Origin of the sequence: Alcaligenes sp. 13f (assembly GCF_020496585.1) — a bacterium.
Taxonomy (GTDB): domain Bacteria; phylum Pseudomonadota; class Gammaproteobacteria; order Burkholderiales; family Burkholderiaceae_B; genus Alcaligenes; species Alcaligenes phenolicus.
This window is the reverse complement of the sequence record NZ_JAHKKC010000020.1, coordinates 1-56,332: the sequence shown is the minus strand read 5'-3', so window position 1 is coordinate 56,332 and position 56,332 is coordinate 1. Positions and strand designations below refer to the sequence as shown.

Sequence of the window (56,332 nt, the reverse complement as noted above, 5' to 3'; positions counted from 1 at the left end):
ATCGAACGCGGCTGGCCGAAGACATGTTCAGCGGCCTGGGGCCGTGGGTGCAGCGTTTGCCGGGTCGTCTGGTACACGTCAATACCTTGGGTTGCGGCATTTTTGCCGCAGTCAGCGGTTCGTCGGCGGCCACGGCAGCCACAATTGGCCGTATTTCGCTGCCCGAACTGAAGGCGCGTGGTTATGACGACAGCATCAGTATTGGTTCTTTGGCGGGTGCCGGCACCTTGGGCCTGCTGATCCCACCTTCCATTGTGATGATTGTGTATGCGGTCGCCGCACAGGTATCCATCATCCGCTTGTTCGTGGCAGGTGTGCTGCCCGGCATTTTGTTGATGTGCCTGTTCTCGGCCTATATCGCTTTCTGGTCCATTCGCCATCCGGATCGTGTGCCTCCGGCAACCGAGCAATTAAGCCTGGGTGAGAAGGTCCGACGCCTGCGTTTGCTGCTGCCTGTGGTCTTGTTGATCGTGGCGGTGATCGGGTCGATTTACGGGGGCATCGCCACAGCCACTGAAGCTGCTGTGCTGGGAGTGGTAGGCTCCCTGCTTATTGCGGGTGTGGGTGGTTCACTGAACTGGAAAACCTTTACCGCCAGCTTGTTGGGCGCGGCACGCACCTCGTGCATGATCTCCTTCATTCTGATCGGTGCCGCTTATTTGACCAGTGCCATGAGCTTTACCGGCCTGCCGGCGAATCTGGCAGCCTGGATCGGCTCCTTGGGCCTGAGTCAGTACGCGCTGATTGCAGTGCTGACGGTGTTCTTCATCATTCTGGGTGCATTCCTGGACGGTATCTCGATTGTGGTACTGACTACCTCGGTCTTGTTGCCAGCAGTGATCGCTGCGGGTATTGATCCAATCTGGTTCGGTGTCTACCTGATTTTGACAGTGGAAATGGCTCAGATCACTCCGCCTATTGGTTTTAACTTGTTCGTGATTCAGGGCATTACCGGGCGCAACCTGTTTGAACTGATGCGCATGGCGTTCCCGTTTTTCCTGTTGCTGGTTCTGGCGACAGCCCTGGTGACGATATTCCCGCAAATCGTCATGGTCTTGCCTAACGCCATGTAAGGGGGGCTGGAGATGGCAATTGCCTATGTAAGCTTGGGCTCGCAGCGCTACAAGGTGGAGCGCGCCTGGACACAGGCCGACATCAGCAGTATCACCAGTGTGGCGGTGCTGACTGATGGGCGTATCGCCGCCTTGTTGCGTCGCCCGGCCTGCGTGCTGGTGCTGGCACCGGATGGGCAGGTGTCAGCGCGCTGGTCCCTGGAGGATGTCTTGTGCCCGCACCATATCAGCGCCCGCCCGCAAGGCGGGGTGCTGGTCACGGACCTGGACGGACATCAGGTGCTGGCGCTGGACGCTCAAGGCCATGAGCAATGGCGTCTGGGCAAGCCTGAACAGCCACGCTGGCAAGAGCCGTTCAACCATCCTACCCATGCGGTCGAGTGTGGTGATGGCGGCTTGTGGGTTAGCGATGGCTACGGCAATACCGTGGTTCATCGCTTTGATCCGCAACGCCAATGGCTGGCTGCATTGGGGGCGCCGGGTTCCGGTCCCTTGCAGTTCAGCACGCCGCATATGCTGGCCTGTGCCGCCGACGGTTCGGTCTGGGTGGCGGACCGGGAAAACAATCGTGTGCAGCATCTGGATGCGCAAGGCCGTTATCTGGGCGAGCTGCGCCCCATGCACAAACCCATGGCCGTGGCCGTGCAAACAGATGGTTCGGTGCTGGTTAGCGACCAAACAGCCAGCCTGTCTTTATTCGACCCGGATTCAGGCACCCTGGTAGGCCGTTGCCGGGTGCAAGGTGTGTACGGACACGGCCTGTCCGCCGGTTTGGACGGACGCATTTATATAGCGGAAATGTTGCCGGATTGTTTGACCTGCTTACAGCCTGCTTAATTGTCCATAAAGCATGAAAAAGTAGTCGGCGCTATGGAAGCTCTCAGAGCAAATCCATTAGACTATGCGCATGAATACGTCCGTGCCTCTGTATGTTCGTACAGATTCCTCCGGCCAGCTGCAATTGCTAGGTGATTGGTCCTTGCGTCACTACGAAGCGCTGCAAAGCAGTTTGCGCTCGCTCAGTGACAAGCAGGGCCGTTGGTCTTTGGATTTCAGCGAACTGAAGTCCCTGGACACCACGGGTGCGCAAGTCCTGTGCGAATGGCTGGGTGCCGAGCGTGTGCAGGCCGCGCTGGACAGTGCGCAAGGCTTGTCCAAAGAGCGCCATCAACTATTGCAGACTGTTGCCAAGGCGATGAGCCGCATGGACCATGAGCAGTTGGTCCCGGCGCGCTGGGGCATTACGGATTTGTTCGAGCGCGTGGGCCTGTCCATGGTCCACATCTCGCGCAATGTGCGTGAGCTGCTGGGCTTTATCGGCCTGACGCTGGAAACCCTGATTCTGAATATGCTGCGGCCCAGCCAGTGGCGCGTCACCTCGATTGTGGCGCAGCTGGAAGAAACGGCCTTTAACGCCGTGCCTATCGTGGCTTTGCTGACTTTCCTGGTGGGCGCGGTGATCGCGTTTCTGGGGGCGACGGTGCTGGCGGACTTTGGTGCCACCATCTACACCGTGAACCTGGTCGGCTTTTCCTTTTTGCGTGAATTTGCGGTGCTCTTGACCGCCATCCTGATGGCAGGCCGCACCGCCAGTGCCTTTACCGCGCAGATCGGCTCCATGAAAGCGAACGAGGAAATCGATGCTTTGCGCGCCCAGGGCTTGAATCCCATGCTGATTCTGGTCATTCCGCGTGTATTGGCGATGCTGCTGGCCATGCCTATCTTGACCTTTGTGGGCATGGTGGCGGGGATTTTCGGTGGCGGGCTGGTCTGCGCCCTGATTCTGGATATTTCACCCACCATGTTCATCAATATCTTCAATCAGGATATTGATTTGCGGCACTTTGTGCTGGGCATGGCCAAGGCCCCGATCTTTGCCTTTTTGATTGCTGTGATTGGTTGCCAGGAGGGCTTTAAAGTCACCGGCAGCGCGCAGTCCGTGGGTGAGCACACGACCTCGGCGGTGGTGCAGTCCATTTTTATCGTGATCCTGATTGATGCGCTGGCTGCGCTGTTCTTCATGGAGATGGGATGGTAGACACCGCCGCTCGTCCCATTATTCAAGTACGTGACCTGGACAATCGCTTTGGCGATCACGTTGTGCACGAGCATCTGGATATGGATGTGTATCCTGGCGAGATCGTCGGTGTGGTGGGCGGCTCCGGTACGGGCAAGTCCGTGCTGCTGCGCTCCATTCTGGGATTGCGCCCGCCTACTGGCGGCACAGTCCGCATTTTTGATCAGGAAATTGGCACCCTGTCGCCCGAAGATCGTTCGCGGCTGGAGCGCCGCTTGGGCGTGCTGTTCCAGCAAGGCGCCTTGTTCTCCTCGCTGACGGTGGTGGAGAACATTGCCATGCCCTTGATCGAACATATTGGGCTGTCCCGCTCCGACGCTGAGCATATCGCCGCCATGAAGATGTCCCTGGCGGGCTTGCCGGCCAATGCGGCCACCAAATATCCGGCCGAGCTGTCCGGTGGCATGATCAAGCGTGCCGCCCTGGCACGTGCTCTGGCGCTGGACCCGGAAATCCTGTTTCTGGACGAACCCACTGCCGGCTTGGACCCGGTGGGCGCGGGTGATTTCGACCAGCTTATTTTGACCTTGCGCGATGCGCTGGGATTGACCGTGTTTCTGGTTACACACGATCTGGATACGCTCTACACCATTTGTGACCGAGTGGCCGTGCTGGCGGAAAAGCGCGTGCTGGTCAACGACACATTGGCGCGGGTAGAGCAAGTTGATAACGACTGGATCCGGGAATACTTCCACGGTCCACGGGGACGGGCCGCCGAACAGGCCCAACACCGTCGTCAGGAGCATAGTTAATGGAACCGCGTGCCCATCATGTATTGATCGGGGTCTTTACCTTGGTAGTGGCTGTGGCTGCTGTCCTGTTCTCGCTTTGGCTGGCCAAGGCGGGGCAAGATGCCGAGACCCGCGATTACGATATTGTCTTTCTGGAAGGTGTGCGGGGACTGTCTCGGGGCAGTGCCGTGCAATATAACGGCTTGCGCGTCGGTGAAGTGCGCCAGCTGCGCCTGGACCCGAACGACTTGCAGCGTGTGCGTGCGCAAGTGTCGATTCAGGCTTCCATCCCTATTCACGAAGACACCCAGGCTCGCTTGGCACTGGCTGGCATTACCGGGCAGTCCGTGATCGAACTTAGTGGTGGGACACCCAACAGCCCCTTGCTGGAAGCCACCGGCGATGGCCTGCCCATGATTGTGGCCTCGCCCTCCCCACTGGCTCAGTTGATGGCCGGGGGTGAAGAGCTGATGACACAAATTTCCAAGCTGCTGGATAACGCCAATACCTTCTTGTCGTCCGAGAACTCCCAATCCCTGTCGGCCAGCCTGCAAAAACTGGAAGTCTTGATGGGTCAGCTCTCGACCGCCAGCGAAGGCGTGCCCTCGTTGGTGAAAGAGCTGTCCCAGGCCAGCCAGCAAGCCACCACTTTGCTGTCTTCCACACAAGGTCTGGTAGACCGCCAGGGTACGCAGGCCATGAATGCCATCCAGAAATCCATGGAGGATTTCAGCCGTGCGACACAAAGCCTGAACAAGCTGCTGGAGCAAAATTCGGCAGCCATTGGCCGGGGTGCTCAGGGGCTGACCGAGATCGAACCCGCCTTGCGTGAATTGCGTCAGGTACTGGCCGGTTTCCGTGCCGTCACCTCTCGTCTGGAAGATAATCCAGCCGGCTACCTCTTGGGTCGCGACAAATTACAGGAGTTCACACCATGATGCCCACGGTTGTGCGTCGTTTCTTGCAGGTATCCCTAGTTGGTCTGGCCGTTTTGTCCACCGCCTGCTCGGTTCTGCCTCAGGCGGAGTCCCTGACTTATTATCAGCTTCCGGCCACTAAGCTGAAGGCCCAGCAAGCACCCGCTTCGCACAAGAATCTGATTATGCAGGTGAACCGGCCTCACGCCGAACGGTTGCTGGCCAGTTCACGCATCACGGTCCTGCCCCAAGGCAACGAACTGAGTGCCTACAAAGGCGTACGCTGGGGTGACGATGTGCCCGCCTTGTTGCGTAACCGTCTGGCCGATGCCTTGCGTGACTCGGCGCAGTTCCGGGCGGTGGTGCTGGATACCGAGTCCGTCATTGCTGATGTAGAGGTAGGCGGTACGCTGGGGGCCTTCCAGGTCGAATATATTCAGGGTGCCCCACGGGTACGGATTCAGTTTGATGCGTTAGTACGCGATCAGCGCTCGGGCCAGTTGATTCAGACCCGTCGTTTTGTCGCTCAGCAGGATGTTGTTGGCACAGCCGTGCCACAGGTGGTTGAGGCATTTGGGCTGGCTACGGATGCCTTGTCCTTGCAAGTTAGCCAATGGTTGGCTTCTTTAACTGTTCAGGCCCCTGCACCTTAATGACATGTATGAGTCACGCGATCAGCCCTTGATTTCGGGGTGGCAATTTACCAAGCGCTTATTGGCGCATGCCCTTATTGGTATTGTTTTCGTGGCCTTTTCCCTGATGCTGGGTGCGTTGGGCCATATGTGGTTTGAAGAGAATGTGCACTGGCACGATGCGGCCTTGAATGCGGCCATGATGGTCGGTGGGCTGGGGCCGATGGCCTTGCCTGAAACATGGGCTGGCAAGGTGTTCTTTGCCATTTATGGCGCATATATCAGTCTGGTACTGGCCGCGACTTTCGGTCTGATTATTGCCCCTGTGCTGCATAGAATTTTGCACACCTTCCATCTGGAAGACTAAGCAACAGAAAAAAGGCCCCACGCTACGCCTTTCGGTTTGCTGCCGCCCGAGGGGGCTTTTTATTGGCGGCACCGAGTCTTGAGACGGTCTGGCGGCAAAAAAGGCGCTGTGTTTTAGGCAGTTTCTTCAAAAGAGGGAGACCCCACCTTTTGGAACTGCTCAAAACACAGCGCCTTTTCTATTGCCTGGCTATGAATCAGCCTTGTACCCGTTCCTGCTCTAACTTGGCGATCAAAGCGGGTAGCTCGTCCATGCGGCGGAAGGTGTCACGTACGCCCAGGCTGCGCAATTCCTCTTCCTTGTCAGGAACCGGGCAGTAGCCCAGCACGGTTGCACCGGCGGCAAGACCTGCCGTGGCACCAGTCACGCTGTCCTCCACCACCAGGCAGTGTTTGGGGTCAACGCCTAGCCCTTGAGCAGCGGCCAGATAGACATCCGGGTATGGCTTGTTGCGGGGCGTTTCGGCGCCGCTATAGATATGGGTGCCAAAGTAGTCCAGCAGGCCGGTTTGGCCCAGTTGCAGCACCAGCTTGGCGCGGTCTGCGCCGGACGCGCAGGCAATCATGCCGGGCTTGTCGCGCAAGATGGCATCCAGCGTGCCCTGGATACCGGGAATAGCCATCACTTCATTGGTCAGCGCATGGTTGCGGCGCATGCGAAAGGCCATCACCCATTCCATATCCAGATCTTTACCCGTCATCTTGCGCACGGTGGGCAGTTCGTCGGGCAGGGCCTTGCCAATGAACCAGTCATAGCACTGCTCGTAAGTCATCACCCAGCCTTCCTCTTGCAACATGTCCCGCAGTACACGAACCGTGATTGGTTCGCTGTCTACCAGCACACCGTCGCAATCAAAGAGCACAGCGGAAAATGTCATGGGTAATACCTTTTAAGCCAACAAAACTTGAAGTCTGTGATGATACAGCAGGCTGCCCGCCTACAGGATTGAGGTGACATGAAGGCACCGCACCGTATGGGACCGCAGGGCTCCTAGTGAAAACCCCGACTTATAAATAATTGATTATTGATATATTTATATCTAAACTAAAATCTCATAATAAACCTTTCTGCGGAAGTTCCGTCATGGTGCATAAAACAACTCGGGTGGTGGCTGCGGCCTTGCTGGCATTGGGAATGGCTGGCGCACAGGCAGCGGAAGTAACGCTGAAAGCGGTATCTGTCTTTACGATGGACACTTTCTTTACCAAGCGCTTCAAGCAATTCGTTGACAAGGTCAACACAGAAGGCAAGGGTCTGGTACAGATCAACGTCATTGGCGGGCCAGAGGCCATTCCTCCTTTCGAAGTAGGTAACGCACTGCGTTCCGGCGTGATTGATTTCGCCAATACCACAGCCGTATTCCACGCCAATCTGGTGCCTGAAGCCCTGGCTTTGACCTTGACAGAAAAGCCCATGAGCGAGCTGCGTCAGAACGGCGGCTACGAGCTGATGGACAAGATTCACCGCGAGAAAGCCAACATCACCTGGCTGGCTCGCACGACGGATGGTTTGCAATATCACATCTACACCAACAAGCCTGTGACCTCGGCAGACCTGTCGGGCTTCAAGTTGCGCGGCGTGCCCGTGTACCTGTCCTTCTTCCGCGAAATTGGCGCAACGCCGCTGCAGATTCCACCGGGCGAGGTCTACACCGCGCTGGAGCGTGGCGTGGTGGACGGCTATGGCTGGCCTTCCGTGGGCGTGATGGAAATGGGCTGGCATGAAAAGACCAAATACCGTGTCGAGCCAGGCTTCTACAACGTGGAAGTGGGCTTTTTCATGAACCAGAAGAGCTGGGAAAAACTGGACGAAGACCAGAAAGCCTTCATGCGCAAGCAGATCGAGTGGATGGAGTCGCAGAACGTGACTGAACACCAGATGGCAATTGACGAAAAAGCCGCTACCGAACAAGCCGGTGTGCAAGCTTTGGTCCTGGAACCGGAAGCGGCGCGTGCCTTGCGTACCAAAGCTTACGAAGCAGGCTGGGCTGGTATCGACAAATCCAGCCCCAAATACGCCGCGCAACTGCGTGAACTGTTTGGTGGTTATCAGCCTTAAACAAGATTGCTGATTACGTAGTTTGACAGTGGACATTGTGCCCTTGGGACAGTGTCCACTTTTTGATGGTGCCATACGGGCGGCAATCTGCCCGCCCTTTCAGTGACCTTGATCTGCGGAGAAGACGCGATGTCTGCTGCAACAGCCCCGGAAGGCTTGCCTTCCAACACGACCTGGGGGCGTCCTTACGCCCTGTTAATGAATGCTTGCGGAGCCGTTGCGGCGCTGACTTTCGGGCTGATGAGCCTGCTGGTTTGTGCCGACGTGGTGCTGCGCAACCTGGGTTACGACGCGCTGTCCACCAGCGTGGAAGTAACCGAATACATGTTGATCATTGCCACCTTCGTGGCAGCACCCTGGGTGCTGTACCTGGGCGGCCATATCCGTATCGACGTGTTATTCAACAACCTGCCTCTTCCTGCTCAGCGCCTGCTGGATCTGGTTTCCAACCTTCTGGGCCTGCTTGTCAGCGCCGTGCTGGCCTGGCAGTGTGCCGTCGTCGCCCTGGATGCTCACGAGCAAGGGGCCATGGTATTCAAAGCCCTGGTGTTCCCGGAGTGGTGGCTGAATCTGCCTTTGCTGTTTGGTGCATCCATGCTGGCACTGGAGTTCCTGCGCCGCCTGATTTCTCGTCCCGTTAAGCAAGGAGCCTGAGCATGGAATGGTACATGGCATTGATCCTGCTGCTGGGGTCACTTTTTCTCTTGATGGCTATCGGTACGCCGGTGGTTTTTGCCTTCTTGTCCGTGAACTTGCTGGGTGCCTGGCTGTTTCTGGGCGAGGCGGCAGGTTTGGCTCAATGGGCGCGTAACACCACCGCTTCCATTGGCAGTTTTTCCTTAACACCCATCCCCTTATTCGTCCTGATGGGTGAGGTGTTGTTCCACACCGGGCTGGCCTTCAAAGCCATCGACTCCATCGAACGCATGATCTCGCGCGTGCCGGGCAAGCTGTCCATCGTCAGTATCCTGGGTGGAACGACCTTTGCGACTTTGTCGGGTTCGTCCATTGCCAACACCGCCATGATGGGCGGCGTGATGCTGCCGGAAATGCTGCGTCGCGGCTATCACCCCACCATGGCCATGGGCCCCATCATGGCCGTAGGCGGTATTGCCATGCTGATCCCGCCTTCGGCCCTGGCCGTCATGCTGGGTAGCCTGGCCGGTATCTCCATCGAACGACTGCTGATCGGCGGCATCCTGCCCGGCATGTTGATGGCAGCAGGCTTTCTGGCCTACGTGGTCGTGCGTAGCCGCCTGCGTCCGCAAGATGCCCCTATGAGCGACGACGATCCCGCCACCCGCCTGAAAGGCTGGGCCTTGTGGAAACCTTTCGTGTTCAACGTCGTGCCCCTGCTGGGCATCTTCATTGCCGTCGTCGGCTCAATGCTGGCCGGCTGGGCATCGCCTACCGAATCGGCAGCGATCGGCGTCGTGGCCTCGGTACTGGCAACCATCGCCTACCGTGCTCTGACCCTGAAAGCACTGTGGAAGAGCCTGATCGAAACCGCCAAAGTGTCGGTCGTGATCCTGTTCATCCTGGCCGCCTCCACCACCTTCGCCCAGCTGCTGAGCTTCTCCGGAGCCAGCGCAGGCTTCCTGGGCATGATCAAAGACTACGACCTGTCACCCTTCGTGCTGGTGATCTGCATGCTGCTGGTGCTACTGGTCATGGGCATGGTGCTGGATCAAATCTCCATGATGATGATTGCCTTGCCTTTCTTCATGCCCCTGGCTCTGGCCGCAGGTGTGGATACCGTCTGGCTGGGTGTCATGATCCTGATCGCACTGGAAATCGGCTTGCTGACCCCACCATTCGGCCTGCTGCTGATCGTGATGCAAAGCGTGGCCCCGCCATCTATCCGCTTGCCCCACATCTACAGCGCCGCCGTGCCCTTCCTGGTCATAGAAATCGGCATCCTGGCCCTGGTCTTGTTCGTTCCCTGGATTGCCGTGGGCCTGCCAGGACTGATCGGCTAAGGCAGAGCAGGCAGCCTGAAAGTGGGACAACAAGCATGTTGTCCCGCGAAGAAAGCCGGAGTCTGGACAAGACTTTCAAACAAAAAAAACCTCAGTTCGGCCGATGCCAAACTGAGGTTTTTCCATGCTCGATAGCATTGATTGTTTTTGCCGCCTATTTTATTTATGTGCGGCAAAGTGATTGATATGGGAGCGGCGCACAAGAACTTTAACGATCTTTCTGCTCGTCGCTGAGATCGATTTTAGAGGCGAGTAGAACGCAGGTTGTGTGTGTATCGACCGTGCTCAAGTCAGCTATTGAGGCTTAAGCGCATAAGCCCCACGTCTTTAGCTTGTGTGTAGTAAAGCGCACTCCGGCATTGGCCAATACGGGCTTAGTACAGTGACTGCCCCCTCTCCTCTTGCTACACAATCCCTTTCATCCAGCAGCTCCACGACCAACCTTTACTACGATCAGCGATCCCGTTAAGAACACTAAGTCGGAGCATTCAAACCCCGGTCAACAATCGTCCGATAAAAGATGCTGTGAGCTGATTGAGGGGCTGTCCGGGTGTTGGGGCGGATCAGGTGACTTGCCGCAGGCAGATAATTGCGCAGGGGTGCAAGCACCTTGCTGTTTGAGTCCGACGCTTGTGGTTTGTCCGGGGGACAAACCACCGGACGAGTTCAAGGTGCGCCCGTAGCGATTATCTGACCAGGGCACCGGCGCGCAGCGCCGGCAAGTTGCCAGCCCCGACACCCGGACAGCCCCTCAATCAGTGTCTTATAGTCACCTTCTTCATCGCGTCGAGCAGTGGCTGACTCCAAACCTTGAGTCAGCCCAGTCTCCATGCGCTGGGTGTCGAAACCCAACCCTTAAAAAAATGAAAGCTATTAAAAAAAGCCGCAGAAAAAGTGCCTTTACCCTCGCACAAGATCCGCATAAATCCCCCCATCCCGCAGAACCAACGCAACCTTATCCCCCCGCTGGACAGCCTCATCCACCACACGAGCAATCAACACCGGCCCCGCATCGCTGGCCACCGTAGCCAGCATATACACCCCAGTCTCCTCGCCAGAAGAGGCACTACGCGTCAGTTCCGTCACCACACCAGACGCACACCCCTCAGCCAGAAACTCATCCCCATGACACTTCGGACACAAGAACCGCGCCGGAAACACCCGATGATCACACTGCACACAACGAAAGACAGCAGGACTCATCACAAGGCCTCCAAAACAAGAGCCGTCGAACACATGCCATAGCGATACTCCACCATGCCGTAACCCGTGACCAAGCCATAACGGGCCTGCGCCACCTGACGCTCCCCGGCCTGAGCGTTTAACTGCCGCATCACCTCGACCAAACCATGCAAGCTGCACGCCGCCCCGGCCTGCCCGGCCGACAACTGCCCGCCAGACGTATTCAAGGCCAGACTACCCGTCGCAATAGACTCATGGATAAATTGCTTCGCCCCATCCGCCTCAAAAAAGCCCAAATCCTGCAACTGTGCCAGCACCATGACCGGGTAATCGTCATAAATACTGACCACATCCATCTGCGCCGGACTCAAGCCCGAATCCGCCCACAAGCTTGGAGCCAAAGCCGCCAGACCCGTGCTCAAGCCGTCGCCTTGCTGATCATCAATATTATGAAAACTGCGTAACGCCTTCACCGTAATTTCAGGCTGATTCTGCGCTGCCGGATGATCCGCGCGCATCACAATCAAGGCATTGGCCCCATCCACCACCGGCACACAATCCAGTCGCGTCAAAGGGTCCGCCACTTCAGGCGCATTCAGATAATCATCCAGACTCATGGGGCTGCGATACACCGCACCCGGATTCATGCCGGCCCACATGCGCTGCCGCATCACCAAGGCCGCATAATCCGCTCGCTCCAAACCCAGCTTGCGCATCTGATTCGCCGTCAGCATGGCAAAGCGATGATTCGGGCTACCCGCGCCCAAAGGTCGCAAATGATCGTAAGTCGTCTGGTTATAGTTCTCGACCAGTTGCTGGAAATCCTTGGCTTGAAAATGATCCCCGGCCACGATCGCAATACAGCGGGCATCACCCGCCTGAACCGCGCGAATAGCGTGCTGCAGAATATTCAGACCGCTGGCACCGCCATTGCTGTCATCCATAATCCAGCCCACCTTCAAGCCCAGCTTCCAGGCCAGATCAATAGCCCGATCCGGTGCATGGGTGAAGGAGGCTACCCCCAGACCATCAACATCGCTGGCCTTCAGACCTGCTGCAGCAAGAGACTGCTTGAAAGCCTGGGCCAGCAGCTCGGACGTGCCCAACTGACCACGCCGGGTGTAGGTGACCTCGGTCGCGCCCAGCAGGCGCACCGTGTCCAGATCGAAACTAGGCGTCATATCGAATTCCTGTGGCAGCGATCAGCGGCGAACCTGATAGCCCGCTTTTTCTCTATCCCAGGTGTCGGGGCCAATGCCGCGATCACGCAGGGCAAACTTTTGAATCTTGCCATTTTCCGTGGTGGGCAAGACTTGGGCAAACTCAATAAAGCGCGGCACCGCAAAGTAGGGCAGACGGCGCTCGCAATGCTGCAGCAGCTCCTCGCAGCTGACCGTGCAATCCGGACGCAACACAATCATGGCCATGACTTCATCCTCGGCCAGCTCGGACTTGGCAGCATAGACAGCAACCGTATGGACAGCGGGATGGCTGGCCAAAGCCTGTTCGACTTCGTAGGAAGAAATGTTTTCACCACGACGGCGAATCATGTCTTTCAGACGGTCCACAAAGCGGTAATAGCCATCGGCATCGCGCACCACGCGGTCGCCCGTGTGGAACCACAGATTCTTCCAGGTCTCCACCGTCTTGTCAGGCTGACCGTAGTAACCCAGCGCGAAGGCAAAGGGTTCATCGGCGCGTAGCAACAGCTCACCCACTTCACCATCTGGCAGCGGGTTGTCGTTTTCATCCACTACCAGCGCCTCAAAGCCTTCAGAGACGCGGCCCATATAGCCATTGCGCTGTTCCTGAATGCCACGGCCCATCACATAGTTGGTTTCGGTAGAGCCAAAGCCATCCAGCAGATGCATGTGGCAGCGCTCCAGAAACTGGCTATGAAACTGCTCGGGAACACCTGGGCCCAGGGCAATGCGGGTCTTGTGCAGCTTCTCTGCCGCCGTCTCAGGTTTGGACAGCAGGATAGGCACCATTGCGCCTAGCAGATAGGTAATCGTGGCGCCGGTTTCATACAGATTGTCGAAGAAACGGCTGGCCGAGAAACGCTTGTCCACCACCATGCAGGCGTCGCTGACCAGAGCCTGGAAAAACGTGTTCAAGGCATTGGTGTGGAACATGGGCAGGCAGGTGTACAACACATCATCGGGCTTCATGCCCAGCTTGCTGGCGGTGTAAATGCCCCACCAGTAGAACTGGGCGTGCGGGCACTGAACGCCTTTGGAAGGGCCCGAGGTGCCGGAGGTGTACAGAATGGCTAGCGTATCGCCGGGGCCTATATCGGCAGGCTCGCAGTAATCGCCCAAAGCAGGCAGATCGCAGGTGCTCACCGCCAGTGTTTGTGCCGCTTCCTGGCCTTGAATCAACCAGGCTTGCTGGACGGCGGTAGCGCCAAGGTCCACATCGGCCAGCAGCGGCGTCAGATCCGTTTCCACTACCAGCAAACTGGCTTGGCTATTGCACAAGATGTGCTGCAACTGCGCCCCGCGCGAGGCCGTATTGATAGGCACCACAATCGCGCCCAGCCAGCCGCAACCCAGAACCATATCCAGGAATTCGTGGCGGTTGGTGCACAGCAAGGCAACACGGTCGCCACGTTTGATACCGGCGCGGCTCAATCGACTGGCACTGGCAGCGGCCCTGTGCAAGGTTTGCTGGCCGGTGTAGTGAGTGTTGCGGTCTGAAAACAGCGGAGCATCACCCATGCGCTCTGCGCGCAGGTGCAACAGGGCGGGTACCGTGCGTTGCGTGGCAGGTATTGAAAACAGCGGCAATTCAGAAGCAGGAATGGAATGGGCGTGCATGATCTATCTGTCTCCCGGCCAACGCGCGATCAAGGCGGCAAGCCGATATGCATGGGTGAAATTACTAATATCCTGCAAACAGTATACTGCAATATATTATTTTGAAATTCCTGTCCTTCACCGGAAAAACCCGAAGTAGCAGAGCTCACCAGGCAGTGGTATTTCGCGCAAACCAGGGGCGGAGCAAGGACAGAAAAGGGGGCGTTTTGCAGGCCGGAGCAGGATGGCCAGCAAGACGGTTGATCAGGTTTATGGACGACAGTCGATCAGCAACAAGCAGGCCAGGCTCACGTGTTTGAGCCAATGTGCTTCACAATGACTTTGAATAAGCCCACAGGGGCAACGGGGATAGAACAATGAAGGTATGGCTTAAATTAGCAACGTGTTGTGCGCTGATGTTGGGTGCACAGGCCCATGCTCAAAACAAGAATGTGACGCTGGTTGTGCCTTACCCACCGGGCGGTGCGGCTGACCAGTTGGCGCGTGTGATTTCCCAGGAAATGGGCACGCGTTTTGATCAGAAAGTCATCGTGGAAAACCGCCCTGGTGCGGGTGCCCAGGTTGCCATGAACGTAGTGAAAAACGCCAACCCCAGTTCTTTGGGTACGGTGCTGTTCCTGGCCGATAGCGGTGCTTACTCTCTGAACCGCCACCTGTACCAGCGTCTGAATTATGACGTGGCTACCGACCTGATCCCCATGACGCTGGCTGCCAAGGCACCTGTGTTCCTGCTGGTCAATAAAGACAGCCCCTTCAAGACCGTTCAGGATCTGGTGGCTGCAGGGCAGAAGCAGGAGCTGACATACGGTTCGCCCGGTATGGGTACCGGCACTCACCTTTTGGGCGAGATGCTGCGTAAAGAAACCGGCGCTCGTCTGGTGCACGTGCCTTACAAGGGCGCAGGCCCAGCCTTGATTGATGCCGTCAGCGGCCAGATCGACTTTATTTTTGACGTGCTGACGGGCAGCCGTGGCTTCCTGGAAGATGGCCGCCTGCGCGCGATTGCCGCGGCGACAACGGAGCGCAGCCCTCTGCGTCCAGACGTGCCTACCATTGCCGAAGCCGGTATCCCGAATGTGGCATTCACCATCTGGTGGGGTATTTCGGCCAAAGCCGGTACGCCTGATGAAGACGTAGCCCGCCTGACCGAGCAACTGACGGCTGTCCTGAAAGAGGATGCAGTGGTCAAGAAATTCGTGGACTTCGGTATCCAGATCGAGCCTTCCACGCCCAAAGAGTTTGCTGATCTGATCGAGCACGATGCTCAAGCCATGGGACCAACTATCAAGGCCCTGGAAATCACGCTGGACTAAGACGTGATGGCTTGAAGAAAAAAGGCGCTACGGCGCCTTTTTTTGTTGTGTGTGGGCTGTCCGGAACCATGAGGGGACACTGTCTTCAACACACAAGACAGTTGCTTGGGCTGAAGGGCTAAACCTTGTCTATGGGTTACAGCCGGGGCTTTATATTGCCGGTGATTGAGCAGGAAGCATCGGTGGCGGCAGCAATCACAGCTTGCCTCGCAGCTTCCTGCTGACGCCAAGCCCTTAAGCCAGCAGCTCCGCCTGTTTGAGGCAATACGCCGAGCAGCAAATGATCAGATTTTCCATAATCAGATGCGCCGCCTGTTCTTCCTGACGCTCGCTGAATGCCTGACAAATCGCCTTGGCTCGCTGCATGGTTTCCAGACGGAATTGAGGGTCTTGCAAGCAGGCAATCCGGGCCTGATCGGCTTGGTCATGCAGACGCGCCATCGTATCGACCAGTTGCTTGTTGGGCACCATGCTGATCCAGGCGCTGCGGAACGCCCAGTTGGCCTGAATGTTGTCGATAGGGTCGCCCTGCTGATGCGTGGCTTCAATGCGGCTCAGGGCCTGTTCCATGGCCAGCATGCCCACTCTGCTTTGATTCATGCAAGCCAACTTGGCGGCTGGTGGCTCCAGCAACAGGCGCACCGAGAAAATATCTTCAATATCCTGAGCGGTGTAGACCCGCAGCACAAAGCCACGCGACGTCCCTTCCAGCACCCCTTCGCTTTTCAGTTGCAGCAAGGCTTCACGCACCGGCATGCGTGAGACATTCAGGCTGGCGGCAATTTCGTTATCCACCAGCCGCACATCAAAGCCGATTTTGCCCAAGGCAATGTCCTGGCGCAGCATGCCGTAGACTTGTTCACGGATATTGGGTTCGCGTTTTTTATAAGGATTGGCAGCCATAAGCTCGCCCGGCGCCTGGCGCACGGCAAAAGACTCAAAGGGCTATAGGATACCAAGTAAGCCCAGGGGGCTGACGCGTTTTATGTCAGGCCAAGTTGCAGGATAATAAGTCGTTTTCAGACCAGCACGTAGCAGGAGGGCCAGTCGATGCGGTGGCGGCATGTAGAAATTTTTGATGCGATTTGCCGTGGCGGCTCTTTGACGCAGGCGGCGCAGTTGCTGCATATCTCTCAGCCTGCGGCCAGCAAAATGCTGGCAACCGCAGAAATGCAGCTGGGCTTTCGCTTGTTTGACCGTGTGCGTGGCCGCCTGATCCCCACGCGTGAGGCCAGTATTCTGGCTCCCTACGTTGCGCGTCTGCATCAGAACCTGGATGACGTCAGCCGACTGGCGCGCAATCTGCGCTCTCACCATGAGGGACTGTGGCGTATTGGCAGCAGCCCGGCGTTTGGTCTGGAGCTATTGCCGGTGGCCTTGAGCCGTTGTCGTCAGGCTCATCCGGCCATGAGTTTCGAGCTACGCACCCATCACAGCGGGGAGCTCTTGCAAGCTCTGGAAACGCGCGACCTGGATATGGTGATGAGCTTTGATCAGGGCGAATCTTCCGGCGTGCAACAGCAGGTGCTGGCCCATACCGAACTGGTGCACGTCACCTTGCCGGGCGTTGCGCCTTTGCGTCATTGGGAGGAGATGGCCGAGCGTGCTTTCATCGCTTTGGACGCTGACGATCCCGTCGGTGCGATGGTGGAAGATCTGCTGCAAAGCTATGTCCCCGATGTTGCGCCCTTCATGCGCGTGCAGACTCATTACGTGGCTTGTGGCCTGGTTTTACAACAGGTGGGCGAGGCCCTGGTGGATCTGGTCACAGCCCGAGCCATGCAAGGCCGAGGCCTTGCCATACACCGCTTGCCCGAGCCTTTGCCGATTCCGGTCAGCATTTTGACGGCTCATGATGATGCAGGTTCTGGCTCGCGTGAGCGCGTGCTGGATCACATCCGGCAGGCTCTGCTGGAATGCCGTTTCCCGGACTGAGCAGAAAGCTGATTCCATAACCCAGGGTTATGGAATGCGCCAACTATTCATTGGCGCTCTACAGCGGCCCCCAAGACAATAGAGGCCAGTTATTGGGGGTATTTCCATGCATGTATGTATTATCGGCGCGGGTGTCATTGGCATGAGCACCGCGTTCATGTTGCGCCAGAAAGGGGTGAAGGTCACGGTACTGGAAGCTGGCTCGCAAGTGGCCGGACAGACCAGCTTTGCCAACGGCGGACAGTTAAGCTACAGCTATGTGGCCCCCCTGGCCGATCCGGGCGTGTTCAAGGATTTGCCACGCTGGTTATTGAATAAAGACTCGCCACTGCGCTTCAAGCCTGCGTTGAGCCCGCAGCAATGGCGCTGGCTGCTGCATTTTCTGAAAGCCTGCCGAGGTGATGTGGTGCGTCGTACCACCGCGCAGATGCTGACCTTGTCCTATCTGAGCCGCGACATTCTTCACGACTGGCAAGAGCGCTTCAAGCTGGAGTTTGCCCATCAAAACAATGGCAAATTGATTGTGTTCCGAAGTCCCGGCCCGTTCCAGCATGCGCGTGAACAGGCGCAATTGCAGGCGGATATGGGATCTTCGCAGCAAGTGCTGGAAGCGGCCCAAGTGCTGGAGCTGGAGCCTTCTTTGCAGGCGTTGGGCTCGCGCTTGCAGGGTGCGATTTACACGCCTAGCGAAGAAGCGGGCGACGCTTATCTGTTTTCCGTGGCCTTGCACGAGCGCATGCAAACCGACAGCGACTATCAGCTGAAACTGAACACGCCGGTGCACCGTTTTGTAATGGAAGGGCGCGATATCCGTGCGGTGCAAACCGCTGAAGGCGAGATTCAGGCAGATCAGTTTGTTGTGGCCAGCGGCATGGGTACGGTGCCTTTACTGCGTCAGCTGGGTGGCCGTCCCCTGATCTACCCCTTGAAGGGTTATAGCTTGAGCCTGCCGCTGGAAGGCTTGAATCAAGCCGTGCCAGCTATCAGCGTGACCGATTATGAACAGCGCATTGTGTACGCCCGTTTGGGTGAAGTGCTGCGTATGGCCGCGATGGTAGATATTGGTTTTGATGGCCTGGATATTCCCGCTGCCCGTATGGCGACCTTGAAGCAGCAGGTGAAGGATCTGTTTCCGGGGCTGCTACTGGAACAGGCACAGACCTGGGCCGGTTTGCGCCCTGCCACGCCGTCGGGCAAGCCGGTTGTGGCGGCCAGCAAGCTGGCAGGTCGCTTGTGGGTGAATGCAGGCCACGGCGCATTGGGCTTTACCTTGGCTTGCGGTAGCGCAGCGATTCTGGCGGCTCACCTGACGGGCGAGGCTGCGCCTATTGATGATGCTCCATTTCGTCCTTAGACCTTGAAGCGGATGATGGGTACGTCGCAATCAATTGTCCGTGGCCGGTCATGGGTTTACGGTAGCAGGGCGTGGTATTGGATGTTGGGTGCTGGGTAATTGGCCGCTAGTAATCAGTAGCGATGATTGCGCACCAGTAGATGGAGATGGGCAAGTTTTCCCTTGGAAGCTTGCCCATTTTTTTTGACGTATTTGTTTTTAGACGGTTGCCCGCAAAACCGGCGTCGCTTTGAAGCCCGCCGTCAGCAACAGGGATAGCCCATAAATACCTATCGCCAGCACCGGAATCGACCACAGCGCATTGAAATCCAGTGCCGTGAACAGGTAGCGGTACATCAGGTCGATCAGCCAGGGGTGGATCAAATACACCCCCAAGGTCAGCTCCGCCAGATGGGCACTGATACGCGAGTTGATCAAGGGCTGATCCCAGTCACGCAGCAGCAGAATCAGCGCGATGGACATGGGGATGACGGTGATGCTCAGGTAATCATAAAAGTACGCACCCGTTTGCCTATCGTGCGTGATAGCCAGTGCATAAAAGCCCCAGGCCGTTGCCACGATACTGCCCAGCAGCACCGTGATAGTCAGCCAGCGAGGCACATTCACCGGCACTTTGCGCAGCAGGTAACCGAGCAGGAAATAGGGCAGATAGGACAGGAACCAGGTAAAGAAGGGCGCAGAGTGAGTGTTCAAGTCCGGATTGCTGAGGGTGCTGAGGGCAGAGAGTACAAAGGCCGCTCCGGTCAGCGCGGCCAGCTGCTTCAAGTTGGTGTTCTGGACCATGCGACGCAAAAAGGGCGTGAACAGGTACAGGAACACAATCATGTACAGAAACCAGAGATGGAAATAAGGTCGACCCTGCAGCAGCCGCTCCAGATAGGGATAGGGATCAGCGTCGGGCGTCCACCAGTGCTGCTTGAAGGCCGTCCAGCCCAGATAGAAGGCGGTCCAGAACAGCAGCGGCAGCAAGACGCGCGATGCTCGCTTGCGATAGAACAGCTTCATGCCTTCCTGGGGACGAGGCTCCAGCAAGAGCGCACCGCTGACCATGACGAAGACCGGCACACACCAGCGTGTGGCGGCGTCGTAAAGATTGCCACTCCACCAGTTGGCAGTACCCAACTCGGCATTCAGGACGGCGTAGGCGGCGATATGCAGGCAGACGACGGAAAAAATCGCCACGATCCGTGCATTGCTGATCCAGTTCATGACAGGACATAAAAATCAGAGACCTCCCCATCCTAACGAGCAGACGTTTCTGATTTGTCCCCCAAATACGGGATTTAGCGTCCAGTTTTATCTGGATGTGACTGCATGGCTGCAGGTTTTCTGTGGATGCAGGCTGGATGAAAACATCCCGCTCTCTTTCGAAGAAGACTGAAAAAGGGTGTATAAATTACCAGCGTTATACGGTTAAATAGCAGGCTTAGCCAGACAGACCAGCCAGGGCATTCCTGCGCGGGCGGCGCTGGGCAGGAGTACGGTGGATGGAGCTGGATGTGAGGGGCTTGGATGTGTTGATTACCCTGGTCGCCTTGGCGCTGGGTTTGCTGATCGGGCTGTGGCTGCGGGCGCGCATGAGTGCGCCTATTGAGCAGGCCTTGGCGGATCGCTGCGCACGTCTGGAACAAGACTTGGCCCATGCACAGGAGCAGACTCAGGATGCACAGGACCGGGCAGTGGAGCTGGACAAGGAACTGATACGCCGCGATGCCCAGTTGCAGGCTCAGGAAATGCGCAATCAGGCCATACAAGAGGACCTGGAGCATAGCCGCGAGCAGATGCGCTTGCAGTTCGAGTCCTTGGCTCAGCAGATTCTGGAGGCCAAAGGACAGACCTTGCGTCAGGATAGCCAACGTACTTTGGATGAAATGCTGCGGCCGTTCAGGGAGCAATTGGCAGGCTTCCAGCTGCGCGTGAACCAAGTGCACGATGAATCCGTCAAAGGCCAGACCGCCTTGAATCTGGAGCTGCAACGCATGCAGGAAATGGGCCTGCGCATGAGTGCCGAGGCTCACTCACTGGCGGTGGCTCTGAAGGGCGATAAAAAGACCACCGGCAACTGGGGCGAAACGCAGCTGGAAAAAACGCTGGAAGTGGCCGGTTTGGTGCGAGGCGTCCACTTCGATACACAATGGCAGGCCCGCGACGAGCAAGGCCGCTTGCGATACCCCGACTTCGTCGTGCACCTGCCGCAGGACAAGCATCTGGTGCTTGATTGCAAAGTATCCCTGGTGGATTACGACCGTGCTATCCGCGCTGAGACTGACGAGGAACGCCAACAAAGCCTGCAAGCTCATGTGCAAGCGCTACGCAATCATATTGATGATCTGGCCTCCAAGGATTACAGCGCCTTGGCAGGCTTGAACAGCCCCGGCTTCGTGTTCATGTACGTGCCTATTGAAGCGGCCTATATGCAGGCTTTGCAGCATCATCATGGCCTGTTTGACTACGGCCTGGGCAAGAACGTCCTGATGGTTTCACACACGACCTTGCTGCCTATTTTGCGCACCGTAGCCAATATCTGGATGATGGTGCGCAGCAACGAGCAGGCCCACGAACTAAGCCAGCGCGCAGGTGATATCTACAACCAGGTATCCATCCTGGCCGAGCGCCTGAAAAAGCTGGGTGAAACCTTGGGGCAGGCGGGCAAGCACTACAACAGCACGGTGACTGCGTTGGCAGGCCAGCAAGGTTTGTACGGGAAAGTCAGCCGCTTTGCCGAGCTATCGGCCCGAGCCAAACGTACCCAGCCCGGCATTGAGCCCTTGCATACGGATATAGAGCACGAACGGCTGGATTGGGTCTTGTCGGAGGATGAGGTGCCTGGCCAAAACAAGGAAGCTGATGCCTGATGGTGTTTAGATCAGTGTTTGGGGTCGAATCAAGCTTTCGGCTGGGATACCAAGGGTGGTGTGCAAGCGCCAGATCATTGGCAGTGTCAGGCCACGTTTGCGATTCAGGACCTCGTAGACGCGATTGCGCTTACCGATCATCGGCTCCAAGTCTTTGGCCGTCAAACCACCTTGTTCCATACGGAACTTGATGGCCTCTACAGGGTCTGGCAAATCAATCGGATAGTGTTTGGCTTCATAGGCCAATACCAGGGTGGTTAGCACATCCAGACGATCGCCATCAGGTGTGCCCAGATCTGGGTCAGACTCCATAAGCCGAGAGATTTCTTTCAGAGCCGACTTGTAATCGGCCTCGGTGTGTACGGGGCGGATTTCCATGTTTACTCCATTTCAATAGTTTCGGCGTCGACCTTGTCGTACTCCTCGTGAGTGCCGACAAATTTTATGTAGACGATGCCTAGTTTGAACGCCACTGCAACAATCAGGCGGTAGTTGTTGCCTCTGATGTTGAAGACGACACGCCGATTCTTCAAGATACTGGCACTACGATAGTGAGCCTTGATATCGGTGGGTTGAGTCCATTGCGCCTTAGTCGCTTCATCGACCCATGCTTTGATGGGCTGCTCTGCATCGGGGTGTTTCTCCCAGAATTGGCGAAGGGTGCTGACGGCTATAACTCGCATGATCTGATATTAGTCCCATTTTGGGACTAATGCAAGATTGTTGGAAGGGTGATGCAGGAGCTTACTGCGGCTCCACCGGTCCGCAGTCTTGCTGAATCACTTCCAGCCACTGCTCCACCAATTGCGGTGCGCTGAACAGATAGCCTTGCAGTGCATGGCAGCCGCGACGCAGCAGAAATTCTTTTTGCTGCTCGTTTTCCACGCCCTCGGCCACGACATGCAGGCCTAGCTGTCTTGCCATCGCCAGCACGGTGCGCACAATGGCGTTGGCTTCTTGCTCCATGGGGACTCCCAGGATCAGGCTGCGGTCCATTTTCAGCTCGTATAGCGGTAGGCGGCGGATGGCGGCCAGGTTGGAATAGCCAGTGCCAAAGTCGTCCATGGAAAAACGGATGCCCAGATCTTTCAGCTCGCGCATCATGGTGTTGGCGGAGGAAAAGTCTTCCATCAGCACGCCTTCGGTGATTTCAAAGATCAGGCGATGGGCCGGTGCGCCGCTGGTCTCCAGGATCTGGCGTGTACGGCGGGCAAAGTCAGGGCGGCGGAATTGAATCGGGCTGACGTTGATGGAAATGGGGAAGCTGCATTCCTGAGTTTGTAGCAGCAGATCACAGACGGATGCCATGATCCAGTCGCCCAAGGGGGTGATCAAGTCCGTGCTTTCGGCCAGCGGAATGAACAGGTTGGGTGTCAGCATGCCGCGTGTTGGGTGCAGCCAGCGCAGCAGCACTTCGGCCCCGCAGATGCGGTTTTGCTTGTCGTACTGAGATTGGACAAACAGGCGCAACTGATCCGAACCAATGGCAAATCGCAGGTCGTGCTGCAGGCTCAGGTGTTCTTCAAGCGCCTCTTGCATGCCAGGTTCGTACAAGGTGATCTGGTTGCGGCCATTCTCCTTGGAGCGATACATGGCGGTGTCGGCCTGACGCATCAGGTCCTCAGAGGTCAGGGTGCTGTCGGTAATCAGCGCCAGGCCAATACTGCTGCTGCTCAGATAGGAGTGTCCTTCGATGCTGTAGGGCTCCTCCAGGCGGGTGCGTACCAGTTCGGCAAACTCCAGGGCCTCCTTGTAGCAGTCACGCACAGTGCCGGGATGCAGAATTTTCAGGATGACGAATTCGTCCCCGCCCAGACGGGCCACGATGTCTTGGGGATCAATCATCAAGGAAAGGCGGCGCGCCACTTTGCGCAGCAAGGCATCACCAATGGCGTGGCCGCGTGCATCATTGATGTGCTTGAAACGATCCAGATCCAGGAAATACAAGGCACCCGGCCGTTTGTACGGCTCGATGGTCTGCAGATGACGCTCCAGGCGCTGCAGCAACAAACGGCGGTTGGGTAGCTCGGTCAGTGGGTCGTAGAAGGCCAGTCGGTAGTTCTCCGACTGGGTGGCCTTCAAGGCCGAGATATTGGTGGAAATACAGTACAGATTGGTTTGCCGGGTCTCGGGGTCTTTGACCGGCATTTTGATGGAGAAGAACGTCGCGCGTATATCGCCTTTCCGGTCGCGCACGACTTCCTCTACCGCCAGGCGCTCCCCGCTATACAGCACCTGCTCGTCGTTATGACGGAACTCGTTAATGGTCTGCTTGTTGGCGTACAGGTCCTGATCGGTTTTGCCCACAATGCTGACCGTGGTGTAGTTCAGGTCCTCGCACAGCTTGCGGTTGGCATATTGATAACGAAACTGGTCGTCCTTGATGTAGACGTAGGCATCAATCGCATCCAGCACGGTATGCAGATGGTGCTCGGTACGGACCAGCTTCTTGCGCTGACGACGCAGGCCGATGCGCATCAGGGTGACGGTCAGCAGGGCAATGGTCAGCAAGACGCCCAGCGTCAGCAAGGCGGGAATAATCCAGGGCTTGGTCGGTTTTTCGATCAGGCGCAGGCCCCACTGATTCAGTGTTTCTGTATAGAACGGGTCGTTATTGTCTTGCCATTGCTTGATGTTCGCATCAATGGCGGCCAGCAAATCCAGGTGGCGGTCCTTGGCTGTGACAAAGTAAGTATTGGTAGGCTCCAGCCGGATAGGGGCGGTTTTCAGGCCATGTTCGCCGGCATGACGCACCCCAAATAAATGGCCGACTACGGCGGCGTCGGCCTGTTTGCTCTGGACCAGTTTCAGTGCGTTGTACTGGGAATCGGTAATGACCAGCTTGGAACCCAGCTCCAGTTTTTGCAAAATATTGTAGAGCTGGGTTAACTGCAGGGTTCCGCTCATGACGGCAATGCGTTTGCCATTGAGGTCATTTAGCGCGCCAATGTGGGTGCCTTTGCCCGTAAATATCTGTGACCAGTCCTCCAGCACGGCTCGGCTGTGGTAGCTGTATAAGGCGGCTCGTTCGGGAGAGTAGGCCAGGCCTGGCACGATATCGAGCAGGTCATTTTGCAGGGCATTGAGACATTGTTGCCATTCGCATTGCACGGCTTCCAGTGTCCAGCCTTCGCGCTTGGCAATTTCCAGCAGCAGCTCGCCCATAATGCCGCCGGGGCGTGCCTGGCTGTCCAAGAGGAGTTTGGGCGGGTTTTCGTAGATTCCCACACGTACGACGTGTTGCTGGGAGTGGGGGGCGGCATGGACGGGGGGCGACACAAACCCCAGAGCGACCAGCATGCCTAGCATGTATATTGCCCTGCGCAGCGATAGAGTAAAAAGGCGGGGCACATTCATAGGGTAATAGCTGCGCAAAGCAGGTAATCAGGGGCGGGTGCAGTCATGCAACAATGATGTGACTAATTTAACTGAATATCGAGATGTGGGGCGGATGCGTGCCGTATTTCGGGGATAAATAGCAGGAGCAGGCTAATGGCGGATTGTGAAACGGTAGAGGTGTGTGTTAAGGGGCGGGTGCAGGGCGTCGGGTTTCGAGCCAGTGCCTTGCGCCATGCTCATTTGTATGGCGTCAAAGGCTGGGTCAGCAATGCCGGTGATGGTTCGGTTGAGCTGCTGTTGCAAGGCAGTGCCGATGCCATAGACAGCATGGTGAGTTGGCTGTATATCGGCCCGGAACAGGCGGTGGTTGAACACGTGGATATACAGCGCTCTTATACCGACAAGCGGTACGATTTTTTTGAGATTCGCTAACAAGCGCGAGCGGCGGTGTCAGCGCTGAGTGGGCCTGCCCCCAAAAAGAAATAATTATAGTTATTTGCGGGCAAACCCTAGGAAAACATTTGTTTTTTTTGACGTTCTCCAGATTAACATGCGTTTTATTGTGTTGAGGTCTGAGTAGGACGACAAATGGAGCCCTTGTTGCGTTTGCAGCGTATCTTGCCTGGCCTGACGCCCGAGTTGCGTCGCGCTGCTCAATGGGTGGAGCGCCACCCGGTTGAAGTCAGCCTGTGGTCCATGCGCAAACAGGCGCAGGAGTTGTCCGTTGCTCCGGCAACCATGCTGCGTCTGGCCAAGGCGGCGGGCTATGAAAGCTATGACTGCTTTCGTGAGCCGTTTCAGCAGGCCTTGCATCGCAATGGCGGCACGATGGCAGCGCGGGCCCAGAATTTGCAAGGCAACCGGGCTTCAGAGCAACAAACACGGGACCTGGGGGAGCAACAGGAGATGGCCCTGGAGTCTGTCCTGCGGCTCAATCCGGTCAGCGCTCTGGACGCTTGTGCCCAGGCGATTCTGGGTGCTTCCAAAGTGGGTTTCATGGGTTTGGGAGTGAGCTTTGCCTGTGCGTTCCAGATGCATTATGCGTATCAATTGATGCGCGGTAATGGCGTCTTGCTGAACCGGGCGGTGGACTTGTTTCTGGAACTGGAAGCGGGTCTGGACAGCGGGGGGGTGCTGCTTGTAATCAGCCAGGCCCCGTATGTGAAAACCGTGGTCAATAGTGTGCAGCAGGCGGTGCAGCGTGGTATTACCGTGGTCGCCATAACGGACAGTGTGCTCTCTCCGGTGGCGCAGGGAGCCGAGCATGTCTTGTTGTTTGACGCGCAGACCAGCGAGCAACCAGCGGCCAGTTTTTTTCATTCTCTAGTGGGCACCGTCACGGTTGCCGAGCATTTGTTGGCACGAATTGCCACCTTGGGCGGCAAGACGGTGGTGCAGCGCCTGGCGCAGCTGGAGTCTTCATTTCGAAGTCAGGGAGTTTATTGGCAACAGGACGAGGCGGTTGGCTCCGCTCCGTCTACGTAAAGAAACCGGTCGTACCGGCTATACAAACAGGGGAGACCCCCATGGGAGACACAAAGATGGAACACATTAGCAAAAAAACAGGCAAGAAAACGGTATGGGCGCTTAGTGCAACAGCAGCCATGTGCGCCATGTTGCTCAGCCCCTTGCCTGCCAGCGCCCAGCAGAAGTTTGTCAGTATCGGGACGGGTGGTGTGACCGGGGTGTATTACGCGGCGGGCGGCGCGATTTGCCGTCTGGTCAATAAGGATCGGGGTACTGACGGTGTGCGTTGCTCGGTGGAATCCACGGGCGGTTCGGTCTTTAACGTCAACACCATCAAGGCGGGCGAGCTGGACCTGGGCGTGGTGCAGTCTGATGTGGGCTACAACGCGTACAACGGTGAAGGTCAGTTCAAGGATGGCGGGGCTTACAAGAAGCTGCGCTCGGTATTCTCCATTCATCCGGAGCCCTTTACGGTGCTGTCGCGCAAAGAGGCCAATGTCAGCAAGTTTGACGACTTCAAGGGCAAGCGTTTTAACGTAGGCAATCCGGGTTCGGGCACGCGAGCCTCCATGGATCAGCTGCTGCAGGCCATGGGGTTGGATAACAGCTTTTTCTCGCTGGCCTCGGAGCTGCGCCCGGACGAGCACGGCCCGGCACTGTGTGACGGCAAGATTGACGGCTTTATCTATGGCGTAGGCCATCCCTCGGCCAACATTCAGGATCCCACCACCTCTTGCGGCGCCAAGCTGGTGCCTCTGACCGGTCCTGCGGTGGACAAGCTGGTCGAGACTTATCCCTACTACGCCAAGGTTGCGATTCCCGGCGGCCTGTACCCCAACAATCCTGACGACGTTCAGACCTATGGCGTTCTGGCGACCTTTGTGACGTCCGAGGATGTGCCTGAAGAGTCCGTCTACAACGTCGTCAAGGCAGTGTTCGACAACTTTGATGACTTCAAGCGTCTGCATCCTGCATTGGCGAATCTGAAGAAAGAGGACATGGTCAAAAATGGCCTGTCTGCTCCTTTGCACAAAGGGGCTGAAAAGTACTTCAAGGAAAAAGGGCTGCTGTAAGACAGTCTGATTGACACCAGGCTGGCTGTGCCAGCCTGGCCGCAAGTGCCATGGTCATAGCTGTGGCCTTGCCTCTGGTCTGGAGGACCTGGGCGAATCAGCCCAGGTAGATCGGGTGCTTTGCCGGCGGTGTCGGCGGTGCCGGTGCTCTATGCCAGGTTTTCCTGGAGACGAATGTAAATGACACAACAAGAACATAAAAAAGCGGGGCCGGACATGGCCCTGACACAGGATGAAACGGCTGAACTGGAAAAACTGGTTGCCGATGTCGATCGTGGTGGCCGTTCTGTGGCAGGTGCCGCAGGGATGGTTTTGTTTTTGGCTGCAATAGGCTGGTCCTTGTTTCAGCTTTGGTATGCCTCTCCGCTGCCGTTTGCCCTGAATCTGGGCATTTTCAATGATACTGAAGCGCGTGCCCTGCATTTGGGCATCGCCATGTTCCTGGCTTATCTGGCTTTCCCTGCCCGCAAGCAGTCCGCGCGGGACAGAATTCCGATTCATGACTGGCTGTTGGCCCTGGTTGCGGCCTTTTGCGGCTCGTATTTGTTCTTTTTCTATAAAGAACTGGCGACGCGCCCCGGTATTCCCACCACGATGGATGTGGTGGTGGCCAGTATGGGCCTGGTGTTGCTGCTGGAGGCGACGCGGCGCTCTTTGGGCGCGCCCATGGCGGTGCTGGCGATTGTGTTTATTGCCTATATTTTTCTTGGGCCCTGGCTGCCCGATGCCTTGTCTCACCGGGGCGCCTCCTTGCAGCGCCTGGTCTCGCATATGTGGCTGACCACGGAGGGCGTGTACGGGGTTGCGCTGGGCGTTTCGGTCTCGTACATCTTTATTTTTGTACTGCTTGGCTCCTTGCTGGATCGCTGTGGGGCGGGCAATTACATGATGCAGGTCTCGTTTGCCTTGCTGGGACATTTGCGGGGTGGGCCAGCCAAAGTGGCCGTGGTCTCCTCGGCTGTGAACGGGATTGTGTCGGCTTCTTCCGTTGCCAATGTGGTGACAGGCGGTATTTTCACCATTCCCTTGATGAAAAAAGCGGGCTACGGCGGTATACGGGCCGGGGCGATTGAAACAGCCTCGTCCGTCAATGGTCAGATCATGCCGCCTGTCATGGGGGCGGCTGCCTTTTTGATGATTGAATACGTCGGCATCCCTTACACCGACATCATTCGTCATGCCCTGCTGCCTGCGGTCATTTCATACATCGCACTGTTTTATATCGTGCACCTGGAAGCGCTGAAGCTGGGTATTCAACCCATGATGGCCTCGGGCAAGCCCAAGACCTTTACCCAGAAACTGGCAGGGTGGGGTATGGGCACGGCCGGCACCTTGATCGTGATGGGGCTGGTCTACTGGATAGGCGTCGGCGTGCAGGCCGTAGCCGGTGAGGCGGCGATCTGGATTTTGCTGCTTTTGCTGCTGGTGCTGTATGTGTTCCTGCTGAAAGTGGCCGCGGACCACGAGGATCTGCCCACCGACATTAATGTGAACACGCCGGTGCGCCCCGAGCCGTGGCCTACCGTCCGTGCCGGTTTGTATTTCCTGATTCCAATCGGCATTTTGGTGTGGTGCCTGACCGTCGAGGTCATGTCCGCCGGTCTGTCGGCTTTCTGGGCGGTAGTGGCCATGTTGTTTCAGATGGCCACGCAGCGCCCCATCATCGCCTGGTTTCGCAAGCAGGCAACGGCTCAGCCGCTGCGCCAGGGTGTCAGCGAGGTATGGACAGGACTGCAGGAAGGTGCCCGCAATATGGTGGGCATCGGGATTGCCTGCGGGACCGCTGGCCTGATTGTGGGAGCCATTACCCTGACCGGTCTGGGCCTGCGCATGACAGCCTTTGTGGAGCTGGTCTCCATGGGCAATGTGCTGGTGATGCTGTTCTTTACCGCTGCTGTGTGTCTGGTTTTGGGTTTGGGCATGCCCACCACCGCCAACTACATTCTGATGGCGACGCTGATGGCTCCCGTCGTGGTGGAGCTGGGGGCGCAAAGCGGAATGGTGATCCCGCTGATTGCCGTCCATATGTTCGTGTTCTATTACGGGATCATGGCGGATATTACGCCGCCGGTGGGGCTGGCGACTTTTGCGGCCGCTGCCATTTCAGGAGAGGACCCGATCAAGACCGGGGTGCAGGGCGTCACTTACGCGATGCGTACGGCGGTGTTGCCCTTCATGTTCATCTTCAACCCCATGCTCTTGTTGATCGGCATACACAGTGCCTGGGAGTTGGTCCTGGTCGTGGTGGGCGCAACCGTAGCCTCTTTGGCATTTGCGGCGGCAACAATGGGCTGGTTGCGTATCAAAACCAGCTGGCTGGAGACGATCCTGCTGTTGCTGGTCACGTTCATGCTGTTCCGTCCGGACTGGTTCATGGACCATGTCAGCGAGAAGTACCAAAGTCGTCCTGCCTCCGAGTTGATGCAGGTGGTGCAGAGCACCCCCGACGGGGGTAATCTGGTGGTGCAACTGGCCGGGATGAACCTGGAAGGCAAGGATTTGCAGAAAACAGTTGCCGTGTCCCTGCCTGCCTTGCCGGAAGGGGATCAGGCTACGGGTCTGGCCGCGGCCAGCAAGCGCCTGTCCTTGGCAGGTCTGACGGTCATGGCTTTTGGGGATACGGCGCAAGTGGCGTCGGTTGCCTTTGGCAGCTCGGCGCGCAGGGCCGGATGGGAGCAGGGCTGGGATATCCAGCAGGTTAAGGTGCCGCACCCCGATCGTCCTTCCGAGTTCTGGGTGTTTGTTCCTGCCTTCCTGATCTTGATCTGGTTGTGGACAAGGCAGGGTGTGCGCATGCGGCGTGCATTGCCGCCGCACGGTGCGGCCCAAACCTGATGCAATGGTGGCAAGAGCCAGCCGCCCCTGTGGTGGCTGGTAGTACACTGATGGCCCTGGATTTCAGGCCCGCTGCGCCAGCGGGCCGTTTTCTGTTTGGCTTTTGTCATGACACCGATCAGTAACGCTCCACCCGTACCCTCGCGTAATGGGGTCAGTCCCAGCAAAGTATGGTGCCCGCGCGGCCCCTGGACATCGCTGGACGCTTTCCTCCTGGAGCGCTTTCCACATATGGACCCGGACGTATTGCGAGAGCGCCTGGCGCGGGGCGATATTCTGGATCAGAACGGCGTGCCGCAGCAGCCAGGCTCCAGCTATCAGCCCGATCGTTGGCTGTGGTATTTCCGCATGGTGGAGAACGAAGCGGTCGTGCCTTTCGAGATGCCTGTTCTGTACGCGGATGATCGTCTGATTGCGGTGGACAAGCCGCATTTTCTGGCGACAACGCCGGGCGGGCGCTACTTGTATGAAACTGCGCTGACTCGTCTGCGCCGGGACTTTGCAGAGGATGGCATCAGCCCCATCCATAGGCTGGACAGGGAAACGGCGGGTATCTTGCTGTTCTGCCGTGACCCAGCGGCTCGCGGGGCCTACCAGTCATTGTTTCAGCAGGGCGGGATCGAGAAGGAATATGAAGCCGTCGCACCGTTTCAGGACAAATTGGCAAATGGGCTGGTGTACAGCAGCTGCATGAAGGAAGTGCCGGGCCGTTTCGTGATGGAAGAGGTCGCGGGCGAGCCAAACAGCAGTACTGAAATTCTGTGTGAGCGCCAGTGGCACAATGGGCAAGGGCAGCATTTGGCGCTGTATCGCTTGCGCCCTCATAGTGGCCGCAAACACCAGCTGCGGGTGCATCTGAGCAGCCTGGGGGCATCTATCATCAATGATGTGTTTTATCCCGAGCTGCTGCCGGAGCGCGAAGCGGACGACTTCAGCCAGCCCTTGCAGTTACTGGCACGGCATATTGCTTTTGTAGACCCTTTAACGGGTCAGCCACGGCGTTTCAGCAGTCAGCGTCAGCTGGAGCTGGCTTAGTGGATGATGTGTTTGCAAAGAGTGGCCACCAATTGCAAATTGGAACCATAGACGTCCCTGCACAAGCGAATTCTGCAGTGCAGGTGGAGAAGCTAAGCCTAGCGCATCAAGAGCCAACGCTGACGAGCGGCAAGTGATAACTTCAATCCTGGTTCTTGGTTTGGCTTAGTAATCGCGGAAAATACCCTCGATTTCCTCGTGTTCCAGCTTGCTGGCCAGACACAGCATCAACAAGATTCGGGCTTTTTGCGCGGGCAGATAATGCGCGGCGATGGTGTGATGGTCTTCATCGTAGGCGCTGTCGGTCACTGGCCCTGCGTGGATACGAGAGGCCCGCACGCAGACCACTCCCAGTCGGTGCGCCCGGCTGACGCCTTCCAGCGCCCCGGGGGTCAGGCTGCCGTTGCCGGTTGCCGCCACCACAATGCCTTGCACACCGCTTTGTGCTGCGTGGCGATACAGTTCCGCCAGCGTATCGGGGTGATCGTAAAAGATCTGAACTTTAGGCAAGCTGTGCAGGGAGCGCACATCGAACAGGCTGCTGTGTGTGTGGGGCAGCAGGCTGCGCATCATGAAACGCGGCTGGCCGCCTGCAACCAGACCCAGAGGGCCGGCATCGGGTGAGCCGAAGGCGCTGGTCAGGGTGGTGTGTTGCTTGCTCAGGAAACGGGCGCTGTGGATCTGGTCGTTGAGCAGCACCAGCACGCCCTGATCCTGTGCCAGCGAAGAGCAGGCTACTTGCACGGCTTGATACAGATTCAGCGGACCGTCTGCGCTCAGGGCCGAGGCCGGGCGCATGGCAGCCACCATGACCACGGGCTTGTCGGTTTTCAGAGTCAGATGCAGGAAAAAAGCGCTTTCTTCCAGCGTATCGGTGCCGTGTGTCACTACTGCGCCGTTGATGTCCGGCCGTGCCAGCAGTTCATTGAGCTTGTGGGACAGCTCCAGCAACATCAGCGAGCCCATGGCCCGGCTGTCCACATTGAACACCTGATGGCATTCCAGATCGGCTAGTTCATTAATGCCGGGCACGGCCTGCAGCAGCGTGTGCACGCCTTGGGTGATGTCGTAATCGGTCAGGCCAGTATTGGACTGGGTGGTGGCGGCAATCGTGCCGCCGGTGCCCACCAGAGCCAGTTTGGGGCGTATTGGCATGTGAGAGTGCTCCGCGTCCAGTTGTTGCGTCAGGGGGTGCGGAGAGTCTGGGATAAGGCCGGTTTAGCGGCGAACTTTCAACCAGCGCTCGATCAGGTGCACCACCGACAGCAGGGTAAAGTTGATCAGCAGGTACAACAGACCTGCAATAACAAAGGTCTCGATGATGGCGTAGTTCTGGTTCATCAAGCGTTTGGCATGGCCGGTCAGATCCATGACGGCAATGGTCGAGGCCAGGCTGGTGCCTTTGATAGCCAGCACAATTTCATTACTGTACGCGGGCAAGGCCTGACGAATCGCCAAAGGAAACGCCACGCGACGAAAGCGCATCCAGGCGGACATGCCGATGGATTTGGCCGCTTCGATCTGGCCAACTGGCACAGCCTGAAAACCGCCCCGGAAAACTTCACTGACGTAGGCACCACTATTGAGGCCAATGGCCAGAATCGCACAGCGCATGCCATCGCTAAATAGCCACCACAGAGCGGGTGACTCTTTGACAAAGCTCAGGGTGCCGACGCCGTAGTACAGCAGGAACAACTGCACCAGCAGCGGGGTACCGCGAAATACGGTGCTGTAGCTAAAGGCGAAGCTGCGCAAAATGCGACTATGAGACTGGCGCATCAGGGCCAGTGACAGGCCGATGAACAGCGACAGCACAATGCCCCACAGGCCGATATACACGCTCATGCCAAACCCTTTGAACAGGGTTTCGACGGTCGTATTGAATAATTCCAGATCAATCATGCCTGGGCTCTCATGCCTTTGCCGGTGTAACGTTCGGCCAGCAAAAACAGGGCCTGACTACAGGCACCAATCAGAAAATAAAGCACGCCCGCAATCAGGTACATGGCCATGGGTTCGCGCGTGTTGGCGGCACCCAGGGTAGCCGCACGCATGATCTCGACCAGACCCACCAGGGAGATCAGAGCCGTGTCTTTCAATGCGGTTTGCCAGACGTTATTGGCGCCGGGCAGGGCGTACCAGAACATTTGCGGCAGGATAATGCGGCGCAGGCGCTGCCAGGGGGACATGCCAATGGCCTTGGCGGCCTCGATCTGGCCTTCGGGAATGGCTTGCAAGGCACCGCGAAACACTTCCACGCTGTAAGAGCCTGCAATCAGGCCAATGGCCAGAATGCCAACCAGCGCGGGGAACCAGCGCGTCATCACATCTTCCATGCGCATGAAATCGGCCAGGTCGGAGACGACCTGGACCGAGCCAAAGAACAGCAGGTAGATGATGAGCAGCTCGGGGATACTGCGAACAACCGTGGTGTACAGGCTAACGGGGCCACGCAGCCAGCGTGGCCCGTTGGTCTTGATGCTGGCTCCTGTAATCCCAATGACTACGCCAAGGGCCATGCCCAAAACGGAGATCAGCAAGGTCATTGCTGCTCCGCGAAGGAACATCCAGCCCCAGCCTTCGCGCAGCACATTAAAAATGGTCTCTAGCATCAAGTGGTACTTCTCGACTTATTTCTTGCAGATCTCGTAGTTGGCGATGTCGATGTCAAACCACTTTTCGCTGGCGGTCTTGACGGTGCCATCGTCGATCAGCTTGCACAGGGCAGCGTCAACCTTGGCTTTCAGTTCTGCATTGTCTTTGTGAATACCGACGGCAATGCCATAACCCAGAGTTTCAGGGTCGGAAGAGCCTTTGATGACCAGCTTGGACAGGGCAAAGTTGTCCTCGCCGACTTTATGCAGGAACTTGGACTGGGAGGTCAGATCGGCAAAGGTGCCGTTCAGACGACCGGCGTCCAGATCGATTTGCATCTGGTCCAGAGTTTCGTAGTTCTTGATGGTGGTCTTGGGGGCTTTCTTGGCCAGGAAAGCGCCGTGGGTGGTGCCGCCTTGAACGCCAATGGTTTTGCCGGCCAGACCATCAAAAATAGCTTGTTCGTTGTCCGCGCCAACCAGATCGCTGTTCTTGGGCAGAACGAAAATGGCGTCCTCAACAGCGTAAGGAATACTGAAGTTCACGCGCTTGGCACGCTCGGGGGTGTAGGACATGCCCGAGATGATCAGGTCAAAGCGCTTGGCATCCAGCGAAGGGATCAGGCTGTCAAAGGCTTGCACGATGAATTTGCAGTCGCTGTTCAGCTCTTTGCACAGGGCAGCGCCCACGTCGGCGTCAAAGCCGGTGACCTTACCGGCTGCGTCCACCATGCTCCATGGTGGGTAACCGCCTTCGGTACCGATTTTCAGGGTGTCTGCCATTGCAGCCTGGGAGCCCAACAGGGCCAGGCTGGCACAGATCAGGGTCTTGCTGAGGAAACTCATGGTCTGGCTCTCCTTTGTGGAAAGGCTGGTGAGGGCCGTATTGGCCCTGCTGGTTTTCCAGCCTGTGTCGTATTCACGAAGCGATGATCTTACTGCATTGGTTGTAGAAACTGCTGTAGACGCTCGGATTGTGGCCTATCGAACAGGTCTTTGGGGTGGCCACGTTCTTCAATCAGGCCGTTGTGCATGAAAATGGTCTCGGAAGACACATCACGCGCAAAATTCATTTCGTGGGTGACCAGAATCATGGTGCGGCCTTCCTGGGCCAGCTGGCGAATCACACGCAGCACTTCGCCCACCATTTCCGGGTCCAGCGCCGAAGTCGGTTCGTCAAACAGCAGGACATCCGGGTCCATGGCCAGGGCACGGGCAATGGCCACACGCTGCTGCTGGCCGCCGGACAGCTCGGCCGGGTAAGCATCGCATTTATTGCTCAGGCCTACCTTGCCCAGCAGTTCGCGGGCGTATTCAGCCGCTTCACGGGCCGGGCGGCCTTTGACGTGGATGGGGCCTTCGGTGACGTTTTGCAGTACCGTGCGGTGCGACCACAGATTGAAGTTCTGAAACACCATCCCCAAGCGGGCGCGGACTTGTTCCAGCAGGCGCGGGTTGTCCGTCAGGCAAATGCCCTTGCGATTGCGATGGCTGCGCAAAATGTCATTGCCGATCTGGATTTCGCCCTGATCGGGGACGACCAGGTGGTTAATGCAGCGCAGCAGGGTACTTTTGCCCGAGCCGGAGGCTCCAATAATGGAGAGCACATCGCCCTTGTGAGCTTGCAGGGAAATGCCCTTGAGCACCTCGTTGGTGCCAAAGCGTTTGTGGATGTCGCGTACCTGGACCGCCGCGTTCAGGTCATTGGAATTCACAGCAACGTCCTTGCGGTCAAAGAGAAAGGGGGTAAGGGTTTCATACGGGTGTCATATCCTGGATGCCCGATTCTACCGCTTTCCCCCTGTTTTTTTTGCACAAGCGCTGTATTTTGCTCATAAAAAGCGGCATAAACCGAGTACGCCGCCTTACGAGCTTAGGGATACAGGCCGCGTACCTGACGAGATTCCAGAATGCGGGCGCAACCCACGATAAAGGCAGCGGTACGCAAGGTGACGTTGTGCTCTTTGGCAACTGCCGCCACCGTGGTGTAGGCCGAGCGCATCATCATTTCCAGACGGTTGTTGATCTCGTCCTCGGTCCAGAAGAAGCTGGAGAAGTCCTGGACCCATTCGAAGTAGGACACGGTCACGCCACCGGCGTTGGCTACCACGTCCGGAACAATGATCACGCCCTTGTCGTTCAGGATGTCGTCGGCTTCCGGGGTGGTGGGGCCGTTGGCGCCTTCGATCACAATACGGGCGCGGATGCGGTCGGCATTGTTCTTGTTGATCTGGCCTTCCAGCGCGGCCGGGATCAGCAGATCGGTTTCGATATGCCAGAAGTCTTCGTTGGAAATGGCCTCGGCATTGGGCGCTCCGGCCAGACCTTTGTGCTGTTCCATGTGGTTCAGCAAGGCCAGTACGTCCAGACCGTTGGGGTTGTATACCGTGCCGGTGTGATCCTGTACGGCCAGCACCTTGGCACCGGCTTCCTGGAACAGGCGGGCAGCGGTGCCACCCACGTTACCGAAGCCTTGCACAATGACGCGGGCGCCATTCAGGTCGATACCGGCGTCGCGGGCCGCTTCACAACCCACGGTATACACGCCGCGGCCAGTGGCTTCCACACGGCCCAGGCTACCGCCCAGGGAGACAGGCTTGCCGGTGACCACGCCGGTGCTGGTGCCACCGACATTCATGGAGTAGGTGTCCATCATCCAGGCCATGGTCTGGGCGTTGGTGTTCACGTCCGGGGCTGGAATGTCCTTGTTGGGGCCAATAATCACACCGATTTCGCTGGTGTAGCGGCGGGTGATGCGCTCCAGTTCGGCCTGGGAGTGGTTGCGCGGGTCAATACGAATACCGCCCTTGGCACCGCCAAATGGCAGGTTCACGGCAGCCGATTTGATCGACATCCAGGCAGCCAGAGCCATCACTTCGGACAGGGTGACATCCTGGTGGTAGCGCACGCCGCCCTTGCCTGGGCCACGGGAAGTATTGTGCTGAACGCGGTAGCCCTCGAAGTGGGCCACGGTGCCGTTATCCAGTTCAATGGGTACGTCGACAATCAGCGTGCGCTTGGGGCGCTTGAGTGTTTCAACCCATCGGGACAGTTTGCCCAGATACGGAGTGACTCGCTCCACTTGTTCGAGATAAATACCCCACGGGCCGACGTCGTCGGCGTTCAGGTATGACGGCAAAGCATGGGTGGGACGATCTGTCATGAGCTCCTCGATAAGGTTGGGGAAACGGGATACGAGTACACAGTGAAGACGTGTGATTGCGCACAGACGCAGAACCTGGCAAACACGCTGTGGATGGGCTTAGCGGTGGCCGTGTGCAACAGTTATGCTATCGGAAATGGCCGCTGTTGTGTTTGCAGCGTTTGCGATGGTTTTATCTGGGTGCGTGTGCATTGATGGCTTCTTCTGACTCTTCCCTTTCTGGTCGCTTGGCGCAATTGCGCCAACGTATCGAACAGGCTTGCTTGCAGGCCGGCCGCCCTGCTGATGCGGTGGCTCTTTTACCGGTAAGCAAAACCTTTCCTGTGCCCGTGCTGGCTCAAGCCCTGGATTTGGGCCTGTCGCGAATGGGCGAGAACAAGGTTCAGGAGATTCGAGACAAGCAGGCAGAGCTGGCCGATCGCGCGGTGCAGTGGGTGATGATAGGCCATCTGCAGAGCAATAAGGCTAAAGATATTGCACGCTTAGCCAGCGAAGTACAGTCTTTGGACCGTTTGTCCCTGGCTCAGGCCCTGGATCGACACCTGCAAAACGAGCAGCGTAGCCTGGACGTGCTGATCCAGGTCAAGACCTCGCCCGAGCCCAGCAAATTTGGTTTGGTCCCTGAAGAACTGCCCGCCTTCATGCAGTCCCTGCGTTCGCTCGATACCTTGAAGGTCCGTGGCCTGATGACCATGGCCGTCAATAGCGATGACCCCCAGGCAGTCCGCGCCTGCTTTGCCAGCCTGCGCCAGTGGCGCGATCGTCTGGTGGAGTTGGGCCATGAACAGGTGCAAGGCCTGTCCATGGGCATGAGCGGCGACTTCGAGCTGGCGATTCAGGAAGGCTCCACTGAAGTGCGAGTGGGTTCGGCCCTGTTTGGCGCACGCGATTACAGCTAATCGATATCCGCATCGTTACTAATGCCCTGTGCAGGGCTGTCCGCGCATAATGTCTCTGCGCATCCCGGACGGGATGCTTAAAACTTAAAAAAATAGCGCCAAAAGCGCTGTCTACACGCATGGAGGAGACATCATGCATTGGAAGAACTTTGGAGCCGGTGTGCTGTTGCTAAGCGCCAGCCTGACAGGAACGGCCTTGGCAGCAGACTGGCCCCAGTCTGCCGTCACCTGGGTAGTCCCTTATCCCGCAGGTGGCGGTTCAGATGTGATTGCCCGGCTGGTCGCCAAGCAGCTGGAAAGCAGCCTGGGCCAGACCCTGATTGTGGAAAACAAACCGGGGGCCGCCACCATTATTGGCGCAACCTACGTCAGCAATGCCAAGCCCGATGGCTATACCGTAGGCACGGCTGATTCAGGCACGCTGGCCTTTAACTCCTCTTTGTACAGCAAGCTGCAATACGACCCGGCTGCCTTCACCTATGTGGGCGGTCTGGCCCGCTTCCCCCTGATGCTGGCAGTGCCACAGGAGTCGCCCTATAAAACCGTGGCCGATCTGCTGGAAGCAGCGCGTAAACAACCTGAAAAGCTGACGTCCTCGTCCGCTGGCAGTGGCTCTCCACACCATTTGGCTCTGGAGATGTTCAAGCAGCGCACGGATACCAAGATCGTGCACGTTCCTTACAAGGGAGCTGCACCCGCCATTCAGGATTTGCTGGGCGGCCAGGTGGATATGTCCTTTGTGGATTCCGCCGCAGCGCTATCCAACATCAAGGCCGGCAAACTGCGAGTGCTGGCGGTTGCCACGCCTGAGCGCAGTAGTCTGTTGCCTGATGTGCCAACCATGGCCGAAGCGGGTATTGCCGACTTCTATGCCTATGCCTGGCAAGGTTTGGTGGGCCCACCAAAGATGGACGAAGGCGCCCGTCAACGCTTGAGCCAGGACTTGATGCAGGCCCTGAAAACGCCCGAGCTGGACCAGCGTATTCGCGAGATGGGGGTGGAACCCATGCCCATGACGCCCGATGAATTCCAGGCTTACGCCCAGCGTGAACGCGCTGAATGGGCCACGGTTATCGAGCGTGCGGGCATCCGTATGGATTGACCTTGATGCGGCCCACAGTGGCCGCATAATCAGGCGGCATATTCATCGCCGTAACGTTTCAGGCCGTCCAGGTCCAGCACCTGGACGCCACCATACTTGATCAACAACAGCCCTTCGTTTTCCAGTTGGCGCAGGGCCTGGTTGGCTCGTTGGCGCGACACACGCGCCAGGTAGCCGATCTCTTCCTGGGTAATGTCCAGGCGCAGACCTTTTCCGGGGTAGAGCAGCGGGTTGAACAGCTCTGCCAGACAGCGTGCCACGCGGGCATCGGGGGTAGACAGGCTGTTGTATTCCGCCTTGCCGATAAATTGCGCCACACGTTCATTGAGCTGATGCAGGAGGTAGCGGTTGAAAGCAATGCTCTGGTCCAGCAAATCGTTAAAACTGTGTACGGGCAAGCGGGCCACCTGGCTGTCGCGCAAGGCGACCACATCGTATTTGCGCTCTTCGTTTTTCAGCAAGGAGCCTTCGCCTATCCAGCCACCGGCAGGTACCCCGGTCATGGAAGCGATCTTGCCTTCGGAATTTCCTACCGACACTTTGAGCAAACCCGAGAGCACGCCAATCCACGCGGTGGCGCGTTCTCCCTTGCGTTCGACGATGGCCCCGGCCTCGTATGCGGTGATCAGTGTGTCGCGGCGGACACGCTCTTGCAGCTCGGGTGTCAACAAGCGAAACCAGGCGGCTCGCTCCGATAAAGCATCTACAACATGCATGAGGATTAACCCTCGATAAAGGTCGAATGTCATGTCCGTGACAATCTTCGGGACGGGCAGCCGATAACTTGATTATTAACAGGCTGCAAATAGCTTGAGGGCATAACATCTGCCTTCTGCCGCAATCATAAGCAGCCTCCTGGACCATAACAAGCCGGGAAAATTCGGAGGAGACATGGTTGTGCGGATGGATAAAGAGCAGGTAGCGGGTTTACCCGGCACCTTCCCAGCCTGGATAGAACACCATGCCCAGGTGCGCGGCAACAAAGTTGCCATGCGCGAAAAAGACCTGGGAATCTGGCAGACCTGGACGTGGCAGGAGCTGGCCGAACAGGCCGAGCAACTGGCTGCGGGCCTGGCCGGGCTGGGTGTCAAAGACGGTCAGCACGTCGCGGTGATCGGTGAAAACCGCCCGCGCCTGTACCTGGCCATGATGGCGGCGCAAATGCTGGGCGCTGTGCCCGTGCCTTTGTATCAGGATGCGGTAGCCCAGGAAATGCTGCACGTATTGCTGGATGCCAGCATACGCGTGGCCGTGGTCGAGGACCAGGAGCAGGTCGACAAGCTGCTGGAAGTCTGGGATCAGTGCCCCGATCTGGATGCGCTGATCTATGACGACCCACGCGGTCTGCGCAATTATCAGCAAGAGCAGCTGCAATACATCGAGCAGGTCATGGAGCAGGGCCGCCTGCAATTGGCGCGGGATCCGGACTGTGTGCGACACATCTGGAAGGCTATTACGCCTGACCATGCTGCTGCCATGTTCTACACCTCCGGCACCACCGGCAAGCCCAAGGGGGTGGTGCTGACTCACGGCGCTCTGGTGGATCGTGGCCTGGCCATTCAGGAACTGGAGTCGCTGACCGATGCCGAGGAAGTGCTGGCTTATCTGCCTCCCGCCTGGATCGGGCAGAACATGTTTTCCTACACGCAGTTCCTGGTCACGGGCTTTACGGTGAATCACCCTGAGTCACCTGAAACCGTGTCCATCGACCTGCATGATATTGGCCCGACCTATTACTTTGCGCCTCCCCGCGTGCTGGAAGGCTTGCTCACGCAAGTGACTATCCGCATGGAAGATGCCGGTGCTCTGAAGCGCGCCTTGTACAAGCGTTTCATGTCTCTGGCGCATCGTGTGGGTGTGAAGATTCTGGACAAGCGTCCCGGCGTGGGGATGTGGGATCGCCTGTGCTATGGCCTGGGCAATATCCTGATCTACGGCCCCTTGCGTAATGCCTTGGGCATGAGCCGCGTGCGTGTGGCCTATACCGCTGGTGAAGCCATCGGACCCGATCTGTTCGACTTTTACCGTTCCATTGGCATCAACCTGAAGCAGCTCTATGGCGCTACCGAGACCTCGGTATTCGTCTGCGTCCAGGAAGACGGCCATGTGCGTGCCGACACCGTAGGCCCACCTGTGAAAGGCGTGGAAATTCGTGTGGCCGATAACGGTGAAATTCAGGTGCGCAGCCCCGGCCTGTTCAAGGAGTACTACCGCAACCCCGAGTCCACCGCCGAGTCCTTTACCGAGGACGGCTGGTACCACACGGGTGATGCCGGTTATCTGGACACCGATGGTCAGCTAAAGATCATCGACCGTGCCAAGGACGTGGGCAAACTGGCCGATGGCTCCTTGTTTGCACCCAAGTACATCGAGAACAAGCTCAAGTTTTTCCCCTTCATCAAGGAAGCCGTGGCTTTTGGCGATGGTCAGGAGGAAGTGTGTGCCTTTATCAATATTGATCTGGAAGCCGTGGGTAACTGGGCCGAACGTCGCAACCTGCCCTATGCCGGTTACACCGATCTGGCCGGCAAACCCGAGGTCTATGCCCTGATTCGGGATTGTGTGGCTCAGGTCAATGCTGATCTGGCTAACGACCCCAAGCTGGCCGGATCGCGCATCAGCGCCTTCCTGATTCTGCACAAAGAGCTGGACCCCGATGACGATGAACTGACCCGTACCCGCAAAGTACGTCGCGGCTTTATCGCGCAAAAGTACAAGGTTCTGGTCGACGCCCTGTTCAATGGCCTGGACAGGCAGTTTGTGGAGACAGAAGTGAAGTTTGAGGATGGGCGCAGCGGTCGCATTTCGGCAGACCTGCACATTGAGCGCATGACAGACGCAGCAGCAAGGAGCGCATGATGAGTGAGGCGCAAATGCCGGGCCGTCGCATTGGCCCAGTGGTACTGGATTTGAAGAATATTTCGCTGTCTTTTGGTGGTGTGAAAGCGCTGACCGACATCTCGTTCAACATCCGTGAGCACGAGATCCGCTCCATCATTGGCCCGAACGGCGCAGGCAAAAGCTCCATGCTGAACGTCATCAATGGCGTGTATGCACCACAACAAGGCGAGATTGTCTTGCGCGACCAGAGTTATGCCCGCATGAACTCGCGTCACACCGCCGAGCAGGGCATTGCCCGCACCTTTCAGAACCTGGCTCTGTTCAAGGGCATGAGTGTGCTGGACAACATCATGACCGGCCGCAATCTGCACATGAAAAGCGGGGTGTTTGCCCAGGCTTTCCGACTGGGCGGTGCCGAGCGTGAAGAGATTCGCAACCGTGAATATGTGGAAGGCATCATCGACTTTCTGGAAATCCAGGCCTACCGCAAAACGCCGGTAGGACGCTTGCCTTACGGCCTGCAAAAGCGGGTTGACCTGGGGCGGGCACTGGCGATGCAACCGAGCATTCTGCTACTGGATGAGCCCATGGCGGGCATGAACATCGAAGAAAAGCAGGATATGTGCCGTTTCATTCTGGATGTGAACGAAGAGTACGGCACCACGATTGTTTTGATTGAACACGATATGGGTGTGGTCATGGATATTTCGGACCGTGTGGTGGTCCTGGACTATGGCAAGAAAATTGGTGACGGAGTACCGGACGAAGTACGACAAAATCCGGACGTCATCCGCGCCTATCTTGGCGCTGGCCATTGAGGGGAACGGACATGGCATTTTTTCTTGAAACTTTGCTGGGCGGCCTGATGAGCGGGATGTTGTACGCCCTGGTCGCGCTGGGCTTTGTGCTGATCTTCAAAGCATCGGGTGTCTTTAACTTTGCACAGGGCGCCATGGTGCTGGTGGCCGCGCTGGCCATGGCCCGTCTGTCCCAGTGGATTCCGCAGTTGCTGGGCATGGAGCCGGGCATCCTGGGCAATGTGCTGGCTTTCATTGTCTCGGCCATCTTGATGTTTGTGCTGGCCGTCGTCATTGAGCGCTGGGTGCTGCGCTATCTGGTGAATCAGGAAGGCACAACCTTGCTGATGGCCACGATCGGTATCAGCTATCTGCTCGACGGTCTGGGTCAGATCGTGTTTGGCAGCTCCGTGTATTCCATTGATGTGGGCATGCCCAAAGATCCGGCTTTCATTCTGGAGTCCATGTTTGAAGGCGGCGTGCTGGTCAGCCTGGAAGACTTGAGCTCGGCCGTGGTTGCAGCCTTGCTGGTTGTGGCCCTGGCCATCTTCTTCCAATACACCAGCGTGGGCCGCGCCCTGCGTGCGGTGGCGGACGATCATCAGGCAGCGCAATCCATTGGTATTCCCTTGAACCGTATCTGGGTGGTGGTCTGGACCGTAGCCGGTTTGGTGGCTCTGGTTGCCGGCATTATCTGGGGCTCCAAATACGGGGTGCAGTTCACCTTGTCGACCGCAGCGCTGCGCGCCTTGCCGGTGGTGATTCTGGGTGGTCTGACCTCGGTGCCCGGCGCTATTGTGGGTGGCCTGATTATCGGTGTGGGCGAGAAAGTGTCCGAGGTTTACCTGGGCCCTTATGTAGGTGGCGGCATCGAGATCTGGTTTGCTTATGTGCTGGCCCTGGTGTTCTTGCTGTTCCGACCACAAGGTCTGTTCGGCGAGAAGATTATTGATCGCGTCTGAGGTGGAGTCGATATGATTTACCGCGAAAATGGTCAGTTCAAAAGCAGCTATCGGGCTGACCAGCAGATTTTTCCCATCCGCCAGGATCGCTATGTGGTGTTGGGTTTGTTGCTGGTGGCATTCCTGCTGGTGCCAGCCATGGCATCCAACTACTTCCTGCAAGCTATTCTGATCCCCTTTCTGATCCTGTCTTTGGCAGCGATTGGCCTGAACATTCTGGTGGGCTATTGCGGCCAGATTTCCATCGGTTCGGGTGCTTTCATGGCTGTGGGTGCGTATGCCGCCTGGAACTTTGGTGTCCGTATTCCGGAGCTGCCACTGGTCCTGCAGATCCTGCTGGGCGGCGTGTTCGCCACCTTGGTAGGCGTGGCTTTCGGTATTCCCAGCTTGCGTATCCGTGGCTTGTACCTGGCCGTCACAACCTTGGCCGCACAGTTCTTTGTGGATTGGGCTTTCCTGCGTATTGCTTTCTTCACGAACTACTCGCCTTCGGGCAACGTGTCGGTGCCTGCCTTGAGCGCCTTTGGCTTGCCGGTTCAAACCCCCATGCAGAAGTACCTGTTCGTGCTGATCTTCGTGGTGGTGTTTGCTCTGCTGGCCAAGAATTTGGTGCGTGGTGCGATTGGCCGCCAATGGATGGCTATTCGTGACATGGACGTGGCCGCAGAAGTGATTGGTATTCGTCCGGTCTACGCCAAGCTCACCGCCTTTGCCGTCAGCTCTTTCATCATCGGTGTGGCCGGTGCCTTGTGGGCCTTTGTGCACCTGGGTTCCTGGGAGCCGCTGGCCTTTGACCTGAACCGCTCCTTGCAGTTGCTGTTCATCGTCATCATCGGGGGTCTGGGCTCGATCGTAGGCAGCTTTTTCGGTGCCGCGTTCATGGTCTTGCTGCCCGTGTTCCTGACCAACGTGCCGCACTGGTTTGGTGTGTCCATTGGCGTGGATACAGCCTCGCATATTGAACACATGGTGTTCGGTGCCCTGATCGTATTTTTCTTGATTGTGGAGCCACACGGTTTGGCTCGACTCTGGAGTATTGGTAAGGAAAAGCTGCGCTTGTGGCCCTTCCCCCATTAACAGCAGGTAGGCAGTTCATTACAACAACAGCCCCGCCATCGGGACGGGGTACTTAGACAAATGGTACTTATCGGAGGACCAGGAGATGACAACACGACTGAAACGCGCTGTGCTCGGTTTGAGTGCTTGCGCTGCAATGCTGACCATGAGTACAGCCGCTGTAGCAGCCGAGGAACAGTACATTCCCTTGCTGACCTACCGCACCGGCTCCTTTGCCCCACTGGGTATTCCATGGGCGGACGGCAAGCTGGACTATCTGGCTTTGGTTAATGAACGTGACGGCGGTGTGAATGGCGTCAAGCTGGTATACGAAGAGTGTGAAACAGCGTACGCCACCGACCGTGGCGTGGAGTGCTACGAGCGCATGAAAGGCAAGAACGGGGGCGCTTCGGGTTTTGATACCCAGTCCACGGGCATTACCTTCGCGCTGACTGACAAGGCCTTTGTGGATGGCGTGACCATTGAAACCATGGGCTACGGCCTGTCGCACTCGGCTAACGGTGCGGTATTCGAGTGGAACTTCCCGCTGCTGGGTACCTACTGGACTGCGGCTGACGTCATGATCCAGGACATCGCCAAGCAAGTGGGCGAGGACAAGCTGAAGGACCAGCGCATTGCTCTGGTTTATCACGACTCGCCGTACGGCAAGGAGCCTATCGCCCTGTTGCAAGCACGCGCCAAGGAACAAGGCTTTAAGCTGGATCTGTACCCTGTGACCGCCCCTGGCGTGGAACAGAAATCCACCTGGCTGCAAGTGCGCAAGAACCGTCCTGACTTCGTCCTGCTGTGGAGCGCCGGGATCATGACGCCTACCGCCATCCGTGAAGCTCAGGCTGTGGGTTACCCACGCGACAAGATCTACGGCATCTGGTGGGCAGCTTCCGAGAGCGATGTGGTCGATCTGGGCCAGACCGCCAAGGGCTACAAGGGCATCACCATTCACAACAGTGCTGGGGACGGTCCGGTGCATGACGCTGTGCGCGAGATGCACGCCAAAGGCAAAGGCGCTGAAAACGGTGACAAGTACGTCGGCACGCTGGCTCACACCCGCGGCATGATGATCTCCATGATGCAGGTTGAGGCTATCCGCACCGCACAAGAGAAGTTCGGCAAAGGTCAGCACATGACTCCCGAGCAAGTGCGCTGGGGCTTCGAGAACCTGAATCTGGACGAAGCACGCCTGAAAGAGCTGGGCTTTGAAGGCATCATGCGTCCCGTCAAAACCTCGTGCAACAACCACATGGGTGATGACTGGGCCCGTATTGTGCAGTGGGACGGCAGCAAGTTCGACGTCGTGTCCGACTGGTATCAGTCCGACAAGAAGTTTGTCGATCCTTTAGTCAAGGAAATGTCGGCTAAATACGCCGCCGAGAAGAAAATTACGCCTCGCACCTGCGAAGGCTAAACCCAGGCGCCCAGGGTTCGCCCTGGGCACTGCATTGCGTGGGGAAGATTATGAGTGAGACCGTAGGCCAAGTGGATGAGACGCCCATCTTGTTGGACGTCAATGGCATCGAAGTGATTTACAACCACGTCATTCTGGTGCTCAAGGGCGTGTCCTTGCGTGTGCCAGAGGGGCGGATTGTTGCCTTGCTGGGCGCCAACGGTGCCGGTAAAACCACGACCTTGCGGGCCGTATCGAATTTGCTGCGCGCCGAGCGTGGCGATGTGACCAAAGGCCAGATCCATCTGCGTGGCGAACGTATTGACCAACTGACTCCGGCGGATCTGGTCAAGCGCGGCGTGGTGCAGGTGATGGAAGGGCGCCACTGTTTTGCGCACTTGAGCATTGAAGAGAATCTGCTGACCGGGGCTTATACCCGTACCTTGTCACGCGGCGATTTAAGCGCCGAGCTGGACAAGGTGTACCAGTATTTTCCGCGTCTGAAGCAGCGCCGTACCAGTCAGGCCGGCTATACCTCGGGCGGGGAGCAGCAAATGTGTGCCATTGGCCGTGCCTTGATGGCCGACCCGGGCATGATCTTGCTGGATGAACCCTCCATGGGCCTGGCACCACAGGTGGTGGAAGAAATTTTCGAGATCGTGCGTGACCTGAATCAGCGCGAGCGCGTCAGCTTCTTGCTGGCCGAGCAAAACACCAACGTGGCCCTGAAGTATGCCGACTACGGCTACATCCTGGAAAACGGCCGCGTCATGATGGATGGACCCTCCCAGGCCTTGGCCGAGAACGAAGACGTCAAGGAGTTCTATCTGGGTGTGTCCGGGGGCGAGCGCAAGAGCTTTCGCGACAATAAATTTTATCGACGACGCAAGCGCTGGCTGGCTTAACTCCCAAGGATTTCCAATGTATCAGCAGGGCCTGGCCTGTATTGAAAGCAGCAGGATCAGCACAGGAGCAGGCCACCGATCGGGATGCACACAAGGTGCCGCCCTGACCCCTTTTGACGTTTTTAGTTTTGGGCAGCTTCTGGCTACACGGGGTGTGGTAGCAGAGCTTGGTATCGACACCTGTCTGTCTGCGGACAGAACGTCGGCTGGGCGCGGGAGTGTTTGAATGCCAATTCATCCCACTGGAGGAGAGATGAGCGAATATTACGACGAGCGCGAAACCCTGGAACCGGACGAGCGCGAAGCCGATTTACTGTCCCGTTTGCCGCAGGTCTTGCAAGCGGCCGCGCAAGGGGCCCCTGCGATTGCCAAGCAACTGGGTTCGGTTGATCTGGCCGCCGTGCGCAGCCGCGAGGATCTGCTGGCCATTCCGGTGTTTCGTAAAAGCGAGCTGCTGAAAGCCCAGCTGGAAGCGCGCGAGCAGGCTCGCTCGGGCGGGCCATCGGCTGATTACGCGCAGTCTGTATTCGGGGGCTTTTCCTCCATTGCCTGGGGTGCGGCCCGCAAGGTGTTTGCCTCGCCCGGTCCCATGTACGAGCCAGAAAGCCGTCGCCCGGATTATTGGGGCTTTGCGCGCGCACTGTACGCAGCTGGCTTTCGCCGCGAGGAACTGATTTTCAACTGCTTCTCCTACCATTTCACTCCGGCTGGCTCCATGATGGAGACCGCCGCACATGCCCTGGATTGCACGGTGTTTCCAGGCGGCGTGGGTCAAACCGAACAGCAAGTACAGGCCATGGCCGATTTGCGCCCGCATGGTTATACCGGCACACCCAGTTTTCTGAAGATCATCATGGAAAAAGCCCAGTCCATGCAGATTGCTCTGCCAGGGCTGAGCAAGGCCTTGTTCTCCGGCGAAGCCTATCCGCCTTCCTTGCAAAAGTGGTTCAGCGAGCACGGCGTGGCAGGCTATCAGGCCTACGGCAGTGCTGATCTGGGCATGATTGCCTACGAAACCCAGGCCCGCGAAGGCTTGGTGCTCAATGAAAACCTGATTCTGGAAATTGTGCGTCCTGGTACAGGCCAGCCGGTTGCACCGGGCGAAGTGGGCGAGGTGGTCGTGACCTCCTTTAACCCCGACTATCCGCTGGTGCGGTTTGGCACAGGCGACTTGTCTGCTGTCATGCCCGGCCAGTCTCCTTGTGGTCGTACCAACCAGCGTATTCGCGGCTGGATGGGGCGTGCTGACCAGACGACCAAGGTGCGCGGCATGTTTGTGCATCCGGGGCAGGTGGAGCAGATTCGTCTGCGTCACAAGGAACTGGGCCAGGCGCGCTTGGTGGTGCGTGGTGCCAGCGGCCAGGATCAGATGGTGTTCCAAGTTGAAGTCTCCGCCAAGCCTGAGGGCTTGGAAAGCGCTTTGGCCGACTCGATTCGTGAAATTACCAAATTGCGTGCTCAGGTGGAGTTCATGGAGCCAGGAGCCTTGCCTCGGGATGGTAAAGTCATCGAGGACCAACGCAGCTACGATTAATTAGCCATGTAGATATGCACACAAGTAGCAGTCGGGCTGCGGTACTATGCTGGAAAATAGTCAATACCTATATCTTTGAGGAGAGCCCGATGCGCTTTGTGCCAGTTTCTGCTGTAGTCCTGGCCTTGATGGCCAGCATGCCTGCTGCCCAGGCCGACACCCTGGACAACGTCAAACAGCGCGGTCACGTGCTGTGTGGTGTGACCACCGGATTTGCCGGTTTTTCTGCCCCTGATGACAAGGGCACGTGGACGGGGCTGGATATCGACGTGTGTCGCTCGGTAGCCGCCGCCACCCTGGGCGACGCCAGCAAATTCAAGGCTGTGCCCTTGAACTCGCAGCAGCGCTTTACGGCTCTGCAGTCCGGTGAGATTGATCTGTTGGCTCGTAACACCACCGTGACCCAGCAGCGTGACACCGCTGTCGGTGCGATCCACGCCGGTATCAACTTCTACGACGGTCAGGGCTTTTTGGTGTCCAAGAAACTGGGCGTATCCAGCGCCAAGGAATTGAACGGTGCCACGGTTTGTATGCAGACTGGCACGTCTAACGAAAACACCATGGCTGACTGGGCGCGTGCCAACAAGGTTGAATACAAGCCTGTAGTGATCGAGCAGTTCAACGAAGTGGTTAACGCTTTCGTGGCTGGCCGCTGTGATGTGTTCTCTACCGACGCTTCCGGTCTGGCGTCGATCCGTATCTCCAAAATGGAGAACCCGGACGACTACCTGGTGTTGCCTGAAATCATTTCCAAAGAGCCGCTGGGCCCATTCGTCCGTCAGGGTGATGATGCCTGGCTGAACATTGTGAAATGGTCCATTCAGGCCAGCTTCAACGCCGAAGAGCTGGGTGTGACCGCTGCCAACGTGGACGAGAAGCTCAAGAGCAACAACCCCAATATCCAGCGTTTGCTGGGCGTGACTCCCGGTGCCGGTAAAAACCTGGGCCTGGACGAAAAATGGGCTTACAACATCATCAAGCAAGTTGGTAACTACGGTGAGTCCTTCGAGCGCAACGTGGGTAAAGGTAGCCCGTTGCAAATCGAACGTGGCCTGAACGCCTTGTGGATCGACGGTGGCCTGATCTACGGTCTGCCTATTCGTTAATTCTTTCGGGATTTGCGATATGCAAAAAGCAGCTCTCTTTGAGAGCTGCTTTTTTATTGACTGTTTGATCTGGGGGAGATGACGTTGATATGTTTTTTGCCTCGCCCGGCGATATGGGCTGCCCTGAACTCTCGGTGTAGGTATCACCGTGTATTGGAACACGGCGATAGATAGGCTGCTTAACTGCAACGCACGGTTCTCGGTTTATCCCCATATGGTTAGCCGTATGGGGCAAACAGAGAGACTTAGCTCTTGCGCCGCAATACAAGCGAAATCTTGGCAAAGGCCACTTGCAGATCCTGTGTGGCACCCTGAAAAATCACAGGGCGGCCACGCCGGGTAAAGCAGATCAGGCGCTTTGAGTTGAATAGAGGTACAAATTTGGCAAAGTGAATATCCTGCCATTGCACCTCCCGTTTCATGATCCAGTTCTGGCGTATGCCATTCTGGTCAATCGTGGTGACGCCGTGCCACATGTGCCAGGCAATCAGAATCAGGCCGGTAAACAGCAGGACCAGGCAGCCCGCCAGGACGGGGCTGATGGTGGCCCCTTGTGGGGAGCTGGCCACCAGCGCGAAACGCACGCCGATCAGGGCCAGCACAATCCAGGCGCTGGCTGCTACCCATTTGGGCCAGGAACGGCCTTGAATGGGAAGCGAGCCCAGATCCTTCAACATGGCATCAATTTCCTCTTTCGAGGGAGCTTGGCTCATCAGCACGCGGCGGCCCCTTGCTTGCGGGCGGCCAGAGCGTTACCGGCGTTGCTGGCCGATTTACGCTTCAAATGAGCCGAAATCCATTGTCCCGTGTCTACCACGGCGTTCAGATCAATGCCGGTTTCAATATCCAGGCCTTGCATCAGGAACAGAACGTCTTCAGTGGCGACGTTGCCGGTTGCCCCCTTGGCGTAGGGGCAGCCGCCCAGACCGGCTACGGAGCTGTGAAAAATATGGATGCCAGCTTGCATGGAAGCAACGATATTGGCGATGGCCTGGCCGTAGGTATCGTGGAAGTGGCCGGACACATGAGCCGGGTCAATGTGCTCGGTTACCATGCGCATGACGTCATACACCTGGCGGGCCGTGCCTACGCCGATGGTGTCGGCCACGTCGATCTCGTCACAGCCCAGTTCGATCAGGCGTTTGCCCACTTTCAGCACATTGGAGGGAGCCACAGCGCCTTCATAGGGACAGCCGAAAGAACAGCTGATGGAGCCGCGCAGACGCAAACCGGCTTCTTTGGCAGCCTGGGCAACCGGGGCAAAGCGCTCCAGCGATTCTTCGATGCTGCAATTGATATTGCGCTGGGAAAATGCCTCACTGGCGGCGGCAAAGATCACCACTTCGTCAGCCTTGGCGGCCAGGGCACCTTCAAAACCACGCATATTGGGTGTCAGAACCGAATAAATCGTACCGGGACGTCGGTCGATAGCAGCCATTACATCTGCGCCGTCCGCCATTTGCGGCACCCATTTGGGCGAGACAAAGGACGCGGCTTCCACGTTCACAAAACCGGCGTGGGACAAGCGGTTGACCAGTTCGACCTTGATGTCGGTGGGGATGAATTCTTTTTCGTTCTGCAGGCCGTCCCGAGGACCGACCTCCACAATCTTGACGCGCGATGGGTATGACATGAAGTTTCCTGAAGGGGTAGATGGCTGGGGCTGGAAGGCCCTTACGTAATCGTCATGATACCTCTTGAAGGCCAGGGCTGGCGTCCTAGGAACTGCCCTATAGTCTTTAAGGTTTCAAGCGTTGAAAGCGTCCGTCTGCCAGGGGCTCGATGCAGCCTGCCAGCTCCAGTTCAGCCAGAACGGCGGGCAGTTCGGTCGCCAGCAGGCCTGTGCGCCGCATCAGCTGTTCGGGGCTGAGGGGCGCAAAGTCAATGCGCTCCAGAATAGGGCGTAATTCCTCGGGCAAGGCTTCATAAGGATTGGGTTTTGAACCAGTTTGTGGAGCCGTATCCAGATTGAAGTCGCCTTGCACATTGCCCAGTTCGTCCAGAATATCCTGGGCGCTTTCCACCAGTTTGGCACCTTGGCGTATCAAGGCATGGCAGCCGCGAGCCAAAGGGGAGTGAATGGAGCCGGGAATGGCAAAAACTTCTCGACCTAATTCTCCGGCCAAACGAGCCGTGATCAGGGAGCCACTTTGTTTGGCCGCTTCAACCACCAGTACGCCTTTGGCCAAGGCAGCCACAATGCGATTACGGCGTGGGAAGTGATGGGGCATGGCCCGGGTGCCCAAAGGAAACTCGCTCAGCAAGAGACCGTGAGCGCTGATCTGATGAGCCAGATCGCGGTGTGCTGCCGGGTAGACCAGGTCCAGCCCCGTCCCCATCACGGCAATAGTGCCTGCGGCAGAAGGGCCGACTTTTAACGCCCCTTTGTGTGCCGCCTGGTCGATGCCGCTGGCCAGGCCGCTGATAATGCACCAACCCCTGGCTGCCAGAGTAGCTGCAAAATCTGTCGCGATTTCCTGGCCGGATTGGGTGGCATTGCGGGCGCCTACAATAGCCAGTCCTTTGCGTTGCAAGGCTCCCAGATCGCCGTTGGCATACAACAGCAAAGGTGGGTCGTGCAGGTCCAGCAAGGAGGCGGGATAGGTGGGGTCAGCCAGCGTCACGATATGGTGATTGGCTTGCTTGAGCCATGCCACCGCTTGATCAATCTGCGCCTGCAGCTCGTCCAGTGGTTCCTGGCTTAATTGCACAGCCAGTTCGGCCGGAATATGACGTGACAGGGTTTGAACCGAGCTTTGATAGATTTGCGGTGGCAGTCCACAGGCAGCCAGCAATTGCCGGGCCTGGGCGGGCGCAAGCTCTGGCTCCAGCGACAGGCGCAACCAGGCACGCAATTCTTCCGAGATTTCATCCGAGCTAAAATGATCAGGCATAAGGTAGTGTGGCACGAAACCGATCTTTGTTCTGTGTGGCCCGGACGTTTGTATCCAGTGTGACTGCCGCTTTGGGGGCTAGGGCTTCATATGCTGCCGGGGCAATCGGGTGCCGCCCTGAAACTTGTTTTATTATATCGACTTATCGCTTTTTCTTCGGACATGACAATGGCTTTGCTTCCTATCCTTAAATTTCCTGACCCACGTCTGCACACGGTTGCCAAACCCGTGCAGGAGGTCGACGACCGTATTCGCAAACTGGTCAAGGATATGGCCGAGACCATGTATGACGCGCCCGGCGTAGGGCTGGCCGCGACGCAGGTTGACGTGCACGAGCGCGTGGTGGTCATTGACGTATCGGAAAGCGGCAATGAATTGCTGGTGCTGATCAACCCTGAGATCACCTGGAAAAGCGAAGAGCTGAAGGTCTACGAAGAAGGCTGCCTGTCTGTACCTGATACCTACGACAAGGTTGAGCGCGCCGCCAATATTCGCTTCAAGGCCCAGAATGAAAAAGGCGAGTGGTACGAGAAAGAAGCCGATGGCCTGCTGGCCGTGTGTGTTCAGCATGAACTGGACCACCTGGATGGCAAGGTATTTGTGGAGTACCTGTCCGTGCTCAAGCGTGAGCGTATCCGCAGCCGTCTGCGCAAGCAGCAGCGTGAAGCACTGAAGGCAGGGCAATAGTCGCCATGCGTATTGTTTTTGCCGGTACCCCGGATTTTGCCCGTATCGCCCTGGAAGCCCTGTTAGCGCAGGGCTTTGATGTTCCTTTGGTCATGACGCAGCCAGACCGTCCAGCTGGCCGTGGCATGAAGCTCAGTCCCAGCCCGGTCAAGCAAGCCGCTGTGAACGCTAATATCCCGGTGCTGCAGCCGCACAGCTTGCGTCTGGATGGCAAGTATCCCGAGGAAGCAGCCCAGGCCCGCCAGACCTTGCTGGATTTACAGCCGGATCTGATGGTGGTGGCAGCCTACGGTCTGATTTTGCCCAAGTGGACTTTGGAGCTGCCGCGCTATGGTTGCTTCAATATTCATGCCAGCCTCCTGCCTCGTTGGCGCGGTGCGGCACCGATCCAGCGTGCGATTCAGGCGGGTGATGCGGCCACGGGCATTACCATCATGCAGATGGATGAAGGCCTGGATACCGGCGATATGCTGGTGCGCAGCGAGCTGGCGATTCGTGATGATCACAGTGCCGCAACCCTGCATGACGATTTGGCGCAGCTAGGTGCACAGGCCTTGCTGGAAGCCTTGCAGCAAGTGCGTGATGGCACCTTGCAGGCGACTCCCCAGCCAGAAGAAGGCGTGACCTACGCCGAGAAACTGTCCAAGGCTGAATCGGTGCTGGATTTAGGCCAACCGGCCAAGGAGCTGGAGCGCCGTATTCGCGCGTTTGACCCAGTGCCTGGCTCCACCCTGTCCCTGCCCGGTTTGGAGCAGCCCGTGAAGGTTTGGCGCGCTCAGGCGCTAGAGCAGAAGCATTCAGCAGAACCTGGTCAGGTTCTGAACGTCAGTGCCCAAGGCATTGACGTGGCTTGCGGTGAAGGTGTGTTGCGTTTGCTGGAGCTGCAAAAAGCCGGTTCCAAGCGTCAGCCCGTCGCCGTCTTTGTGCAGGGCTGGCAGTCTCGCTAAGCCTTGCCACCTGGACTCAGGCGCCAGACCTGTTCTGGCGCCGCCACTCCAGAGTCCCAATCACAATGCCGCTGGTACATACCACGGCAATCCCGATCCAGGTAAAGACATCCGGGAACTGACCCCAGATCAGCCATCCCAGCGCGGCTGCGGCCACAATTTGCAGATACACAAATGGGGCCAGCAAAGACGCCGAGGCGCGTTGATAGGCCTGGATTTGCAGCAGGTGGCCCAGACAACCCCACAGTCCGGTCGAAATCAGAATCAACCATTGGAAAAAGCTCAGCTCTTTTAAGGCAGGCAGGGCGGCGGGCAGTAAAAAGGGTAAGGCAATGGTCAGGCAGATGCTGCCGACTGCACCGCTCCAGATCAGGGTGGTCAGCGAATTGTCCACGGCCACGCGACGTGTTGCGATAAATTGCGTGGCGAACAGACAGGCGGTCATCAAGCCAAACAGCACCCCTATTGGGTGCAGGCCAGCGGTAGGCCGGATGATGATCAGCACGCCCAGAAAGCCGACTCCGGCAGCTACCCAGCGACTGATGCGCGGTGGCTCTTTCAGAATCCAGGGGGCAACAGACAGCACCAGCAAAGGGGCCAGAAAGTTGATGGAGGTGGCTTCGGCTTGAGGCAGATAGCTCAAGGCGTTGAAAAACGAGAAGGTGGACAGCATCATCACTGTGCCACGCAAAATTTGTGCTTTGGGGCGGGAGCTGCGCAGGATCTTGCGGCCCTTGACCGGCAAGACCAGCGCCAGCACTAATCCCAGATGGATGACGTAGCGAAACCAGCACATCACCAGCAGGGGCACGCCAAAGCCCATGATCCATTTGCCGCTGGCATCCAGACCCGACAGGGCCCAGGAAGACAGAATCAGAATGAGCACCCCCGCCAAGGGAAAGACCGTGGGTGTCAGGGTCTGGGGCAAGGAGGAGGACTGGGGTGTGCTCATGACAGGCTCCTGACGAAAAGCACAAGGACGGCCGGATGGCCGTCCTGGAAGGAACGTAAATCTTACTGGATTAGCGTTTGCGCAGGGGTAATACCCGTTCGATTGCTGAACCTACTGCCAGCAGATGTTCGTCGTGGTAGGCAGGAGCTGCCACCATCAGGCCCACAGGGGCTTCATCAGCGGCATGGCAAGGCAGCGACAGGGCGCAGCCGTCCAGGAAGTTGATCAGGGTGGGGTTGCGCAGGACCAGACCGTTGGTGGCGAAGTAGACGTCGTCCGATTCTTTTAGATCGGCAATGCGGGGCGCGACAACGGGCACGGTTGGCATCAGGACGGCGTCGTAGCGTTCCAGACGGCTTTCCACCGCACTGATCCAGGCCTGGCGGGTGTCTTGCAGTTCGATGTAGTCGGCGCAGTCGATGTCCTTGCCGCGCAGGATGCGGGAGGCCACGCGTGGGTCATATTGCTCGCCCTTGCTTTGCAGGGTGTCGCGGTGCACGGACCAGGCTTCGGCGCAGACAAAGCCGCCTTTGCGGTTGATTTGCGGCAGTTGGTCAAACTCGGGCAAGTTGATTTCCTCAACCACAGCACCTTGCTCACGCAGCAGGGCGATGGCGCGGTCAAAAGCAGCACGCACGGTTTCATCAATGCCGTCAAAGACAAAGGTCTTGGGCACGGCCAGACGCAAGGTGTCCAGGGCAGGCGTTGCCACGGGCACGTAAGGCTGGTCGGTCAGGATGGAGTCCACAATGGCGCAACACTCTACCGAGGCAGCCAGAGGGCCATTGGAGTCCAGGCTGCGCGACAAAGGCATGGTGCCTTCGCTGGGAACGCGCTCGGCGGTGGGTTTGAAACCGGTCAGGCCGTTAAAGGCCGAAGGGATACGGATGGAGCCGCCCGTGTCGGTACCAATGGAGAAAACCGACATGCCTTGAGCGACGGCCACACCGGCGCCGGAGGACGAACCCCCCGGGATGCGGGCATTGTCACGGTCCCAAACGGAACGAGGCGTACCGTAGTGGGGGTTGATGCCCAGACCGGAGAAGGCAAACTCGGTCATATTGGTGGAGCCGATCAGAATGGCACCGGCGCGCAGCAGGCGCTCCACAATGGTGGCGTTCTGTTCGGCCGGTTCGGCGTCTTTCAGTACAGCCGACCCACCCAGAGTGATGTAGCCTGCGATGTCATGCAGGTTCTTGACCGACATGGGCAGACCTTCAACCAGCGAGCGGCTCAAACCGGCAGCGCGCAAAATGTCGGAGGCTTTGGCGGCGGCCAGAGCCTGTTCAGCAAACACTTCGATGAACGTGGCAGCGCCGTCACGGCTTTCGTCCTGGATACGGTCCAGGGCTTGCTGGGTCAGTTCGACCGAGGTGGTTTCGCCACGATCAAGAGCACGTTGCAGTTCGGTAATAGTCGCTAGCATGGGTCACTCGCAAAATAAATG

At 57.6% G+C, this 56,332-nt stretch carries 52 protein-coding genes (1 of these 52 cut by a window edge); 31 read left to right on the top strand and 21 right to left on the bottom strand.

All coding sequences use genetic code 11. The features are described 5' to 3' along the window. From KOE80_RS15845 to KOE80_RS15815, 7 genes are all read left to right on the top strand, one after another. Positions 1–1,073 carry the 3' portion of a TRAP transporter large permease gene (locus KOE80_RS15845; RefSeq protein WP_063691030.1) on the top strand. 223 nt of this gene lie to the left of the window's left edge, so only the last 1,073 of its 1,296 coding nucleotides appear in the window; its start codon lies off the left edge, out of view; the stop codon is at positions 1,071–1,073. A gap of 12 nt (positions 1,074–1,085) precedes the next feature. Continuing rightward, positions 1,086–1,910 carry a PQQ-binding-like beta-propeller repeat protein gene (locus KOE80_RS15840; RefSeq protein WP_226349490.1) on the top strand — a complete coding sequence of 275 codons (825 nt, stop codon included), beginning with the start codon at positions 1,086–1,088 and terminating at the stop codon, positions 1,908–1,910. A gap of 64 nt (positions 1,911–1,974) precedes the next feature. Then, complete coding sequence (locus KOE80_RS15835) at positions 1,975–3,111, top strand: ABC transporter permease (RefSeq protein WP_009460199.1); 1,137 nt, start codon at positions 1,975–1,977, stop codon at positions 3,109–3,111. Continuing rightward, a complete protein-coding gene (locus KOE80_RS15830; protein WP_045930559.1) occupies positions 3,105–3,902 on the top strand; it encodes an ABC transporter ATP-binding protein in 798 nt (265 codons plus the stop codon). The genes KOE80_RS15835 and KOE80_RS15830 overlap by 7 nt, the downstream gene beginning before the upstream one ends. Then, on the top strand, positions 3,902–4,819 hold the full coding sequence (locus KOE80_RS15825; RefSeq protein WP_042484687.1) for an MlaD family protein: 918 nt from the start codon (positions 3,902–3,904) through the stop codon (positions 4,817–4,819). The genes KOE80_RS15830 and KOE80_RS15825 overlap by 1 nt, the downstream gene beginning before the upstream one ends. Next, positions 4,816–5,451 carry an ABC-type transport auxiliary lipoprotein family protein gene (locus tag KOE80_RS15820; protein WP_086069757.1) on the top strand — a complete coding sequence of 212 codons (636 nt, stop codon included), beginning with the start codon at positions 4,816–4,818 and terminating at the stop codon, positions 5,449–5,451. The genes KOE80_RS15825 and KOE80_RS15820 overlap by 4 nt, the downstream gene beginning before the upstream one ends. A gap of 4 nt (positions 5,452–5,455) precedes the next feature. Next, positions 5,456–5,797 carry a hypothetical protein gene (locus KOE80_RS15815; RefSeq protein ID WP_042484679.1) on the top strand — a complete coding sequence of 114 codons (342 nt, stop codon included), beginning with the start codon at positions 5,456–5,458 and terminating at the stop codon, positions 5,795–5,797. A gap of 196 nt (positions 5,798–5,993) precedes the next feature. Here the strand turns inward: KOE80_RS15815 and KOE80_RS15810 are convergent, their stop codons facing one another. Continuing rightward, on the bottom strand, positions 5,994–6,674 hold the full coding sequence (locus tag KOE80_RS15810) for an HAD family hydrolase (protein ID WP_063691036.1): 681 nt from the start codon (positions 6,672–6,674) through the stop codon (positions 5,994–5,996). 206 nt (positions 6,675–6,880) lie between these two features. On the opposite strand from KOE80_RS15810, the gene dctP reads away from it, so the two are divergent. The 3 genes from dctP (at position 6,881) to KOE80_RS15795 (ending at position 9,834) form a co-directional block, all read left to right on the top strand. Then, positions 6,881–7,855 carry a TRAP transporter substrate-binding protein DctP gene (gene dctP / locus KOE80_RS15805; RefSeq protein ID WP_086069758.1) on the top strand — a complete coding sequence of 325 codons (975 nt, stop codon included), beginning with the start codon at positions 6,881–6,883 and terminating at the stop codon, positions 7,853–7,855. 129 nt (positions 7,856–7,984) lie between these two features. Beyond that, a complete protein-coding gene (locus KOE80_RS15800; protein ID WP_063691041.1) occupies positions 7,985–8,509 on the top strand; it encodes a TRAP transporter small permease in 525 nt (174 codons plus the stop codon). A 2-nt stretch (positions 8,510–8,511) separates the two neighbouring features. Beyond that, complete coding sequence (locus KOE80_RS15795) at positions 8,512–9,834, top strand: TRAP transporter large permease (RefSeq protein ID WP_042484669.1); 1,323 nt, start codon at positions 8,512–8,514, stop codon at positions 9,832–9,834. A gap of 900 nt (positions 9,835–10,734) precedes the next feature. Here the strand turns inward: KOE80_RS15795 and KOE80_RS15790 are convergent. From KOE80_RS15790 to KOE80_RS15780, 3 genes are read right to left on the bottom strand one after another with little or no spacing between them, the layout of a single operon-like run. Beyond that, on the bottom strand, positions 10,735–11,037 hold the full coding sequence (locus KOE80_RS15790) for a rubredoxin (RefSeq protein WP_226349489.1): 303 nt from the start codon (positions 11,035–11,037) through the stop codon (positions 10,735–10,737). Further along, positions 11,037–12,197, bottom strand: a complete 1,161-nt coding sequence (locus KOE80_RS15785; protein ID WP_226349488.1) for a thiolase family protein — start codon at positions 12,195–12,197, stop codon at positions 11,037–11,039. The genes KOE80_RS15790 and KOE80_RS15785 overlap by 1 nt, the downstream gene beginning before the upstream one ends. Before the next feature lie 21 nt (positions 12,198–12,218). Beyond that, a complete protein-coding gene (locus KOE80_RS15780) occupies positions 12,219–13,835 on the bottom strand; it encodes an ATP-dependent acyl-CoA ligase (protein ID WP_226349487.1) in 1,617 nt (538 codons plus the stop codon). Positions 13,836–14,191: 356 nt separating this feature from the next. Here KOE80_RS15780 and KOE80_RS15775 point away from each other — a divergent pair, with 356 nt between their 5' ends. Continuing rightward, the gene (locus KOE80_RS15775) at positions 14,192–15,148 is read left to right on the top strand and encodes a Bug family tripartite tricarboxylate transporter substrate binding protein (protein WP_026483815.1); all 957 of its coding nucleotides are present in this window, start codon (positions 14,192–14,194) and stop codon (positions 15,146–15,148) included. Between the two features lie 234 nt (positions 15,149–15,382). Here KOE80_RS15775 and KOE80_RS15770 read toward each other — a convergent pair whose 3' ends face one another. Continuing rightward, positions 15,383–16,051: a GntR family transcriptional regulator gene (locus tag KOE80_RS15770; RefSeq protein ID WP_226349486.1), complete on the bottom strand. Its 669-nt coding sequence runs from the start codon at positions 16,049–16,051 to the stop codon at positions 15,383–15,385. Between the two features lie 147 nt (positions 16,052–16,198). Here KOE80_RS15770 and KOE80_RS15765 point away from each other — a divergent pair, with 147 nt between their 5' ends. After that, entirely contained in the window at positions 16,199–17,083 is an 885-nt protein-coding gene (locus KOE80_RS15765; RefSeq protein WP_042484657.1) for a LysR family transcriptional regulator, read from the top strand. A 106-nt stretch (positions 17,084–17,189) separates the two neighbouring features. Further along, on the top strand, positions 17,190–18,437 hold the full coding sequence (locus KOE80_RS15760) for a D-amino acid dehydrogenase (protein ID WP_226349485.1): 1,248 nt from the start codon (positions 17,190–17,192) through the stop codon (positions 18,435–18,437). Positions 18,438–18,635: 198 nt separating this feature from the next. Here the strand turns inward: KOE80_RS15760 and KOE80_RS15755 are convergent, their stop codons facing one another. Beyond that, positions 18,636–19,646, bottom strand: coding sequence for an acyltransferase (locus KOE80_RS15755; RefSeq protein ID WP_226349484.1), 1,011 nt, complete (start codon positions 19,644–19,646; stop codon positions 18,636–18,638). Between the two features lie 278 nt (positions 19,647–19,924). Here KOE80_RS15755 and rmuC point away from each other — a divergent pair, with 278 nt between their 5' ends. Continuing rightward, positions 19,925–21,292 carry a DNA recombination protein RmuC gene (gene rmuC / locus KOE80_RS15750; protein WP_226349483.1) on the top strand — a complete coding sequence of 456 codons (1,368 nt, stop codon included), beginning with the start codon at positions 19,925–19,927 and terminating at the stop codon, positions 21,290–21,292. Between the two features lie 6 nt (positions 21,293–21,298). On the opposite strand, the gene KOE80_RS15745 is transcribed toward rmuC, so the two are convergent. The 3 genes from KOE80_RS15745 to KOE80_RS15735 form a co-directional block, all read right to left on the bottom strand. Further along, positions 21,299–21,670: a helix-turn-helix domain-containing protein gene (locus KOE80_RS15745; RefSeq protein ID WP_021447101.1), complete on the bottom strand. Its 372-nt coding sequence runs from the start codon at positions 21,668–21,670 to the stop codon at positions 21,299–21,301. Positions 21,671–21,672: 2 nt separating this feature from the next. Further along, the gene (locus KOE80_RS15740; RefSeq protein ID WP_226349482.1) at positions 21,673–21,975 is read right to left on the bottom strand and encodes a type II toxin-antitoxin system HigB family toxin; all 303 of its coding nucleotides are present in this window, start codon (positions 21,973–21,975) and stop codon (positions 21,673–21,675) included. 61 nt (positions 21,976–22,036) lie between these two features. After that, positions 22,037–24,601 (bottom strand): EAL domain-containing protein, encoded by a 2,565-nt coding sequence (locus KOE80_RS15735; protein ID WP_226349481.1) that lies wholly within the window; start codon positions 24,599–24,601, stop codon positions 22,037–22,039. Between the two features lie 183 nt (positions 24,602–24,784). Here KOE80_RS15735 and KOE80_RS15730 point away from each other — a divergent pair, with 183 nt between their 5' ends. The 5 genes from KOE80_RS15730 (at position 24,785) to KOE80_RS15710 (ending at position 31,041) form a co-directional block, all read left to right on the top strand. Continuing rightward, complete coding sequence (locus tag KOE80_RS15730) at positions 24,785–25,063, top strand: acylphosphatase (protein ID WP_045930570.1); 279 nt, start codon at positions 24,785–24,787, stop codon at positions 25,061–25,063. Between the two features lie 156 nt (positions 25,064–25,219). Continuing rightward, entirely contained in the window at positions 25,220–26,116 is an 897-nt protein-coding gene (locus KOE80_RS15725; RefSeq protein ID WP_045930571.1) for a MurR/RpiR family transcriptional regulator, read from the top strand. A gap of 56 nt (positions 26,117–26,172) precedes the next feature. Next, the gene (locus tag KOE80_RS15720) at positions 26,173–27,171 is read left to right on the top strand and encodes a TAXI family TRAP transporter solute-binding subunit (protein WP_096917411.1); all 999 of its coding nucleotides are present in this window, start codon (positions 26,173–26,175) and stop codon (positions 27,169–27,171) included. A gap of 216 nt (positions 27,172–27,387) precedes the next feature. Next, positions 27,388–30,006 carry a TRAP transporter permease gene (locus KOE80_RS15715; protein WP_144433448.1) on the top strand — a complete coding sequence of 873 codons (2,619 nt, stop codon included), beginning with the start codon at positions 27,388–27,390 and terminating at the stop codon, positions 30,004–30,006. A 108-nt stretch (positions 30,007–30,114) separates the two neighbouring features. Beyond that, a complete protein-coding gene (locus KOE80_RS15710; protein ID WP_226349480.1) occupies positions 30,115–31,041 on the top strand; it encodes a pseudouridine synthase in 927 nt (308 codons plus the stop codon). 165 nt (positions 31,042–31,206) lie between these two features. Here the strand turns inward: KOE80_RS15710 and KOE80_RS15705 are convergent, their stop codons facing one another. From KOE80_RS15705 to KOE80_RS15680, 6 genes are all read right to left on the bottom strand, one after another. Further along, positions 31,207–32,196, bottom strand: a complete 990-nt coding sequence (locus KOE80_RS15705; protein ID WP_045930574.1) for an asparaginase — start codon at positions 32,194–32,196, stop codon at positions 31,207–31,209. 63 nt (positions 32,197–32,259) lie between these two features. Next, positions 32,260–32,943 carry an ABC transporter permease gene (locus tag KOE80_RS15700; RefSeq protein WP_221080219.1) on the bottom strand — a complete coding sequence of 228 codons (684 nt, stop codon included), beginning with the start codon at positions 32,941–32,943 and terminating at the stop codon, positions 32,260–32,262. Beyond that, a complete protein-coding gene (locus KOE80_RS15695; protein WP_009460152.1) occupies positions 32,940–33,653 on the bottom strand; it encodes an ABC transporter permease in 714 nt (237 codons plus the stop codon). Before KOE80_RS15695 ends, KOE80_RS15700 begins: the two co-directional genes overlap by 4 nt. Before the next feature lie 18 nt (positions 33,654–33,671). Continuing rightward, positions 33,672–34,481: a transporter substrate-binding domain-containing protein gene (locus tag KOE80_RS15690; protein WP_042484623.1), complete on the bottom strand. Its 810-nt coding sequence runs from the start codon at positions 34,479–34,481 to the stop codon at positions 33,672–33,674. Positions 34,482–34,570: 89 nt separating this feature from the next. Then, on the bottom strand, positions 34,571–35,350 hold the full coding sequence (locus tag KOE80_RS15685) for an ABC transporter ATP-binding protein (RefSeq protein WP_226349479.1): 780 nt from the start codon (positions 35,348–35,350) through the stop codon (positions 34,571–34,573). Positions 35,351–35,508: 158 nt separating this feature from the next. Next, on the bottom strand, positions 35,509–36,798 hold the full coding sequence (locus tag KOE80_RS15680) for a Glu/Leu/Phe/Val family dehydrogenase (RefSeq protein ID WP_035268560.1): 1,290 nt from the start codon (positions 36,796–36,798) through the stop codon (positions 35,509–35,511). 194 nt (positions 36,799–36,992) lie between these two features. Between KOE80_RS15680 and KOE80_RS15675 the strand changes: the two genes are divergently transcribed. Both KOE80_RS15675 and KOE80_RS15670 read left to right on the top strand, forming a co-directional pair. Then, positions 36,993–37,697: a YggS family pyridoxal phosphate-dependent enzyme gene (locus KOE80_RS15675; RefSeq protein WP_226349478.1), complete on the top strand. Its 705-nt coding sequence runs from the start codon at positions 36,993–36,995 to the stop codon at positions 37,695–37,697. A 133-nt stretch (positions 37,698–37,830) separates the two neighbouring features. Then, positions 37,831–38,799 carry a Bug family tripartite tricarboxylate transporter substrate binding protein gene (locus KOE80_RS15670; protein WP_009460137.1) on the top strand — a complete coding sequence of 323 codons (969 nt, stop codon included), beginning with the start codon at positions 37,831–37,833 and terminating at the stop codon, positions 38,797–38,799. 29 nt (positions 38,800–38,828) lie between these two features. Here KOE80_RS15670 and KOE80_RS15665 read toward each other — a convergent pair whose 3' ends face one another. Further along, complete coding sequence (locus KOE80_RS15665; protein WP_009460136.1) at positions 38,829–39,515, bottom strand: Crp/Fnr family transcriptional regulator; 687 nt, start codon at positions 39,513–39,515, stop codon at positions 38,829–38,831. 175 nt (positions 39,516–39,690) lie between these two features. On the opposite strand from KOE80_RS15665, the gene KOE80_RS15660 reads away from it, so the two are divergent. The 8 genes from KOE80_RS15660 to KOE80_RS15625 all read left to right on the top strand — a co-directional run bounded on the left by KOE80_RS15660 (position 39,691) and on the right by KOE80_RS15625 (position 49,405). Beyond that, entirely contained in the window at positions 39,691–41,658 is a 1,968-nt protein-coding gene (locus KOE80_RS15660) for an AMP-dependent synthetase/ligase (RefSeq protein WP_137431042.1), read from the top strand. Positions 41,659–41,672: 14 nt separating this feature from the next. Beyond that, the gene (locus KOE80_RS15655) at positions 41,673–42,458 is read left to right on the top strand and encodes an ABC transporter ATP-binding protein (RefSeq protein WP_009460135.1); all 786 of its coding nucleotides are present in this window, start codon (positions 41,673–41,675) and stop codon (positions 42,456–42,458) included. Positions 42,459–42,469: 11 nt separating this feature from the next. Then, the gene (locus KOE80_RS15650; protein WP_009460134.1) at positions 42,470–43,399 is read left to right on the top strand and encodes a branched-chain amino acid ABC transporter permease; all 930 of its coding nucleotides are present in this window, start codon (positions 42,470–42,472) and stop codon (positions 43,397–43,399) included. 12 nt (positions 43,400–43,411) lie between these two features. Then, on the top strand, positions 43,412–44,476 hold the full coding sequence (locus KOE80_RS15645) for a branched-chain amino acid ABC transporter permease (protein WP_009460133.1): 1,065 nt from the start codon (positions 43,412–43,414) through the stop codon (positions 44,474–44,476). A 136-nt stretch (positions 44,477–44,612) separates the two neighbouring features. After that, positions 44,613–45,881 (top strand): ABC transporter substrate-binding protein, encoded by a 1,269-nt coding sequence (locus tag KOE80_RS15640; RefSeq protein WP_009460132.1) that lies wholly within the window; start codon positions 44,613–44,615, stop codon positions 45,879–45,881. A 50-nt stretch (positions 45,882–45,931) separates the two neighbouring features. After that, positions 45,932–46,765 (top strand): ABC transporter ATP-binding protein, encoded by an 834-nt coding sequence (locus KOE80_RS15635; RefSeq protein WP_035268554.1) that lies wholly within the window; start codon positions 45,932–45,934, stop codon positions 46,763–46,765. A 253-nt stretch (positions 46,766–47,018) separates the two neighbouring features. Continuing rightward, positions 47,019–48,299: a phenylacetate--CoA ligase family protein gene (locus KOE80_RS15630; RefSeq protein ID WP_226349477.1), complete on the top strand. Its 1,281-nt coding sequence runs from the start codon at positions 47,019–47,021 to the stop codon at positions 48,297–48,299. Positions 48,300–48,388: 89 nt separating this feature from the next. Continuing rightward, entirely contained in the window at positions 48,389–49,405 is a 1,017-nt protein-coding gene (locus tag KOE80_RS15625) for an amino acid ABC transporter substrate-binding protein (RefSeq protein ID WP_021447094.1), read from the top strand. A 245-nt stretch (positions 49,406–49,650) separates the two neighbouring features. On the opposite strand, the gene KOE80_RS15620 is transcribed toward KOE80_RS15625, so the two are convergent. The 3 genes from KOE80_RS15620 to dprA form a co-directional block, all read right to left on the bottom strand. Beyond that, entirely contained in the window at positions 49,651–50,118 is a 468-nt protein-coding gene (locus KOE80_RS15620; RefSeq protein WP_137431040.1) for a hypothetical protein, read from the bottom strand. After that, positions 50,118–51,038, bottom strand: a complete 921-nt coding sequence (locus KOE80_RS15615) for a hydroxymethylglutaryl-CoA lyase (RefSeq protein ID WP_009460129.1) — start codon at positions 51,036–51,038, stop codon at positions 50,118–50,120. Before KOE80_RS15615 ends, KOE80_RS15620 begins: the two co-directional genes overlap by 1 nt. Before the next feature lie 106 nt (positions 51,039–51,144). Next, a complete protein-coding gene (dprA, locus tag KOE80_RS15610) occupies positions 51,145–52,299 on the bottom strand; it encodes a DNA-processing protein DprA (protein WP_226349476.1) in 1,155 nt (384 codons plus the stop codon). Between the two features lie 168 nt (positions 52,300–52,467). Between dprA and def the strand changes: the two genes are divergently transcribed. Together def and fmt are read left to right on the top strand one after the other, a co-directional pair. After that, positions 52,468–52,986: a peptide deformylase gene (def, locus tag KOE80_RS15605; RefSeq protein WP_009460127.1), complete on the top strand. Its 519-nt coding sequence runs from the start codon at positions 52,468–52,470 to the stop codon at positions 52,984–52,986. Between the two features lie 5 nt (positions 52,987–52,991). Beyond that, positions 52,992–53,933, top strand: coding sequence for a methionyl-tRNA formyltransferase (gene fmt, locus KOE80_RS15600; protein ID WP_083055268.1), 942 nt, complete (start codon positions 52,992–52,994; stop codon positions 53,931–53,933). A gap of 16 nt (positions 53,934–53,949) precedes the next feature. Here fmt and KOE80_RS15595 read toward each other — a convergent pair whose 3' ends face one another. Both KOE80_RS15595 and KOE80_RS15590 read right to left on the bottom strand, forming a co-directional pair. Next, positions 53,950–54,885 (bottom strand): DMT family transporter, encoded by a 936-nt coding sequence (locus KOE80_RS15595; RefSeq protein WP_060186528.1) that lies wholly within the window; start codon positions 54,883–54,885, stop codon positions 53,950–53,952. Between the two features lie 70 nt (positions 54,886–54,955). Continuing rightward, on the bottom strand, positions 54,956–56,311 hold the full coding sequence (locus KOE80_RS15590) for an amidase (protein ID WP_042484585.1): 1,356 nt from the start codon (positions 56,309–56,311) through the stop codon (positions 54,956–54,958). Between the last annotated feature and the right edge of the window lie 21 nt (positions 56,312–56,332).

Coding starts and splice junctions, on each gene's coding strand:
- KOE80_RS15830 (WP_045930559.1), top strand. CDS start 3,105: ATGGTAGACACCGCCGCTCGTCCCATTATTCAAGTACGTGACCTGGAC.
- KOE80_RS15730 (WP_045930570.1), top strand. CDS start 24,785: ATGGCGGATTGTGAAACGGTAGAGGTGTGTGTTAAGGGGCGGGTGCAG.
- KOE80_RS15645 (WP_009460133.1), top strand. CDS start 43,412: ATGATTTACCGCGAAAATGGTCAGTTCAAAAGCAGCTATCGGGCTGAC.
- KOE80_RS15635 (WP_035268554.1), top strand. CDS start 45,932: ATGAGTGAGACCGTAGGCCAAGTGGATGAGACGCCCATCTTGTTGGAC.
- KOE80_RS15705 (WP_045930574.1), bottom strand. CDS start 32,196: ATGCCAATACGCCCCAAACTGGCTCTGGTGGGCACCGGCGGCACGATT.
- KOE80_RS15595 (WP_060186528.1), bottom strand. CDS start 54,885: ATGAGCACACCCCAGTCCTCCTCCTTGCCCCAGACCCTGACACCCACG.
- KOE80_RS15650 (WP_009460134.1), top strand. CDS start 42,470: ATGGCATTTTTTCTTGAAACTTTGCTGGGCGGCCTGATGAGCGGGATG.
- dctP (WP_086069758.1), top strand. CDS start 6,881: ATGGTGCATAAAACAACTCGGGTGGTGGCTGCGGCCTTGCTGGCATTG.
- KOE80_RS15815 (WP_042484679.1), top strand. CDS start 5,456: ATGTATGAGTCACGCGATCAGCCCTTGATTTCGGGGTGGCAATTTACC.
- KOE80_RS15785 (WP_226349488.1), bottom strand. CDS start 12,197: ATGACGCCTAGTTTCGATCTGGACACGGTGCGCCTGCTGGGCGCGACC.
- KOE80_RS15625 (WP_021447094.1), top strand. CDS start 48,389: ATGCGCTTTGTGCCAGTTTCTGCTGTAGTCCTGGCCTTGATGGCCAGC.
- KOE80_RS15695 (WP_009460152.1), bottom strand. CDS start 33,653: ATGCTAGAGACCATTTTTAATGTGCTGCGCGAAGGCTGGGGCTGGATG.
- KOE80_RS15790 (WP_226349489.1), bottom strand. CDS start 11,037: ATGAGTCCTGCTGTCTTTCGTTGTGTGCAGTGTGATCATCGGGTGTTT.
- KOE80_RS15700 (WP_221080219.1), bottom strand. CDS start 32,943: ATGATTGATCTGGAATTATTCAATACGACCGTCGAAACCCTGTTCAAA.
- KOE80_RS15630 (WP_226349477.1), top strand. CDS start 47,019: ATGAGCGAATATTACGACGAGCGCGAAACCCTGGAACCGGACGAGCGC.
- fmt (WP_083055268.1), top strand. CDS start 52,992: ATGCGTATTGTTTTTGCCGGTACCCCGGATTTTGCCCGTATCGCCCTG.
- KOE80_RS15655 (WP_009460135.1), top strand. CDS start 41,673: ATGCCGGGCCGTCGCATTGGCCCAGTGGTACTGGATTTGAAGAATATT.
- KOE80_RS15755 (WP_226349484.1), bottom strand. CDS start 19,646: ATGAACTGGATCAGCAATGCACGGATCGTGGCGATTTTTTCCGTCGTC.
- KOE80_RS15765 (WP_042484657.1), top strand. CDS start 16,199: ATGCGGTGGCGGCATGTAGAAATTTTTGATGCGATTTGCCGTGGCGGC.
- KOE80_RS15640 (WP_009460132.1), top strand. CDS start 44,613: ATGCTGACCATGAGTACAGCCGCTGTAGCAGCCGAGGAACAGTACATT.
- KOE80_RS15665 (WP_009460136.1), bottom strand. CDS start 39,515: ATGCATGTTGTAGATGCTTTATCGGAGCGAGCCGCCTGGTTTCGCTTG.
- KOE80_RS15825 (WP_042484687.1), top strand. CDS start 3,902: ATGGAACCGCGTGCCCATCATGTATTGATCGGGGTCTTTACCTTGGTA.
- KOE80_RS15835 (WP_009460199.1), top strand. CDS start 1,975: ATGCGCATGAATACGTCCGTGCCTCTGTATGTTCGTACAGATTCCTCC.
- KOE80_RS15725 (WP_045930571.1), top strand. CDS start 25,220: ATGGAGCCCTTGTTGCGTTTGCAGCGTATCTTGCCTGGCCTGACGCCC.
- KOE80_RS15760 (WP_226349485.1), top strand. CDS start 17,190: ATGCATGTATGTATTATCGGCGCGGGTGTCATTGGCATGAGCACCGCG.
- KOE80_RS15810 (WP_063691036.1), bottom strand. CDS start 6,674: ATGACATTTTCCGCTGTGCTCTTTGATTGCGACGGTGTGCTGGTAGAC.
- def (WP_009460127.1), top strand. CDS start 52,468: ATGGCTTTGCTTCCTATCCTTAAATTTCCTGACCCACGTCTGCACACG.
- KOE80_RS15620 (WP_137431040.1), bottom strand. CDS start 50,118: ATGAGCCAAGCTCCCTCGAAAGAGGAAATTGATGCCATGTTGAAGGAT.
- KOE80_RS15780 (WP_226349487.1), bottom strand. CDS start 13,835: ATGCACGCCCATTCCATTCCTGCTTCTGAATTGCCGCTGTTTTCAATA.
- KOE80_RS15735 (WP_226349481.1), bottom strand. CDS start 24,601: ATGCTAGGCATGCTGGTCGCTCTGGGGTTTGTGTCGCCCCCCGTCCAT.
- KOE80_RS15775 (WP_026483815.1), top strand. CDS start 14,192: ATGAAGGTATGGCTTAAATTAGCAACGTGTTGTGCGCTGATGTTGGGT.
- KOE80_RS15615 (WP_009460129.1), bottom strand. CDS start 51,038: ATGTCATACCCATCGCGCGTCAAGATTGTGGAGGTCGGTCCTCGGGAC.
- KOE80_RS15675 (WP_226349478.1), top strand. CDS start 36,993: ATGGCTTCTTCTGACTCTTCCCTTTCTGGTCGCTTGGCGCAATTGCGC.
- KOE80_RS15710 (WP_226349480.1), top strand. CDS start 30,115: ATGACACCGATCAGTAACGCTCCACCCGTACCCTCGCGTAATGGGGTC.
- KOE80_RS15660 (WP_137431042.1), top strand. CDS start 39,691: ATGGTTGTGCGGATGGATAAAGAGCAGGTAGCGGGTTTACCCGGCACC.
- KOE80_RS15670 (WP_009460137.1), top strand. CDS start 37,831: ATGCATTGGAAGAACTTTGGAGCCGGTGTGCTGTTGCTAAGCGCCAGC.
- KOE80_RS15770 (WP_226349486.1), bottom strand. CDS start 16,051: ATGGCTGCCAATCCTTATAAAAAACGCGAACCCAATATCCGTGAACAA.
- dprA (WP_226349476.1), bottom strand. CDS start 52,299: ATGCCTGATCATTTTAGCTCGGATGAAATCTCGGAAGAATTGCGTGCC.
- KOE80_RS15840 (WP_226349490.1), top strand. CDS start 1,086: ATGGCAATTGCCTATGTAAGCTTGGGCTCGCAGCGCTACAAGGTGGAG.
- KOE80_RS15740 (WP_226349482.1), bottom strand. CDS start 21,975: ATGCGAGTTATAGCCGTCAGCACCCTTCGCCAATTCTGGGAGAAACAC.
- KOE80_RS15590 (WP_042484585.1), bottom strand. CDS start 56,311: ATGCTAGCGACTATTACCGAACTGCAACGTGCTCTTGATCGTGGCGAA.
- KOE80_RS15820 (WP_086069757.1), top strand. CDS start 4,816: ATGATGCCCACGGTTGTGCGTCGTTTCTTGCAGGTATCCCTAGTTGGT.
- KOE80_RS15800 (WP_063691041.1), top strand. CDS start 7,985: ATGTCTGCTGCAACAGCCCCGGAAGGCTTGCCTTCCAACACGACCTGG.
- KOE80_RS15715 (WP_144433448.1), top strand. CDS start 27,388: ATGGCCCTGACACAGGATGAAACGGCTGAACTGGAAAAACTGGTTGCC.
- KOE80_RS15690 (WP_042484623.1), bottom strand. CDS start 34,481: ATGAGTTTCCTCAGCAAGACCCTGATCTGTGCCAGCCTGGCCCTGTTG.
- KOE80_RS15720 (WP_096917411.1), top strand. CDS start 26,173: ATGGAACACATTAGCAAAAAAACAGGCAAGAAAACGGTATGGGCGCTT.
- KOE80_RS15795 (WP_042484669.1), top strand. CDS start 8,512: ATGGAATGGTACATGGCATTGATCCTGCTGCTGGGGTCACTTTTTCTC.
- rmuC (WP_226349483.1), top strand. CDS start 19,925: ATGGAGCTGGATGTGAGGGGCTTGGATGTGTTGATTACCCTGGTCGCC.
- KOE80_RS15745 (WP_021447101.1), bottom strand. CDS start 21,670: ATGGAAATCCGCCCCGTACACACCGAGGCCGATTACAAGTCGGCTCTG.
- KOE80_RS15680 (WP_035268560.1), bottom strand. CDS start 36,798: ATGACAGATCGTCCCACCCATGCTTTGCCGTCATACCTGAACGCCGAC.